This is a genomic window from Microbacterium sp. zg-B96 (assembly GCF_030246865.1).
Taxonomy (GTDB): domain Bacteria; phylum Actinomycetota; class Actinomycetes; order Actinomycetales; family Microbacteriaceae; genus Microbacterium.
On the sequence record NZ_CP126738.1, the window covers coordinates 2108578 to 2166248 of the forward strand.

Genomic DNA, 57671 nt, shown 5'->3' on the forward strand with positions numbered 1-57671 from the left:
AATGGACGATCGCATCGACGAGGTGCTCACCGTGCTCGGCCTGCAGGAGCGCGCCGGTTCCCTCGTCGGTGAGTTCAGCAAGGGGATGCGGCAGAAGCTGGCTGTCGGCCGCGCGGTGATGCACGAGCCGGAACTGCTCTTCCTCGATGAGCCGACGGCGGGTCTGGACCCCGAAGCGGCCGCCGACCTCATCGGCTATCTCAAGCGCAGGATCCGGTCGCTGAACACGACGGTGATCATCTGCACCCACCAGCTGCACGGCCTGGAGTCGCTGTGCGACGACATCGGCATCATCCGCGGCGGACGGCTGCTCGCATGCGGCGTGGTGGACGACCTGCTCGCGCACCGTTGGCCCGACCGCCGGTACTGGCTCACCGTAGGCAGCGCCCTCCCCCGCGCGGCCGAGCTCGTGGCATCCGTCACGGGATCGCCGCCGGAGGTCGACACCGACGGCCGCCTCGGTTTCTCATCCGCCGACGACGGCGTCGTCCCGGTCGTCGTCGCCGCTCTGGTGCGCGGCGGCGTCCCGGTGCGCGCGGTGACCCCCGAGGTGCCGACGATCGAGCAGTTCTACTTCGCCACGCTCGACGAAGGGGGCATCGCATGATCGACCGGCGACGTGTCTGGGCGGTGATCCGCAAGGACTGGCTCGAAATCTCCCGAGACAAGCAGGTGATCGCCCCACTCGTGATCATCCCGCTGCTGTTCGCGGCGGTCATCCCCTCGGCGGTGCTGCTGCTGGGCAACACCAGCGTTCCCACGTCGACCATCGGCGGGCTGCAGAGCTTCATCGGCAACCTGCCGCCCGGGATCGTGCCGGCCGGTTTCTCCGCAGAGCAGACCGTCGCCTACGCGGTCATCGTCTACTTCATGGCGCCCTTCTTCCTGCTGATCCCGGTCATGATCGCCAGCATCACCGCCAGCTCGAGCCTCGTCGGCGAGAAGGAACGACGCACGATCGAGGGCCTGCTCTACTCACCGCTGAGCACCCGCGAACTCGTCCTCGCGAAGGTGCTCGGCTCGGTCATCCCCGCCGTGGTGCTCACCTGGGTCGCATTCCTCCTCTACGCGACCATCGTCAACACCCTCGGCGCACCGATGATGGGCGGTGTGTTCTTTCCGACCTGGACCTGGGCCGTGATCGTCGTGATCCTCGTGCCGCTCGTGGGATTCCTCGCGACGAGCCTGATCGTGGCGGTCTCGGCGCACTCTAGCACGATGCAGGGCGCTCAGGGCACGGCGATGTTCGTCGTGCTGCCGATCCTCGCCCTCGTGATCGGTCAGTCGACCGGACTCATGCTTTTCGATGTGACGGTGGCGCTCATCACCGCCGCCGTGCTCCTCGTCGTCGACGTCGTGGCGTTCGTCCTCGTCGTGGCCCGATTCGACCGCGAGCGCATCGTCACCCGCCTGTAGCGCAGCTCAGAGCAGGTCGTTCTCCTCGAGCCAGGCGGTGGCGATGTCCGCCGGGGACATCTGGTCCTCGGTGCTCTGCACGTTCAGCGCCACGAGCCCTTCCGGTGTCAACGCGGCGCTGATGGGGTCGATCACCTCGGCCAGTTCATCGGCGAGTTCCGCATTGACCACGGGCACCACGTTGGAGGCCAGGAACAACCCTTCGGGGTCTTCGAGCACGACCAGATCCTGTGTCTGAATGCGCGGGTCGGCCGTGAAGACGTTGGCGATGTTCACTTCGCCCGCCACGAGGGATTCGACCGTGGTGTCCCCGGTGGCTTCGAAGGCAACCTCGACACCGTACGTGTCGGCGAGGCCACTGGGCCCGTAGGGGCGCTCGGCTAGCTCCGGCGGGCCGCCGAGGGTGAGGGGAACGGTGACACCGGCGAGGTCGGCGATGCTCGTCAGGCCGTTCTCCGCGGCGAAAGCGGCCGTCACCGTGTAGGAGTCCTGGTCGCTCGCGTCGGACTGCTCCAGCACGGTGATGCCCTCCGGCAGCGCCCCGACCAGCGCCGCGTAGACGTCATCAGGGGTACGCGCCTCGGTCTCGGGCTCGAAGTACTGCAACAGGTTGCCGCTGTACTCCGGGAACAGGTCGATCGCACCGCTTTCGACCTCCGGCATGTAGGCGTCGCGCTGGCCGATGTTGAACGAGCGCTCCACCGTGTAGCCGGCGTTCTCCAGCGCTTGGGCGTAGATCTCGGCGATGATCTCGTTCGAGTAGTACGCCTGCGAGCCGATGACGATCGCCTCGGCATCCCCGGTCTCGCCGCCGGTTTCGGCCTCGAGCGGGTCTGATGAGGCGCAGCCGGCCAGCAGGGCCGCGGCGAGGGCGATGGCGGTGGCGGCGCCGAGCAGGCGGCGCGGGGTAGGGGTGATGGGCATGAGGTCTCCTCAGTGCGTGTCAGGACGGAACGGGGGTGTGGGACGTGGCGGTGCGCGCGGCTGATGCGCGCCCGGTGTCACGCGCGGCGCGTCCGGCGCGAAGCCCGCGCGGCACCGCTGTACGCTGCAGGACCGCGAAGAGCAGATCCAGCAACAGTGCGAGGGCGATGATCAGCAATGCGCCGCCGAGCACCATTTCATAACGGCGCAACGGGATGCCGGCGATGATGTACTGCCCCAGGCCGCCGAGTGCGACGTAGGCGGCGATCGTGACCGTCGCGACCACCTGAAGGGTGGCCGAGCGCAGTCCCGCCACCAGCAACGGCAGTCCGAGGGGCACCTCGATGCGCCAGAGGACCTGCCACTGGGTCATCCCCATCGCGCGCCCGGAATCGAGCACGGCCCGGTCGATGGCCTCGACCCCAGCGTAGGCACCGGCGAGGATCGACGGGATCGCCAGCAGCACGAAGGTCACGACGCCGGCTTCGGGGCGATTGAGCACGCCGAACAGGAGCACCAGCAGAATCAGCAGACCGAACGACGGCACGGCGCGCGCCGCCCCCGAGATCACCACCGCGATCTCCCGCCCGCGCCCGGTGTGGCCGATGAGCCAGCCCAGCGGCACCGCGATGATCGCGGCGATGACGACGGCCACGCCGGTGTACCAGAGATGCACCGCAAGGGCGGCGCCGATGGATGCCGCGCCGGTCCACTGCTCCGGTGCGAAGATCCAGGCGAGCGCCTCGGCGAAGAGATTCATGCCGGCACCTCCGCCGCGGAGGCGACGAGGCGCACGCGCGCTGCGCGGCGGCGTGCACCGGCGCTGCTCCACGGCATGAGCAGGCGCCCCGCGACCACCAGCAGCAGATCGATGATGACCGCGATGAGCATGACTGCGACGACACCGGCAAGCACCTCGGGGATGATCCGCCGCTGCAGCCCGTTGGTGAACAGATAGCCGAGGTTGGTCACCCCGATGAGCACGCCGACGGTGGCCAGCGACACGGTGCTGACCGCGGCGACGCGCAGTCCCGCCAAGATGACGGGACCCGCAAGCGGCAGGTCGACTCCCCAGAACCTGCGTGCCGGCCCGTACCCCATCGCGACGGCCGCCAGGCGGGCGTCGGGGTCGACGGCGTCGAACCCGTCGGCCACCGACCGCGTCAGCAGCGCGACGGCGTACAGGGTGAGGGCGACGAGGAGGTTGACCTCGCTGAGGATGCTGATTCCGAGGATGCCGGGCAGCAGGGCCAGCAGTGCCAGCGAGGGGATGGTGTACAACAGTCCGCTCAGGGTGAGCAGGCTCCCCCGCACGAGCCGGTAGCGCCACGCGATCCACCCCAGCGGCACGGCGCACACGAGCCCCAGCACGACCGGGATCACGCTCTGACGCACATGTTCGAGCGACAGCTCTGCGATGAGCCCGAGGTTATCGAGGACCCAGTTCACGGAGCGCGCCGCTCCCGCGCGCCGACGAACGCCTCGACGAAGGGCGACGCCGGACCCTGCCGGATCTCGTCCGGTGTGCCCCGCTGCGCGATGCGCGCACCCCGTTCCAGGATGACGACCTGGTCGCCGAGGAAGAACGCCTCGTCGATGTCGTGCGTGACGAACACGATCGTCTTGCCGATCTCGCGCTGCAGCCGCGTGAGCTCGTCCTGCAGCTCCGCGCGGACGATCGGGTCGACGGCGCCGAACGGCTCGTCCATCAGCAGGATGTTCGGCTCGGCCGCCAGCGCGCGGGCCACCCCCACCCGTTGCTGCTGACCACCGGACAGCTGACTCGGGTAGCGGTCGGCCATCGCACCGTCCAACCCCACCGTCCCCATCAGCTCCAGCGCGCGCTCACGTGCCGGACCACGGGCGACACCGTTCAAGCGCGGCACCGTGGCGATATTGGCGGCGACCGTGAGGTGCGGCAGCAGTCCGGAGTTCTGCATGACATAACCGATGCTGCGCCGCAGCGCCACCGGCGACCGGGTGGCGATGTCCTCGCCGTCGATCGTGATCGTGCCTGCGGTGGGTTCCACCATCCGGTTGATCATGCGCAGCAGCGTCGTCTTGCCGCAGCCGGACGACCCGACGAACACCGTCGTGCGGTGCGGGGGGATCTGCAGCGAGAAGTCCTCGACGGCGCGGGTGCCGTCGGAAAAGGATTTCGCGACGCCTCGGAACTCGATCACGCTCAGCGCCCGACCTGAACGTCCTGCCAGAACGCGACGTAGCCGGAGAAGTCTTTGCCGACCCGGTCGATCGCGCTCGGCAGCGGGTCCGGGTAGGCGAACGCGTTGTCGGCGTGCCCACCGACGGTGTAGTACTGGCAATTGCCCTTCCACGCGCAGGTGTAGGGAGTGGGGCTCTTCTCCAGCAGCTCCCACGCGACCGAGTCGGGCGGGAAGTACCAATTCCCCTCGATGCTGATGAGGTCGTCCTCGTCCGCCTCGGCGATCACGGTGTCACCCAGTCGTGCTCTCATCGCGCCTCCTTCCGTCGGTGGGGGTCCAGGCTAGCCGGAGCCTCGGACAGCGTGAACCCCGCTGCTCAGTACCAAATACTCAGCCGCGGGGCGACGTGCCAGCCGAACGTGCGTGCGGCGGCGGCGGCATCCGTCGTGTGCACCCAGCCCGCCCGCGCGAGGGTCGCGATCGACACTCCGCCGAGGTAGGCGGCCGACAGCTCGCGGATCCCCAGTGCGAGCGGCACGGCGTCTGCGGGGGCGTCGCCGTCCAGCGCCGACACGGTAGCGCGGCCGTCGGCGCGGACGTCGAGCAGGTAGCGGCCGGCAGCGATGTCCAGCGGGTCGGAGACCTCCAGCGCGAACCGGCCCGGGGCGCCGTACGAGCGGGCGCTCAGCGTCTCAGGAACGTCGAGGATGCGCACGTACTGGTGATCGCGCAGCGTGACGGTGGCAGCGCGCTGATCGTCGATCATCCACAGCAGCGGCTCGTCGACGGACTGCTCGTGCGCCTTCACCGTGGACACGAGGTCCAGTTCGAGAAGGAACCGCCACAGCGCGGCGTACGCGTCGTCGGTGACCGCCAGCAGATACACGACGCTCACGGCCGCCTTGGTGAAGTCGTCGTCGTTTCCCTCGACGGTGTACACGGCCAGTCCGCTGACCTCGCCATCGGCATCGGCGTACTGCAGCGCGCGGAGCTTGCCGGCCTCCTTGGCATCGGGGCGGGTTCCGGCGATGTTGTCCCAGTGTCCGAGCGGGACGTCGATCTCGCCCGGCGACGACAACCGTGCGCGTTCGTGCAGCACCGGCGCCAGTTGCCGCATCCTCGCGCGCGGGATGAAGTCGACGCGCCCGGTGGGCAGCGGGCCGACCCAGCGGGCGCGTTTGGTCTCGATCGTCCACGAGCTCGACGCCGCGGCGGGCGCGAATCCATAGCGGCCGTACAGCGTCGACTCGCTGACGGTGAGCATGGCCATCGGCACTCCTGCGGCAGCGGCACCGCGCAGCTCGCCCTCGAGCATCGCCCGGGCGATGCCGCGCCGGCGGTGCGTCGGCGAGACGGTGACCGAGGTGATGGCGCAGGAGGGGATGCCCCGGCCGCCCGGCACGGACAGCTCACCGATCCATGACGCGGCGGTCGCGACGGGGAGCTCGGCCATCGGGCCGGCGGAGTCGTAGACGCCCGTCAGGCGCCGATAGGCGGTGCTTTCCCGGTTGACCGTGATCTGCTCGTCGTCGCGCTCACCGTCCTGGAACCCGCGGGCCAGTGCCTGCAGCCACGCGTCGTACGCGGGACCGTCGTGCGAGAGGGTGCGATAGTCCAGGTTGCGCGCCGCGAGCGTCTGCTGCGAGCCGGTGTCGACGGGAGCCGCCTTCCACGCGGCGTTGGTCACGGAATCGATCATCCCCCCATTGTGCCGTCAGCCCACGACACGGGCTCCGGGGACCGGCCCGTGGACGGTCAGCGCATCGAACCCGGCCGCCGCCAGAGTCACCCGCAGATCCAGTGCGGCGGTGGCGTCGGCGGCGAGGAAGGCCACCGTGGGACCCGAACCGGACACGATCCCCGCCAGTGCCCCGTTGTCGCAGCCCAGGTCGCGCAGCGCCGCCAGCTCGGGGCGCAGCGAGAACGCGGCATCCTGCAGGTCGTTGCGCACGGCCGCGGCAACGGCCGCCGCGTCACCGGTGCGCAGCGCGTGCAGCACGGCGGGCTCGACATCGGGCACGCCTCGGGGCGGTGCGATGTCGGTGGCGCTGTGCTCGCGCAGTCGGTCGAGTTCGCGGTAGACCTCGGGTGTTGACAGGCCGGCCGACGTCGTCACGATCACCCAGTCCAGGCGGCCGCGGGCCAGCGCCGGGCTGAGCTGGTCGCCCCGGCCGGTGCCGACCGCGGTGCCGCCCATCAGCGCGAACGGCACGTCGGCGCCCAGGCGGGTGGCCAGACGCTGCATCCGCGCCTGCGACACTCCGCCATCCCACAGCGCGTCGCACGCGACCAGCGCCGCCGCGGCATCGGCCGATCCGCCGCCCATGCCGCCGGCTACCGGGACGGCCTTGTGGATCTCCAGGTGCACGCCGCCGGGGTAGCCGATCTCCTGCGCCAGCAGCCGGGCCGCCCGCACCGCGAGGTTGCGGTCGTCGGTCGGAACGCCCGAGACGTCGACCAGCCCGTCGACGGAGATCGTGAACCCGTCGGCGTGCGTGGCGTAGACGTCTTCGTAGGCGGAGACGGCCTGGTACACCGACGCCACGTCGTGATAGCCGTCGTCCTGCACATCCCCGACCTCGAAGAAGACGTTGATCTTCCCCGGAGCGCGTACGTGCACGCGGTCGCCAGAGGTGGCCAGCGTCACTTGTCCGCCGAGTCCCAGAGACCGACGTCGATGCCGTCCGACAGTGCGTCGATGCGCTCGAGCTCTTCGGTGTCGAAGGCGGGGCCCGAGACCGCGGCGAGGTTCTCGTCCAACTGCGCGGGGCGGGAGGCGCCGACCAGCGCGGAGGCCACCACACCGTCGCGCAGCACCCACTGCAGCGCCATCTGGGCCAGCGACTGCCCGCGTTCCTTCGCGATGGCATCCAGTCCCAGCAGGCGGCCGCGGGCCGTTTGCGAGACGCTATCGCGCGGCACCGACCAGCGCTCGAGCGAGCGGTCGGCCGCGCCCTCGGAGAGGTACTTGTCCGTCAGCACCCCCTGCGACAGCGGCGAGAACGCGATCGCTCCCATGCCCTCCTGCTGGAGCGCGCCGGTCAGGCCGTCCTCGATCCACCGGTTGACGATGGAGTAGGCGGGCTGGTGGATCGCCAGCGGCGTGCCCAGGCTCCGGGCGATCGCGGCGGCCTCGACGGTGCGGTGTGCGCTGTACGAGGAAATGCCCACGTGCAGCGCCTTACCCTGCTGCACGAGGGTGTGCAGCGCCCCGATCGTGTCCTCCAGCGGCGTGGTGGGGTCGTCGCGGTGCGAATAGAAGATGTCGACGTAGTCGACGTTCATGCGGCGCAGCGACTGCTCGGCGCTGGCCAGGAGGTACTTGCGCGAGCCACCGTCGCCGTAGGGACCGGACCACATGTCGTAGCCGGCCTTGGACGAGATGATCAGCTCGTCGCGGTAGCGCGCGAAGTCCTCGCGCATCATGCGGCCGAAGTTCGTCTCGGCCGCGCCGTACGGCGGGCCGTAGTTGTTGGCCAGGTCGAAGTGGGTGATGCCGATGTCGAACGCGTGGCGCAGCACCTCGCGCTGGCGGTCGAACGGGACGTTGTCGCCGAAGTTCCACCACAGTCCGAGCGAGATCGGCGGCAGCCGCAGGCCGGAGGCTCCCACCCGGCGATACTCGACGGATCCGTAGCGATCGGCCGCGGCCGTATACGGCCGGTGCAGGTCGGCGACAGGGGGCTTGGTCCGCGGGGTCTGTGTCACCCCACCCACGCTACTGCGCGAGGGGCGCCGCGCGCGCGATACGCAGGAAGTCCTCGACCACCAATTCCTCGCCGCGGGCGGTCGGCGCCACACCGGCCGCCTCGAGGACGGCGGATGCCTCGGCGGCGCTGCCGCCCAGCACACCGGAGAGGGCTTGACGCAGCATCTTGCGGCGCTGGCCGAAGGCGGCATCCACGATCGCGAAGGTGCGGCGGCGCTCTTCCTCGGTGCCGCGCGGCTGCGGGTCACGGCGGAAGCCGACCAGCACGCTGTCGACGTTGGGAATCGGCCAGAACACCTGCCGGGACACCGTGCCGGCCAGCCGCCACGGTCCGTACCAGGACGCCTTGACGCTGGGTCCCCCGTAGGCCTTGGTGCCGGGGGATGCCGCCAGGCGCTCCCCCACTTCGGCTTGCACCATCACCACGCCCCGGTTCAGGTGGGCGAAGGTCTCCAGGAAGTGCAGCAGCACCGGAACGCTGATGTTGTAGGGCAGGTTCGCCACGAGCACCTCGGGGTCGCCGGGCAGCTCGACCACCTTCAGCGCATCCGCGTCGACGACCGTCAGCGCGCCGTCGGCGACCTGGTGCGCGGCGGCGGTGACCGGCAGGCGCTCGGCCAACCGGTGATCGATCTCCACGGCGATGACCGTCGCCCCGGTCTCGAGGATCGCCAGCGTCAGCGACCCCAGGCCAGGGCCGATTTCGACGACGCGGTCGCCGGGCTTCACGCCTGCGACCTGCACGATCTTGCGCACCGTGTTGGCGTCGACGACGAAATTCTGACCGAGCTTCTTGGTCGGGGTGACGTCGAGCTCGGCTGCGAGCGCGCGGATCTCTGCCGCGCCGAGGAGGGTCACCGGCATGTATCAACAGTACCGAGGATGCGTACAGCTACTCGTCACCGAGCGTTCACACGGCGGGAACACTCCCGTCTCGCGCGAGGCGCATCATGGACTAACGGTCCGGCTGCCGGGGGGCATGCCGGAATTGGGGTAGGAATCCATGCGCGCCGACGGCGCTGCGGATGGGAGCACCGCCAGTCCATCGGGGGGATCCGAATGGCACGCATTCCATCTACACGTCAGACCAGGCACACCCTGGATCGGCCGAGCCCGAAGGACGGCGGCGAGCCGACACCGGTGATGATCCTGCTGGTCGTCGTCGCGACGATCGGGGTGCTGGCCTACGCCGCCTTCCTGCTCGCGCCGGACAGCCGCGGCGATCTGCTGCCCTATCTCATGGTCATCGTGGCCGAGTCGATCCTCGTGCTTCACGCACTGCTGTCGATGTGGACGATCCTCTCCAGCGGGCGCAACCCACGCGACTACGCCGCCCACGACGCCGCCGCCCACCTCATGCCGCGCCTGGCGCGCGGTGACGACACCATTCACCTCCGTGGCGCGCCGGTGGTCGTCGACGTGTTCGTGACGGTCTACGGGGAGGACCTGGAGACCGTGCGCCGAACGGTGGTGGCCGCCCTCGGACTGCAGGGCAGGCATCGCACCTGGGTGCTCGACGACGGCAAGTCCGACGAGGTGCGGGCCATGGCCGCCGAGACGGGCGCCTGGTACGTGCGCCGGTTGAGCTCCCACGGGGCGAAGGCGGGGAACATCAACCACGCCCTGACGCTTGCCAAGGGCGACTTCTTCGCGATCTTCGACGCGGATTTCGTCCCCTCGCCCCGGTTCCTGCTGGAGACGATGCCGATCTTCGTGCACGAGGACGTCGCGTTCGTCCAGACGCCGCAGGTCTACGGCAACCTCGACACCGTCGTGGCGCGCGGTGCGGCGTTCATGCAGACGGTGTTCTACCGGTTCATCCAGCCGGGTCGCAATCGGTTCAACGCGGCGTTCTGCGTCGGCACGAACGTGGTGTTCCGCCGCCGGGCGGTCGACGAGATCGGCGGCATCTACACCGACTCCAAGTCGGAGGACGTGTGGACGGCGTTGCTGCTGCACGAACGCGGGTGGCGTTCGGTCTTCCTCCCCGACGCCCTCGCCGTCGGTGAGGCGCCGGAGACCATCGAGGCCTACAGCAAGCAGCAGCTGCGCTGGGCCACCGGCGGGTTCGAGATCCTGCTGCACCACAACCCGCTCAGCCCGCGGCGCACCCTCACGACCGACCAGCGCATCCAATACCTGGTGACGGCCACGTTCTACCTCGCGGGGATCTGCCCGTTGCTGCTGCTGCTCGTGCCGCCGCTGGAGATCTACTTCGACCTGCGGCCGATGACGCTGGAGATCACCGTCTTCACCTGGGTGCTGTACTACGCGGGGTTCTACGTCATGCAGATCCTGCTCGCGTGGTTCGCCGTCGGTTCGTTCCGGTGGGAGACCCTCACTCTGGCGACGGTGTCGTTCCCGATCTATTCGAAGGCCCTGTGGAACGCCCTGACCGGCAAGGACGTGGGGTGGCACGTCACCGGGTCGGCGTCGCGCCGGTCGCCCTTCAACTTCATCATCCCGCAGACGCTGTTCTTCCTCTTCCTCGCGCTGACGACGCTCGTCGCCGTCTGGCGTGACATCGACAACGGCGTGCTGACGCTTGCCACCGGCTGGAACGCGACCAACACGCTCATCCTGGGCGCGTTCCTGGTGACCGCGCTGCGCGAGGCCCACGCCCTGAGCCACCCGACGGTGCGGCCCGCACCGCTGCAGCTCCCCGCCGCAACGGTGCCGCTCACGGTCGTCGCGCGGCCGCTCCAGCGCCAGCCGGGCCTGCTCGAACCGGAACCGCAACTCGAGCCGGCAGGAGGTGCGCGATGACCTGGTTCAACCGGCTGAAGCTTGCCGGCGGCATCCTGCTCGTCGTTGTCATCGTGATGGCCTGCACCGTCGTGTTCAACCAGCGCCAGCACCGCGCGCTGTCCACCAGCGCGACGATCGTGGCGCAGAACTACCCCGTCGGCACCGACTACGGCGGCATCGTCACCCGGCAGTATGTCGAGGTCGGCGACGACGTCGCCGTGGGAGACCCGCTGTTCGACGTGCGCAGCCTGCAGCTGCAGCGCGACATCGCCTCCGGCCAGGTCGCCGACCCGGTGCTTGCGGCGAGCGTCGCCGGCGACGGCACGTCCACGATCGTCGCGACGGTCGACGGGACGGTGCGCGAGGTGGCCGTCCCGCAGGGCGGGTTCGCCCAGGCCGGCAGCGTACTGGCCACCGTCGACCAGGATGCCTCGCTGTTCGTGGAGGCCGAGTTCCTGCTGTCGGCGCGCGACTACGCCCGCATCACGGAAGGCAGCCACGTCGAACTGCTGCTGCCGAATCAGTCGGTGCTCGGCGGCGATGTCGCCGGCATCGATGTGGAGACCGCCGAGGGGCAAGCGCTGTCGACGCTGCGGATCACGAGCGCCGATCTGTCCCAGCGCGCGGCGACCGGCCTGTTCCAGGCCGGCACGCCCGTGCAGGCCACGCTGCAGTTGCGAGACGACGGCCCGCTCGCCGGTGTCGGCGATGCGCTGCGCGATCTGCTGCAGAAGGTCGGCCTGTGAGCGGCGGGCGGCTGCTGGCCGTGTTGCTGCTCGGGGCCGCCCTCGTGGTGACCGGCTGCACCGCGACCTCTCCGGGCGCGGCCGACCGTGGCTGGACCCGAACGTCGGCCTCTGCCGCGTCGGTCGCATCGTTGCCGGTGGAACAGGTGGCCGAGATCGGCCAGCCGCGCCTCGCCGACGGCGTGATCCCGCCGACCAACCGCTGGTACTCCGGGCTGATCTTCGGCTCGGACCCGCAGCCGGTGTATCCGTTCCCGCTGGCGTTCGCTGCCGGGGGCGACGGCTTCACGGTCGATCTTCCGGCGGTGTCGGCGACGGCGCAGACGGTCGCGGCATCGTTCGCCGGCGGCCTGCAGGTCGCCGTCGACGCGGACCGGTTCGAAGCCGTGCGAGCCGATCCGGTGTCGGTCACGCTGCGCTGGTGGGACGGGGATGCCGAGGTCGGTGACGTGACGATCGCGGAGGGCTCCCCCGTCGTGGGCTTCACGGCGGCACGGGGCACCGCGCTGACCCCGGCTGCCCCGCTGCAACCCGCCGGTGACGGCGTGTGGACGGCGACGACGGACGACACCGCGTTCGGCGTGGTGGCCCCCGGCGCCGACTGGGACGGCGACGCGCTCACGGTGCCCGCCGGGGCGTATGCGCAGTGGTTCGCCCTGCCCGAAGGCGCGGACGTCGCCGACTGGGCGGATGCACTGGACGCGCCGGTCACCGAGGTGCAGGTGGACTCGGGCGCGGACGGCGACCTGTCGTCGACGCGGCTGACCTATGCCGGCACCGACAGCACGGTGGTCGTGCCGTTCCCCGGGCACCGGGTGGAGGCCGGATGCTCGCTCGGCACGTTCCACACCGCGTACGGCGACGCGGTCGCGTGCGCCGACACGGTGCTGGAGTGGTCGGTGCCGACCGTCGCGCCCCGCGCGGCGTTCGACCTCAGAGGGATCGACGACCAGACCCGCGCTGCCATCACGGCGCAGGTCGCGGCGGATCTGGATGCCACCCCGCCGCTGCCCGCCGACACGTACTACGGCGGCAAGGCGCTGGCCCGGCTCGGCGCGCTGCTCACCCTCGCCCGCGAACTGGGGGATGCGGAGCTTTCCGACCGCATCGCCGAGCGGCTGTGGACCGAGCTGGAGCCGTGGAGCGAGGCGGACGGCTGCCTGGTGCGCGACGCGCACTGCTTCGTCTACGACGACGCACTGCGGATGGTCGTGGGCAAGGCGGCGACGTTCGGGGCGGAGGAGGGCAACGACCACCACTTCCACTACGGCTACTTCCTCAGCGCCGCCGCGGCGCTGGTGGCTGCGCAGCCGGAGAAGGGCGATGCCCTCGCCGAGGTGATGGACGCGCTGGCCGCCGACATCGCCGGTGGGGCCGCGGCCGGTGCCCTCCCCCAGTTGCGTGTCTTCGATCCGTATCGCGGCCACTCCTGGGCCTCCGGGCTCTCCCCGTTCGCAGACGGCAACAATCAGGAGTCCAGCTCCGAGGCCGTCGCGGCCTGGAACGGCCTGGCACTGTGGGCGCAGGCCCGCAGCGACGCGCCGCTGGCGGCGACGGCGGCGTGGCTGCTGTCGGCCGAGGTCGCCGCGACCCGTGCCCTCTGGCTCGAGCCGGATCCGAGCACGCTGGCCGAGGGCTTCGCCCACCCCATCGTGTCGCTGACCTGGGGCGGCAAACGCGACTACGCGACCTGGTTCAGCCCGGAGCCGTCGGCGATCCTCGGCATCCAACTGCTGCCGCTCGGGCCGGTCGCGCTGGAGTACCTCGGCGCGGATCCGCAGCGCGTGGCGACGAACGTCGCCCACGCCGGCCCCACCGCGTTCACCGGTCCGCTGGGCGACTACGTGCTGATGTACTCGGCGCTGGCCGGCGACACCGAGCGCACCGCCGCCGCGCAGGCCCTCTCGGCGCTGCCTGCCGACGGCGTCGACGACGGCAATTCGAAGGCGATCATGCTCGCCTGGCTGGCGGCGGCGCAGGCTCAGTCGGTGAAGGAGCCGTAGACGGCGAGGGTGTTGGCAGCCACCTGCGCGCAGAGCTCGTCGAGGTCCATGGCGAGCTCTGCGGCGAGGAACCGCACCGTCGCCGGGATCAGGTACGGGGCGTTGGGGCGACCGCGGTAGGGCGTCGGGGTGAGGAACGGGGCGTCGGTTTCCACCAGGATCCGCTCCCGCGGCGTCACCGCGAGCGCATCGCGCAGGTTCTGCGCGTTCTTGAAGGTCACGTTGCCCGCGAATGACAGGTAGTACCCGGCATCGGCGGCGATGCGTGCCATGTCGGCGTCGCCGGAGAAGCAGTGGAACACCGTGCGATCGGGGGCTCCGACCCGGCGGAGGGTCGCCAGGACCTCGTCGTGCGCGTCGCGGTCGTGGATCTGCATCGCGATGCCGTGCCGCTTGGCAAGATCGATGTGCGCCTCGAAGCTCTCGTACTGGGCGGGCAGCCCCGGAGCTTCCGTGCGGAAGAAGTCCAGCCCGGTCTCGCCGATCGCGCGCACCCGCGGCTGCGCCGCGAGTCCGTCGACGACGGCGATCGCCTCGGCCAGCATGCCCCGCTCGGCATATGCCGGCGCTTCATTCGGGTGGATCGCGACGGCGGCGAGGACGCCGGGATGGCTGGCCGCGGCCCACGCCGACCAGCGGCTGGAGTCGATGTCACCGCCGGCCTGCACGACCCCGATCACGCCGACCTCGGCCGCCCGCGCGAGCTGCTCGTCCAGGCTCAGCGGCTCCGGCCCGTCCTCGATCTCGAGGTGGGCGTGGTTGTCGTACACCGGCACCGCCAGCGGCTCCGGCGCGGGTGGGTAGCTCACGTCGCGGGCGCCCTTCTCCCGCTGCCGCACGTACTGGCTGGGGTCGGTCATGCGCTCTGTTCGACGCGCGGGAACAGCGGCGCCAGACCGCTGACGGAGGCTCCTGCGGGCAGCTGCCCCCACGCGCCGGCGTCGCGGATCGGCTGGTCCTGCAGCGCGCCGAGAGCGGCGGCGGCGCCAAGGGCGTCCCAGAGGATGCCGGTGGCGTGCGGCATCACCGGCGACAGCAGCGCGGTGAGGGCGCGCAGGCCCTCCGCGGCGGTGTACAGCACGGTGCCGAGCCGTTCCCGCTTCGCGTCGTCCTTGGCCAGTGCCCACGGTTCGTTCTCGGTGATGTAGAGGTTCAGCGCGTCGACGATCGTCCAGATCGCGGTGATCGCCTCGTCCGGGCGGAACCGCTCCATCGCGGCATCCGCAGCCGTCGCGGCATCCGCCACCGTCTTGTGGATGTGCAGCTCCGCCGCGGTGACCTCGCCCGCCGGCGGCACGATCGCCTCGAAGTAGCGCTCGATCATCGCGACGGTGCGGGAGGCGAGGTTTCCGAAGCCGTTGGCGAGCTCGGCCTGGTAGCGGGCGGACAGGTCCTCCCACGAGAACGAGCCGTCCTGGCCGAATGCGATCGCGGAGAGGAAGTAGAACCGGTACGCGTCGGAGCCGAACACCTCGGTGATCTCGGTGGGAGCGATGCCGGTGAGCTTGGACTTGGACATCTTCTCGCCGCCGACCAGCAGCCAGCCGTGCGCGAAGACGCCCCGCGGCACCTCGAGGCCTGCGGCCATGAGCATGGCGGGCCAGATGACCGCGTGGAAGCGGAGGATGTCCTTGCCCACCACGTGGTACGCCGGCCAGCGGCGCTCGAACTGCTCGGGGTCGCTGCCGTAGCCCACCGCAGTGGCGTAGTTCAGCAGCGCGTCGACCCACACGTAGATGACGTGCGACTGGTCCCACGGCACCTTGATGCCCCAGTCGAATGTCGACCGGGAGATGGAGAGGTCCTTCAGACCGTTCTTGACGAAGGAGATGACTTCGTTGCGCGCCGAGTCGGGGCGCAGGAAGTCGGGGACCGTCTTGTAGAGGTCCAGCAGCTTGTCCTGGAACTCGCTGAGCTTGAAGAAGTAGTTCTTCTCCTGCAGCAGCTCCAGCGGCTTGGAGTGGATCGCGCAGACCTTGAGGCCCTCGAACGCGCCGGTGCCGTCGACGATCTCCGACTCCGGCTTGAACTCCTCGCACCCGACGCAGTACAGCGCCTCATACTCACCGGCGTAGATGTAACCGCGGTCGTAGAGGGTCTGGAAGAAGACCTGCACGTTGCGCTCGTGGCGCTCCTGCGTCGTGCGGATGAAGTCGTCGTTGGCGACGTCGAGCGTGTCCAGCAGCGGGAACCACGACTCGGTGACGAGCTTGTCGACCCACTGCTGCGGCGTGACGCCGTTCGCGGCGGCCGCACGCAGCATCTTCTGGCCGTGCTCGTCGGTGCCGGTGAGCATCCAGGTGTCATCCCCGGCCTGGCGGTGCCAGCGCGCGAGGGTGTCCACCGCCACGGTGGTATAGCCGTGGCCGATGTGGGGCACGTCGCTCGGGTAGTAGATCGGCGTCGTGATGTAAAAGGAACGGCCTGAAGTCACCCGTCGATTCTAGGCGGGGCGCGCTGTGCGCCCGGTGCGCATTACGTCGGGGCCCGGCGCGGGTGGGGCGGCGACAGCGCGGCATCCGCTTCCCGAGATGCGGAGATCTGCCCAGATGCGGACCGGATGCCGCGGAGGGACCGCATTCCGGCAGATCTCCGCATTCCGGCGACGGGCAGAGGGCGGGCGGGCGGGCGGGCTCAGGCGCTGTCGCGCACGATCAGCGTCGTGGGCAGTACCAGGTCCTCGCGCGGGACGCCGTTGATGACGTCGATGAGGATCTCCACCATGGCGCGGCTGATCTCGGCCCACGGCTGGCGCATCGTCGTCAGCGGCGGGTCGTGGGTTTCGGCGAGACCGGAGTCGTCGAAACCGGCCACGGCGAGGTCCTCGGGCACCCCGCGACCGGCGCGGCGGGCGGCGGCGATGGCGCCGACGGCCATGACGTCGGATGCGGCGAAGACCGCGTCGATGTCGGGAGCGCGCTCCATCAGCCGCGTCATCGCGGCCGCTCCGGCTTCGCTGGAGTAGACGTCCTGCTCGACGAGGTCGGGGTCGAACCGGTCGCCCATCTCCTCGCGGAACCCCACGAGTCGGTAGCGGCCACCGGAGGTGTCATTGGGGCCGGTGATGACGGCGATCTTGCGGTAGCCGCGGTCAAGGAGGTGGCGGGTCATCACCCGAGCCGAGCCTGCTTCGTCGACCGAGACGGTGGGCACGTACGCACGGTGACCCAGCGGCACCCCCGTGCACACCGTGGGGATCCCGGCCTCGATGAGTGAGGCCAGCAGCGGGTCGGACTCGTGCGATGAGATGAGCAGTACCCCGTCGACGTGCCCTGCCCGCACGTAGTGCTCGACGTTCGCCCGCTCCGCGGGGGTGTCCGCCACCAGCAGCACCAGGGTCATCGACCGCTGTGCCAGGGCTTCGGTGGCACCGCGCAGCAGCAGCGCGAAGGTGGGGTCGGCGAACAGCAACTGCTGCGGCTCGGTCAGCAGGAACGCCAGCGAATTCGATCTGCCGGTGGCAAGGCTGCGGGCGGCGTGGTTGGCGGTGTACCCGGTCGCCCGGATCGCCCCCTCCACCGCTTCGCGCGCATCGGGCGAGACCCAGTGACCGCCGTTGATGACGCGCGACACCGTGCCCCGGGACACGCCGGCGGCCGCCGCCACGTCCCGGATCGTCGGGCGCCTGCGCACCTCGTTGGTGTCCCCCACGACGAGTGACTCTACTCCCGACACGCCCATAACCGTGACCGGTCACAGTTCGATAACACCGCCCGCTCCTCCGCCCGGGACGTCGTAGGCTGGACGCACGCCCTGGGACCGGTCACAGCAGATCGGACGGTCCCCTGAAACGAGGATGAGCTCGATGACCTCCTGGCCCGAGATGGACGGCATTGCCTACGGTGGCGATTACTCGCCCGAGCAGTGGTCGCGTGAGACCTGGCGTGAAGACGTCGCCCTCATGCGCGAGGCAGGGGTCAACCTCGTCAGCATCGGGATCTTCTCCTGGGCGCTGCTGGAGACCAGCGAGGGCGTCTTCGACTTCGGCTGGCTCGACGAGATCGTCGAACTGCTGCACGACAACGGCATCCGCGTCGACATGGGCACCCCGACCGCTTCTCCCCCCGCGTGGTTCTTCGCCGCTCACCCCGACGCCCGGGTGGTCACCCGCGACGGCGTCACCCTGGGCTTCGGCTCCCGCGGCATGGCATCACACTCCGCCCCCGCCTACCGCGCGGCGGCCGTGCGCATCGCCACCGAGCTGGCCCAGCGCTACGGCAACCACCCCGCCGTGGTGCTCTGGCACGTGCACAACGAGTACGGCGTCCCCGTCGGCGAGGACTACTCGCCCCACGCCGTGCGCGAATGGCGGCTGTGGCTGCAGCAGCGCTACGGCTCGCTCGACGCGCTCAACGCCGCCTGGGGCACCGCCTTCTGGGGCCAGCACTACACCGACTGGGAGCACGTCGGCGCCCCCGCCGCCGCCCCCACGACGGTCAACCCGGCCCAGCGCCTGGACTTCGCCCGGTTCACCGACCACCAGCTGCGGGCCTGCTTCATCGCCGAGCGCGACGCGATCCGCGCGCACAGCGACCGCCCCATCACCACCAACTTCATGGCCAACCAGCACAACGGCTGCGACCTGTGGGCGTGGGCGCGCGAAGTGGACATCGTCTCGGACGACCACTACCTGTGGGCGGCCGACGAAGAGGGCGAGATCGGGCTGGCCATCGCCGCCGACCTCACCCGCTCGGTCGGCGGCGGGGCACCGTGGATCCTCATGGAGCACTCCACCTCCGCCGTCAACTGGCAGCCGCGCAACGTCGCCAAGCGCGCCGGCGAGATGGCCCGCAATTCCCTCTCGCACCTGGGTCGCGGCGCCGACGGCATCCTCTTCTTCCAGTGGCGCGCCTCCCGTTCGGGCGCCGAGAAGTTCCACTCCGCGATGCTCCCGCACGCCGGTACCGCCTCGCGGGTCTGGCGCGAAGTGGTCGACCTCGGCGCGAAGCTGAACCGGCTCGCCGAGGTCCGCGGCTCACGCGTGCACGCCGACGTCGCGATCCTGTGGGACTTCGAGTCCTTCTGGGCGCAGGACCTGGAGTGGCGCCCCTCGGAGGACGTCGGACACGACGAGCGCATCCGCGCCTACTACGAGCGGCTGTGGCGCGACGGCATCGCGGTGGACTTCGCCCTGCCCGGCCACGACCTGTCCGGCTACAAGCTGGTCATCGCCCCGGCGCAGTACATGCTCTCCGCCGTCGACGCCGACAACCTCAACCGGTACGTCGAGGGCGGCGGCACCCTGGTCGTGTCTTTCTTCTCGGCCGTGGTCGACGAACACGACGCCGTGCACGCCGGCGGCTTCGGCGCTGTCCTGCAGCCGGCCCTGGGCATGCGCGTCGAGGAGTACCTGCCGCTGCGCGAAGGCGCCGCCGGCGTGCTCGACTGGAACGGGCAGCGCCTGGCGGCCGACGTGTGGCAGGAGGATCTCGTGATCGCCGGCGCCGACGTGCGGGCGACCTACCTCGACGGCCCCGCAGCGGGCAAGCCCGCCATCACCCGCCACCAGCACGGTGCGGGCGTCGGCTGGTACGTCAGCACCCGACCGGATGCCGCGGGGCTGGCGGCCATCATGGCCGACGTCTACGCCGACGCCGGCCTCACCCCTGCGGGCCTGCCTGCCGGAGTCGAGATCGTCCGCCGCCGCCGTGAAGACGCGGAGTACCTCGTCGTCATCAACCACACCACCGAAACCGTTTCGGTTCCCACAGAAGGCGTCGAATTACTGACGCAGAGCGAGATCAACGGCATGCTGTTGCTGGCGGGCGGCGACGTCGCCGTCATCCGCACCGTGTCACGGGAGCTGACCTGACAGAAGTACCCGTTGCGGCCGACCGGCCCAACACCCACAAAACGGTCGTAAGGGCGCGACTTCACCCGAGGCGCGCAGGATCGACCATTCACGGAAGGAAAACCCATGCGCAAGCTGGGATTGGGCGTCGTCGCACTCGCGTCGACCGCCATTCTGCTGGCCGGCTGCTCCGGCGGCTCCACGCCCGAAGAGTCGGACACGGCAGAGGGCTCGGGCGCCGAGCTGACCATCTGGACCGACGAGAACCGCGAGCCTGCCATCCAGGCCGCAGCCGAGGCTTTCGAAGAAGAGACCGGCGCGAAGATCAACCTGGTTCAGAAGAACTTCGAGGACATCCGGGCCGACTTCATCGCCCAGGTTCCCACCGGTGAGGGCCCCGACCTCACGATCGGCGCACACGACTGGCTCGGCTCGCTCGTCGCGGCCGGTGTCGTGGACACCCTGGACCTCGGTGAGAAGGCCAGTTCGTTCGAGCAGGTCGCCGTGGACGCGATGACCTACGACGGTCAGCTGTACGCGCTGCCCTACTCGCTGGAAACGATCGCGCTCGTGCAGAACACCGACCTCGTCGGTGAAGAAGCCCCCGCGACGTGGGACGACATGGTCGCCGCCGCAACGGCAGCCGGGGCCGCACGCCCCATCGTCATCAACACCGTCGGCCAGAAGGGCGACGCCTACACGATGTACGGCTTCCAGACGTCGTTCGGCGCTCCCGTGTTCGTCCAGGACGACACCGGCTCCTACACGGCCGAGGTCGGCATGGGCGGCCCCGCGGGCGAAGCATTCGCCACGTGGCTCGGCGGCAACGGCGATGCCGGCACCGGCATCATCTCCACCACGATCGACTACGACACCAACAACGAGCTGTTCGCCACCGGCGAGGCCGCGTACACCGTGCAGGGTCCGTGGGCCATCGAGGCGCTGACCGCCCAGGGCGTCAACGTCAAGGTCAACCCGATCCCGACCGCCGGTGGCGAGACGGCCGCTCCGTTCGTGGGTGTGCAGGGGTTCTACCTCAGCTCGCAGAGCGAGAACGCACTCTTGGCGCAGGAGTTCCTGACGAACTACATCGCGACCGACGAGGCGCAGAAGGCGCTGTATGACGCCGACCCGCGCATCCCGGCGTGGAGCACGCTGGCCGAAGAGGTCTCGGGCGACCCGATCATCGGCGGGTTCGTCGCCTCGTCGCAGAACGGCGTTCCGATGCCGTCGATCCCCGAGATGGGCGCGGTCTGGGACCTGTGGAACGCTGCGCAGGTGCAGATCATCAACGGCGCCGACCCCGTGTCGACGTGGAACCAGATGGTGACCGACGTCGAGACGGCTGTCGCCGGCTGACATTCTGCGGGGCGGGAGGTTCTGCCTCCCGCCCCGCACCCCTCGTACCCGCGAGCCCGAGACGGAAGAAGAGCACATGTCGATCACCCAGGAAGCCGTCGCCTCGCCGGCGCCGCAGGTTCCCAGGCCCACGCCGGAGTCGCACGCCCGCAACTGGCGTGGCGTCGGCTGGGGCTTCATCGTGAAGCTTCTGCTGATGGCGGTCGTCAACGCATTCGGCATCATGGCCGCCCTCGGCGCGTTCACCGCGCAGTCGTGGCTGCTCCTGAGCGTCGCGGTGCTGCTGCTGGTGGCCACGAACGTCGTGTATTTCACCAAGCGCGCCCTGCCGATGAAGTACCTGCTGCCGGGCCTCATCTTCCTGCTGCTGTTCCAGGTGTTCATCTTCGTCTACACCGCCTACATCGCCTTCACCAACTACGGCAGCGGGCACATCGGCTCCCAGGAGCAGGCAGTGGAGGCCGCCCTCATCCAGGGCGAGCGCCGCGTGGACGACTCCCCCACTTACCCCCTCACGATCGTCGAGCGCGGCGGTGAGTACGGCTTCGCCATCGTCGACGAGGACGAGGATGTCCTCGCCGGCACCACGATTGAGCCCCTCGCCCAGGTCGACGGCGCCCGCATCGGCGACACCGGTGCCGCCATCGAGGTGCCCGGCTGGACGGTCGTGCCCCGCGCCGACCTGCTCACCGACCAGGCCCTGCAGCAGACGGTGCAGAACCTACGAGTGCCGGTATCGGACGACCCGAACGACGGCTCCATCCGCACCCGCGAAGGCACGACCGGCGCGGTGTACACCTCCACCCTCGTCTGGGACGAACAGGCGCAGACGATCACCGACACCACCGACGGCACGGTCTACGCGGCCAACGACCGCGGCAGCTTCGTCGCCGAAGACGGCACGGCGCTGACCACCGGCTGGTCCGTCAACGTCGGGTTCGACAACTTCATCCGCCTGTTCACCGAACCCCGGCTGCTGCAGCCGCTGCTGATGGTGGCGGGATGGACGTTCGCGTTCGCCATCCTCTCGGTCGGCCTCAGCTTCGGTGTGGGCCTGCTGTTCGCGATCATCTTCAACGACCCGCGGGTGCGGGCACGCAAGTGGCTGCGGACGCTGTTCATCCTCCCCTACGCCTTCCCGGCGTTCATGTCGGCGCTGCTGTTCCGAGGCATGTTCAACGCCGAGTTCGGCGTGATCAACGAGCTGTTCTTCTTCGGCGCCGAGATCAGCTGGCTCGGTGACCCCACGCTGGCCAAGCTCGCCGTGCTGTGGGTCAACGTGTGGCTGAGCTACCCGTACTGGTTCCTGGTGTGCACCGGCGCACTGCAGGCGCTCCCGGCCGACACCCTGGAGGCCGCGCAGCTGGACGGCGCCGGCAAATTCCGCCAGTTCCGGTCGATCATCCTGCCGCTGCTGATGGTGTCCACCGCACCGCTGCTGATCTCGTCCTTCGCGTTCGCCTTCAACAACTTCACGCTCATCTACATGTTCAACGCCGGCGGACCATCGATACCGGGCGCGCCGTACGCTCTGGGGGCCACCGACATCCTCATCACGGCGATCTACGACATCGCCGGCATCTCGGGGGGCAAGGCGGACTATGGCCTGGCCAGTGCCCTGTCGATCGTCATCTTCATCATCGTCGGCGTGATCTCCGCGATCGCCTTCCGCCAGACCCGCAAGCTTGAGGAGTACCAGTGATGTCCATCACGACCCAGCAGGCTGTTCCCACCGCACGTGCGGCACGCGCCGCCGAGCCGCGACGGCCCGGCAGCCGGCGCCGCTGGTTCCTGGACGTGGGCTGGAAGTACCTCGTCGCCCTGGCGATCATCTTCTACGCGGTGTTCCCGCTGGTGTACGTGCTCTCAGCGTCGCTCAACCCCCACGGCACCCTGTCGGCGGCCAACGCGCTGTTCTCCGCCATCGACCTGTCGAACTACTTCGCTCTGGCCGAGACGAGCTACTGGGCATGGGCGGGCAACAGCCTCATCGTCGCCGGCGTCTCGTCCGTCGGGGCGGTGCTCATGGGTGCCTGCGCCGCGTACGCGTTCTCGCGGTTCCGCTTCTCCGGGCGCCGCGTGGGCCTGACGACACTGCTGATCGTGCAGATGTTCCCGCAGGCGCTCGCGTTCGTCGCGATCTTCCTGATGCTGCTGGCCGTCGGCGAAGTCATCCCGGCGCTGGGGCTGGACTCCAAGCTCGCCCTCATCTGCGTATACCTGGGCGGGGCACTGGGGACGAACACGTTCCTCATGTACGGGTTCTTCAACACCATCCCGGTGGAGATCGACGAATCGGCCAAGATCGACGGCGCCACCCACGCGCAGATCTTCTGGCAGCTGATCATTCCGCTGGTCACGCCCATCCTCGCGGTCGTGTCGCTGCTGGCCTTCATCTCCGCGTTCGCGGACTTCGTCATCGCCAAGGTCGTGCTGGTGTCCGAGGACAACTGGACCCTCGCCGTCGGCATGTACCAGTGGGTGTCCAACCAGCTCTCGTCGAACTGGGGCCTGTTCACCGCCGGCGCGGTGCTCGGCTGCATCCCGGTGCTGGTGCTGTTCCTGCTGCTGCAGCGCTACATCGTCGGCGGCCTCACGGCCGGCTCCGTCAAGGGGTGACGCGACCCTCGCGCGAGCTCAGCGCTGCGGCGTAGAGCTCGCGCGAGGACAGGCCGGATGCCGCGGCCACCTGGCCCGCGGCATCCTTCAGCCGCACCCCGTCGGCGACGAGTTCCAGCACCTGAGCGAGGGCGTCCTCCGGATCGACGGCCCGGGCCGCCGCGCCGGCGACCACGACCACCACTTCCCCCCGCACGCCGCCGGAGGCCCACCCGGCCAGGGCGGCGAGAGAGTCCCGGACGATCTCCTCGTGCATCTTCGTGAGTTCGCGGCAGACCGCCGCCGGGCGATCGGCGCCGAACGCCTGCGCCATCGCGGCGAGGGTCACCGCCAACCGCGATGGCGCCTCGAAGAACACCATCGTGCGCCGCTCGGCGGCAAGTCCCCCGAAGAACGATCGCTGCTCCCCCGCCTTGCGCGGCGGAAAACCCTCGAACGTGAACCGGTCGGTGGGAAGTCCCGACACCGCCAGTGCGGTCAGCACGGCGCTGGGTCCCGGGATCGCGGTGACGGTGACACCCAGCTCCACCGCGGCGGACACCAGGCCGTAGCCGGGATCGCTGACCGTCGGCATCCCCGCCTCGCTCATGACCAGCAGGTCCTCGTCCCGCGCGAGTTCGGCCAGTTCGCCGGCGCGCGCCTTCTCGTTGTGGTCGTGCAGGGCGATCAGCCGCGGCCGGTTGGTGACCCCAAGACCGGCGAGCAGCCGCTGCGTCGTGCGGGTGTCCTCGGTGGCGATCACCTTCACCGTCTCGAGAGCTTCGACCAGGCGCCGCGAGGCGTCACCCAGATTGCCGATCGGGGTCGCCGCGAGGATGATCATCGAGCCAGCATAAGGTGGTGACCGTGACCGCCGAGCCACTGCTTCCCGAGGCGACGTCGTGGTACGACCGGGTGTCCGCGCGGATCACCGGCGACCCGCGCCTGCGGCGGCGGCTGGGCTGGATCGTGCCACTGGTGATCACGCTCGTCGCCGGCATCCTGCGCATGTGGAACCTCGGCCACCCGCACGAGATCGTCTTCGACGAGACGTATTACGTGAAGGATGCCTGGAGCCAGTGGAACCTCGGTTACGCCGCGACGTGGCCCGAGGATGCCGACGCGGGCTTCGCGGCGGGCGACACCGAGGCGTTCGCTCCGGTGGGCAGCTTCGTGATCCACCCACCGCTGGGCAAGTGGATCATCGGCGCCGGGATGGCGCTGTTCGGGCCCGATTCCTCGTTCGGGTGGCGCATCGGGGTCGCGGTGGCCGGCACCGCCGCGGTGCTGGTGCTGTACGTCGTGGCGCGCCTGCTCACCGAGTCGATGGTCTTCGCCGCCCTCGCCTCGGCCATGTTGGCGATCGACGGCCTGGCGATCTCGATGAGCCGCGTGGCGCTGCTGGACACGCTGCTGATGTTCTTCGTGCTGGTGGCGTTCTGGTTCGCCCTGCTGGACCGGCGGGGGCACCTGCACCGGCTCGCCGCGGCCATCGCCGCGCGCGACCACGGCGAGCCGCTGACGTGGGGCCCGGTGCTGTGGAACCGCCCCTGGCTGGTGGCGGCAGGCACCGCGGCGGGCGCCGCGGCGGCGGTGAAGTGGTCGGGGCTGTGGGTGCTGGCCGCGATCGGCATCTATGCGGTCGTCACCGACGCCCTCGCCCGACGCCGCCTCGGCGTGTGGCAGTGGCCGGCGGATGCCGTCCGGCAGGGGGCGGCATCGTTCGTGCTCCTGGTGCCGGTGGCCGCGGGGGTCTACCTCGCGTCGTGGACGGGGTGGCTCGTCACCGACGAGGGCTACGGCCGGCACACCGCCGACACGGCACCGGCGACGGGAGCGTGGGAGTGGGTTCCGCCTGCACTGCAGAGCCTGTGGCAGTACCACGAGGGGATGTACGCCTCGGCCGCCGGCATGCAGACCGCCCACGGCTACGCAAGCCCGGCATGGCAGTGGCCGCTGCTGCTGCGGCCGACGTCGATGTTCGCCGACCGCACCGCCGACGGCGAGGCGGGCTGCGACGCCGCGAACGGTTGCATGGAGATCATCTACAGCATGCCCAACCCGCTGCTGTGGTGGGCGTCGATGGCCGCGATCGGGTACCTCGTCTACCGCTTCATCAGGTCGCGGTCCTGGCAGGACGCGTTCGTGCTGACCGCCATCGCGGCCACCTACGCCCCGTGGCTGTTCTACCCCGAGCGCACGATCTTCCAGTTCTACACGATCGTGATCCTGCCGTTCTCGCTGCTGGCGCTCACCTTCGCCCTCCAGGCGCTCGCCGCGCCGCATCATGCCGACGCCGCGCGTCGGCTGGCAGGGCAGCGCGTGGTGGTCGTGTTCCTCACCGTGTCGGTGCTCGTGTCGGCGTTCTGGTATCCGCTGGTGACGGCGATGAACGTGCCGTACGACTTCTGGCAGCTGCACAACTGGATGCCGGGCTGGATCTGACGCAGCCGACCGCCGCCCCCGCCCTAGGGTGGAGAGGTGTTCACCTACAACGTGCCGAGCCAGACGGGGACCGCCGGATTCGCGATGGTCGCCGACCGGTTCCTGCTGGTCGTGGCGGCCGGGGTCGGCGACGTGTTCGCCCTCGAGTTGTGGAACACCCTCTCCAACGGCGACGCCGCCCTGGAGGACGCCCTGTCGGCGCTCGCCCGGCGCGGCATCGAGCGACTCCCCGATTTCGCGCTGGTGGAGCTGGTCGACTCGCGGACGAGTTCGGTGAGCGTGGCCGTCCGCGGCTCCGCCACCGCTCAGTTGCACGGCCAGGAATCGACCACCCTCGCCGGGGCGGGCGTGGGCACCTGGGTGGAAGGATCGGCCCAGCGGGTCGCGGGCATCGCCCTCACGCTGGCCGGGTCGCCCACCGGGTCCCTCCTGCCGCTGGGTCGCGGGGTCGTTCGAGCCGATCGGCTGCAGTGGGGCACCGTCCCCGCCGGCGGGTCCCATCCGGCACCCGCCGCACCGCCGGCACGAGAACTGCCGGCGTGGGCTGCCGACCTCGACGATCCGCACAGCACCATGGCGGTGGACCGCGAATCGCTGGCAGAACTGGTCGCCGGCGCGTTGGACGACCACACGCAGCTCGGTGCCGTCCGTCGCCGCGGGCCGCGCCCGATCACGCGCCGGTTCGTGGTCTCGCTCGAGGGCGGCCGCGTGCTCGAATTGGACCTGCCCGTCGTGCTCGGGCGGGCGCCGGAGCCGGCCGCACACCCCGGCGCACGGCTGGCCTCGCTGCCGTCGCCGCGCCGCGAGGTGTCCGGCACACACGTCGAGCTGCGGCTGGACGGCGAGCAGCTGCTGGTGCGCGACCTCGGTTCCACCAACGGCACGGTGGTGCGCCACGCCGATGGTTCGGCAATGCTGTTGCGCGGGGGTGCCACGGCGCGGCTGACGGAGGGCGCGCTGCTGGACATCGGCGACGGGAACGTCGCCCGATTCCACGCCGCTGAGTGAGGCTGGATCGTGATTTCCGGCCGTACCCAGGCTGTGTTAGAACTTTCTAAGGAAGCAGGGATCCGGGGGGCCTCTGCTTCGGCATGGTTGCCCCCGTCGACTTCCATGAGGTGAGGTGACCGGGTGGCGAACAGGCTTCCTTCCGCGCCGCCGGTGCTCGCCGGATTCACCTACGTGCGCCCCCTGGGGACCGGCGGATTCGCCGACGTGTTCCTGTTCGAGCAGAACCTCCCCCGCCGCCCGGTGGCGGTGAAGGTGCTGCTGGAGGACATCGTCGACGAGGGCCTGCTTCGCATGTTCAACGCCGAGGCCGACGTGATGGCGCGGCTGAGCTCGCATCCGTCGATCCTGACGATCTACGAAGCGAGCATCTCCTCCGACGGCCGCCCCTACCTCGTGATGGAGTACTGCCCCACCTCGCTGACCAACCGCTACCGGCGCGAGGTCATGCCGGTCGCGGAGGTGCTGCAGCTGGCGGTGAAGATCGCCGCGGCGCTGGAGACGGCTCACCGTTCGGGGCTGCTGCACCGCGACATCAAGCCGTCCAACATCCTGGTCACCGCGTTCGGCTCCCCCGTGCTCAGCGACTTCGGCATCGCCGCGGCCGTCAACGGACGCACCGGCACCGACGAGGTGTTCGCGATGAGTGTGCCGTGGAGCGCCCCGGAGATCGTGGACGAGCGCGTATCGGGCTCGATCCCCGCCGAGATCTGGGGGCTCGGTGCGACGGTGTACTCCCTGCTGGCGGGACGCAGCCCGTTCGAGCGTGCCGGCAGCGGACAGAATTCGCGCGAGCAGCTGAAATCCCGCATCCGCCGTGCGTCTTACACCCCGATCGGCCGCCCCGACGTGCCCGCCCGGCTGGAGACGGCGCTGGCCCGCTCCATGAGCAAGGATCCCGCCGCCCGGCACGCCTCCGTCGCTGAGTTCGCGTACGACCTGCAGCTGGTGCAGCACGAGCTGGGCCTGCCGCACACCGCGCTGGATGTCGCCGTGGACGAATGGGCGATGGCGGGCACCGCCATCGACTTCCAGGACGACCGCGCCCGGGGCCCGGTGCGCCCCAGCGTCGAGCGGGCCGTCCGGCGCCCGCCCCGGGTCGCGCCGCCGCGCCGCGGTCGCGACGAGGGAACCGTGCTCGCCGGCGCCCGGCCGCGGCGGGGCAAGGGCATCGCGGCGCGGGTCGTCCTGATCTCCTCTGCCGCGGCGGTGCTCGTCGCCGGCGGCGTCGTGACCGCCGTGCTCGTGCTGACGGGTGGTCGTTGACGTGTCCGCCGCCACCCCCCGTCGTGCGCGACGCGGCAACTGGCTCGGCGCTGCCGCCGTCAGCGCCGTGGTCGCCGTCGTCGCGACCCTCGCCGTGGTGTGGCCGGGCTATGACGCACAGCAGACGCCGCTGGACGACGCGACGGTCTGGGCGATGCAGAACGGGGCCGGCAGCGGCTACGCGCGGGTGAACCTGGAACTGGCGGAGCTGGACACCGTCAAGCAGGTCGAGAACGGCAGCTCCCTCGCGCAGAGCGGTGAGCGGTTGTTCGTCTTCAGCGACGCCGACACGCAGTTCGCCGATGTCGACATGGCCACCCCCGCCGACCTCACCGCCGAAGCCGAGGACGCCTTCGCGCCGACGCCTGCGGGCACCACCGACATCGCCGCGGCCGGGGACTACCTCGCCTACCTCACCGAGACGGGTGCCGTGTACGGTGCCACGCTGTCGGGCGCGGGACGCACCGTGAGCGTCGACCCTTATGCCGACGTCGAGGCGGAGGAGGGACAGGAGCGGCCCCGTTTCGTCGCCACCGCCGTGGCGGTCGACCCCACCGGCATCCTCTATGCGTACTCCGCCACCGAAGGCCGCGTGATCCGCGCCGACGCCGCGACGGGCAGCATCGTCGGCGAGGACGCCACCGCCCGGTCCCCCGCGGATGCGCAGCTGACCGCCGTCGACGGCCGCTGGGTGCTGCTGGACGAGTCGACCGGCGGCTTGCTGCTGCGCGACCGGGCCGAGGAGGTGCCGACGGATGCCGCGGGCGGCGCGGTGCTGCAGCAGTCCGCCGTCACCGGCTCGGACGTGTTCATCGCCGATACTCAAGGTCTCATCCAGGTGCCGCTTGATTCGCTCAGCCCGGCCCGGGTGCACTCCGGCGGGGGCATCCCCGTCACCCCGGTGACGCTGGCCGGCGCCGTGCATGCGGCGTGGCTGTCCGAGGGTGACGGCGGCGGCACACTGTGGTCCAGTACGACGGGCGAGGCGGTGCCGCTGGACTACGCCGGCGCCGACATCGGCGACGGCCTGGATCCCGTGTTCGTCGGCAACGGCTCCCGGCTGGCGCTGAACGAGCGGCAGTCCGGGTGGGTGTGGACCGTTCCCGACGGACAGCTCGTCCCCTCATCGCAGGCGTGGGACCTGGAGGAGCCGACCGAGGTCGAGCAGCAGAACGATGTGGAGGCCGAGCGGGTACTGGACCCGAAGCCCCCCGTCGCCGTCGACGACGCGTTCGGCGTGCGCGCAGGCTCCGTCGCTGTGCTCCCGGTGCTGCTGAACGACCACGATCCCAACGAGGACGTGCTCAGCATCGATCCGGCCTCGCTGGAGAGCGTGGACCCCGCATTCGGCACGGTGTCCATCGCGGGGGCGCAGCAGCAGTTCGTGCTGAACGTCGCCGACGACGCCACCGGGTCCGCGACGCTGCGGTATCGCACCACAGACGGCACCACCACCGACGGCCTGCTGTCGGGCACCGCGACCGTCACGATCACCGTCGTGTCCCCCTCCCAGAACAGCGCACCGGTGTGGTGCGGCGTGGAGGGGTGCCTGGCGACTTGGCCGTCTCCCACCGTCGCACCGGGGGCGACGGTGAGCGTGGACGTGCTGGACGGCTGGGTCGATCCCGAAGGCGACCCCATCTACCTCGCCGGCGCGGCGAACGACGCGGCCGCCGGCGGCACCGTCACCACGACGCCCGGCGGCACCGTGACCTATCAGCATCCCGATCCCAACGCCGCCGACGCCGTCACCGTGACGCTGGGGCTGACGGTGTCCGACGCGTTCGGCGCGACGGCGGACCGTCCCCTGACGATCGGCGTCACACCCACCCCCGACCTCACCGCGGAATCGTTCGCCGTCGTCGGTGTCGTGGGCGAACCGGTAGCGGTGGACCTCGCGCCCTACGTCACCGGCGCGACCGGTGCGCTCATCCTGTCCAAGGCGGTCGCACTGGATGAGGCCCGTTCGTCGGTCACCACGAACGCGACGGGGCTGAGCATGCTCTTCAGCGCCACCGAGGCCGGCTCCTACCTCGTGCAGTACACCGTGCGCGACGACCGCGGCGAGGTCAGCGCGACGGTGCGGGTGACGATGAGCCCCGCGGACGCCGCGACCATCTCCACGCCGCCGCTGACGGCGTTCGTCCGCCCGAACGAGGATGCCACGGTGGATGTGTTCCCTGCCGTGGCGAATCCGGCCGGACTCGTGCTCCTCGTCAGCGACATCCGCCCACGCAGCGACCCGCTCGCGTCGTTGAGCGTGGACCTCGTGGGTCAGAGCATGCTGCGGGTCAGCGGATCAACCGATGACGGCCAGCCCGGTCGGCTCGGCGTGGTGCGCTACACCGTGTCGGACGGCACCGGGTCGCCCACCGCGAGCGCGCACGGCGAGCTGACGGTGATTCTGCTGCCCTCCCCCGCCGCCGACCCGCCCATCGCCGTCGACGATGCCGTCACCGTTCGCGCCGGCGCCCAGATCGACATCCCGGTGCTGTCCAACGACAGCGCCCCCTCGGGTGCGCTGATCGCGGTGGACCCCTCCCTCATCGTCAACGAGAACAGCGCCGGACTCGCGTTCGCGACCAGTCGACTGGTGCGTTACCTCGCCCCGACGGCTCCGGGCACCTACGGCATCGGGTACACCATCTTCCGGCTCGGCTTCCCCGAGGTTGTTGACACCGCACGGGTGATCGTCACGGTCGTCGGCGATGAGAGCAACCAGGCCCCGGTCCCCCACACCCTCGAGGGTCGCGTGCTCAGCGGCGAGACCGTGCGGATCCCGTTCACCTCCTTCGAAGTCGACCCGGACGGCGACACGGTGACGCTGGATCGCATCACTTCCCAGCCCGCCGACGGCTCCGCCACGATCGCACCGGAAGGCGACGCGATCGTGTACACCAGCCCGGCGGAGTTCAGCGGTCAGGTGCGCTTCGGCTACCAGGTGCGCGACTCCCAAGGAGCCACCGGCGCCGCGGAGGTCCGGGTGGGCGTGCTCGACGGCCAGTCGGACCCCAGCCCGGTGACCTATAGCGACTACATCCAGATCCAGGCCGGTGCGACCGCCGAAGCGGTGGTGCGCCCCGGCGACAACGACGTCAACCCCGGCGGTGGTGAGCTGGAACTGGTGGCCGTGGAGCCGAATGCGCCACCGGACTCGGATGAATTCACCGCGCTCCAGGCGCGGCTGGGCGCCATCGATGACGGTCAGGTGACGCTGCGAGCCGGGGAGGAATTGGGGACGTTCTCGTACTCGTACACCGTGCGCAACGATTCCGGTGACACCGCGATCGGGCTCATCGTGGTGAAAGTGGTCCGCGGCCCCGTGCCGGACTTTCCGATCGTGCGCGACACCGCGCTGACGATCGAGACGCGCGAGGAGTTCCCCCGCGGCGTGGACGTGCTCACCGGCAAGGTGTCCTGGAACGCCGGCGACGTCTCCGGGCTGGAACTGTCGCTGTGGGGATCCCACCCCGGCATCGAGGTCGACGGCTGGGAGATCTCCGGGCAGATCCCCGATGAGACCCTGCTCATCCCGTTCGAGGTCACCGGCACCGCCTTCGACGGCACCGAGGTGAATTCCTATGGCTTCCTGCGGGTGCCGGGCGACCGCGATGTGCGGCTCAGCCTGCGCACCGCGATGTCCTCGCTGGATGTGAAGGAGAAGGAATCGGTCGAGCTGGATCTCGCGGAGGCGGTCGCGATGCCCTCCGGGCAGGCGATCGACGTCGACGGCGGCGGCGTACGTGCCGGCGGGGCGCGCCCGGAGGCATCCTGCACCCTGGTATCGGGCACCACCATCCGCTATTCGGCCGGCGCGGGCGCTCCCTGGACGGACAGCTGCGTCGTGCCGGTGAAACTGCAGATCCAGGACCAGTACACGTTCCTCACGGTGCACATCGACGTGGAGGCGGAGATCCCCCAGCCGGTGCTGCGCAGCGCCTCGGTCGCCGTCAGCCCCGGCGCCACCATCGAGTACGACCTCCGCGGAATGGTCGACTGGGCCGGCAAGGAGGACTGGGACGCGGTGCAGTACGCCACGACCTACCGCGGCGACCAGTTCGTCGTATCGCAGTCCGGTTCGCTCGTCTCGGTCACCGCGAAGGATGCCTCCCGACCCGGCCGTGAGGAGCCGGTGACCGTCACCCTCCCCAGCCACCCCGACGCGCCGGCCGCCAGCCTCATCGTCACCGTCGGTCCGGCACCCTCGACGCTGCCCAAGGGAGGCACCGCCGTGCAGCGCTGCTCGCAGTCCGGCGGCACCACCTCGTGCACGATCTCGGTGATCGGCATGTCCGGCGAGATCAACCCGCTGCCGGGCACCCCGCTCACACTGGTCTCGGCGGAGGGGCCGGCCAACTGCGCCGGGGTGAGCTTCACCCGCGCCAGCGACACCGCGGTGCGGGCCAGCTGGGCTACGGAGGCCGCGGGGGCGGCGGACTGCACCGGCTCGTTCGTCGTGCAGGATGCGCAGGGCCGCCAATCCAGCGGGGACCGCAACGGTCAGGTGATCCTCGACCTCCACGGCCTGCCGGCCGCCCCCACGCGACTGGACTGGACCGGTTTCACCGCAACCACCGTGACCCTGCGCGTCATCTCGGCCTCCTCGTCCTACCCCGGCGTCGAGGGCTACCGCATCACCGCCGGCGGCCGCGTGGTCGCCACCTGCGCGGCTTCGGGCGAATGCCCTCCGATCGACGCGCCCACCGGCGAGCGCATCGCGTACGAGGCGCGCGCCTTCAACTCCGTCGGGGACTCCCGCAGCAGCGTCGGCACGACGGCGTGGGCGTACCGCGCGCCCGCCGCCCCTGCCGGAGCGGAGTTCACGCCCACCCCCAACGGCTCCACCGGCGGCGTCGCGACGATCACGGTGACCGGCGTCGACCCGTCCTCCGGCTTCGTGCGCCTCGCTGGCGGCACCGGCGGCGAGGTCACCGAACCGGTGCGAGGGAGCACTGTCACGTTCCGCGACTATGTGATCGGCTCGAACTCCCCCACGACGCTCACCGCGACCGCCCTCACCCGCTTCGAACTGCCGCCGATCCCCGGCGGCACCCCGACCGGCGGGACGCATTCGTTCCAGGCTTACGGCATCGGCGCACCCAGGCTCGAGTTGACGGTGGCCGCATCCACGACCGGTGACCCCGGCTCCATCACGGCGACGGCCCGGGTCACCGCCAACGGCGTCGGCGAGCGCATCCTGGTCGGGTTCACCGATGGGCGCGGCTGCCGCCCGTCCGAGGCGATCGACGCCCGCGGTGCCACGGTCACCCACGTGTTCGAGAACCGGGACCTGTGGCTGCCGGTCACCGTCACCGCCTGCGCGGTCACCGAACGCGGCGACCGGTTCGGCACCACCGAGGCGTCGCAGACGGCCACCCCGATCGCCGGGATCGACCAGCCCACCGGCCGGGCGACGTACACGGTCGAAGGCGGCTTCTCCCGCAACGGCAGCCAGTACACCTGGGATCGCCTCACCGGCATCCCCGACCTCGATGCGAGCCGCCTGTTCGAGGTGCGCTACCGTGCCGGCGGTGTCGAGACGACCGATTTCCGCAGCCTGTTCGCCCTGGGTGCCAACCCCGGACCGATCGAAGCGTTCTCGTGTCACAACCTGTTCGGCTGCAGCGCGCCGGGTGTCGCGGTGACGCCCACCGGACCGGCATACACCGCCCGGGTGACCTTCCCCACGTCGTGTCGCAGCGACCAGCCCGCCCCGGGCGCGACGGTGCTGGCCAACCCGGCCGACTACACCGTCGCGGTCACGTCGACGCCGGCGGATGCCGCGGGCGTCGTCACCCACACCTACACCGTGACGTGGCGGGGCGCGCTGACCGGGCTCGCCTCGCTCACGACGGAATCCGGCGCCTACGCGCTCGCCTGCGAGCCGCCGCCGCCCGCGCCCGCGCCCGTGCCCGTGCCGCCGCCGGTGACCGTCCCCGTCCCGCCACCGACGACCCCGTGATCTTCGCGACCCGCGTACCCGCGCTTCCCCCCGAGAGGACCCCATGACCATCACCGCCGAGCAGACCGCCTGGTTCCAGGAGACGTTCGCGCAGCTCGTCGACAACGTGGAGCAGGTCGTGCTCGGCAAGCGTCACGTGATCGAGCTCGCGTTCACCGCGATGGTCTCCGAGGGGCACCTGCTGCTGGAGGACTTCCCCGGCACCGGAAAGACGTCGCTGGCGCGTGCGATGGGGCAGACCGTGCAGGGCACGAGCACCCGCATCCAGTTCACCCCCGACCTGCTGCCCGGCGACGTCACCGGCATCACCGTGTACGACCAGCGCCGCGGCGAGTTCGACTTCCACCAGGGCCCGGTGTTCGCCAACATCCTGCTGGCGGACGAGATCAACCGCGCCTCGCCGAAGACGCAGTCCGCCCTGCTCGAGGTCATGGAAGAGGGCCACGTCACCGTCGACGGCGTCACCCGCCCGGTCGGCGTGCCGTTCCTGGTCGTCGCGACGCAGAACCCCGTCGAGCAGGCCGGTACCTACCGCCTCCCCGAGGCGCAGCTGGACCGGTTCCTGCTGAAGACATCGCTGGGCTACCCCGACCACGCCTCCACGGTGCGCATCCTCGAGGGCACCGGCACGGTGCGCCGCGAGGTGGAGCCGGTCATCACGCCCCAGGGTGTGGTGAGCCTGGCAGACGTCGCCCGCGACGTGTACCTCAACCCCCTCGTGCTGGACTACATCGCCCGCCTCGTGGAGGCGACCCGACTGGCCACCGAGGTGAAGCTGGGCGTGAGCGTGCGAGGCGCGATCGGCCTGACCAAGGCTGCGAAGACCTGGGCGGTCGCGCACGGCCGCGGCTATGTGACCCCCGACGACGTCAAGGCCCTCGCCGAGCCGGTGCTCGCCCACCGGCTGATCCTCGACCCCGAAGCGGAGTTCGACGGCGTCACCGCCGGCGCGGTGATCGGACAGGTGCTGCTGGACACCATGCCGCCGAGCCAGCGGGATACCGTGTGAGCCTTCCGTCCGAGTCCCGCCTCACCCGCACGGTCGCATCCACCGGCGGCACGCACGCGCACACCCGCTACGCCACGTCCCGCTCGACCACCGTGCTCGCGGTGCGGGGCGAGCGGGTGTGGCGCCGGGTGCGCGGCGCGGTCGTCACCGGCTGGCAGGCGCTGGCCGAAACGGTCACGGTCGCCGGCTGGCTGCTGCTGACCGCCGCGGCGGCGGGGCTGGGTCTCGGACTGGCGTTCGGCTGGCTCGAGTTCGTCGTGATCGGCGTGATCGCCGCGGCGTTGCTCGTGCTGTCGGTGCCCTTCCTGTTCAGCGCGCGCTCGTACGACGTCGATCTCGCCCTCGGGCATGACCGCGTCGTGGCCGGTGCCCAGGTGCAGGGGACGCTGCGAGTCGTCAACACCGGACGCGGGATCGCCCTCCCCGGCCGCATCGACGTGCCGGTGGGCGAGGGCCTCGTCGACGTGTACGTTCCGCTGCTGCGGCACGGGCATGAGCACGAGCAGCAGGTGGTCGTGCCCACCCACCGGCGCGGGGTGATCACCGTGGGCCCGGCGCACACCGTGCGCGGGGATCCGCTGGGCATCCTCAAGCGGGAAGCCACGTGGGACGACACCCACACCCTGTACGTGCACCCGGTGACGACCACCCTGCGCAGCACGAGCACCGGGTTCATCCGCGACCTCGAGGGATCCGCCTCACGCACGATCGTCGACGCCGACATCTCGTTCCACGCCATCCGGCAGTACGTGCCCGGCGACGCCCAGCGGCAGATCCACTGGAAGTCGACGGCCAAGACGGGCACCCTCATGGTGCGCCAGTACGAGGAGACCCGCCGTTCGCGCATGGTGATCGCGCTCGCCCTCGCCGAGGGCGAGTACGGCAGTGACGATGAGTTCGAGCTGGCCGTCAGCGCCGCCGGCTCCATCGGCATCCGCGGCATCCGTGACGGCCGTGACGTCGACGTCGTCGTCGGCGGCGAGGTGCCGGAGTTCGCCCGCAGCACCGTGCGCACCATCCGGGAACTGGCGACGCTGAGCACGCGCACGCTGCTGGATGACCTCGCCGGTGTCGAGCGCACGCCGCTGGTGGGACCGCTCACCGGCGTCACGTCCCTGGCGCGGGAGACCCATCCCGACGCGTCCATCGCGTTCCTCGTGTGCGGCTCGACGCAGACCGCCCGGTCGCTGCAGGCCGCGGCGCTGGCGTTTCCCGCCGAGGTCGCCGTGGTCGCGGTGGTGTGCAACCCCGAGGCGGAGCCGGGCTTCCGCCGGCTCGGCACGATCTCGGTGATGACGATCGGGCTGCTCGATGATCTGCGTCAGCTGCTGGCGCGGGGAGCGCAGTCGTGAGCGCCGCGCCGGCGCTGCGCCGACACTCGCGCCGCCGGTCCGCGACGGTGTCGGTGCGCTTCCTGGCTGTCAACGCGGTGCTGCTGGACGCACTGTTCCTGGTCGGGGCGATCGCGGTGTGGCCGCTGTACCGGGACTCGGCGTTCCTCGTCGTCGTGGCGGCGGCGTTGGTGCTTGCCCACCTGATCGCCCTCGCCGGGATGCGGTGGCGCTGGTCGGGGTGGTGGGTGGCGCTCGCGACGATGGGGACCTACATCGTCAGTGGGGTGCCGCTGGCTGCGCCCAGCGCCCTCAGCCGGCTGGAGACCGTGCTGCCGGCATTCCTGGGTGTGCTGACTGCCCCGGTGACGGGCTGGAAGGACCTGCTGACCCTGGAACTGCCGCTGGGCAGCTACCAGACGACGCTCGCCCCGGCCCTGCTGCTGTTCCTCGCGATCCCGGTGGCCGCACTGTCGCTGGCCTGGCGGTCTCCGCGGCTGTGGGTGGTGGCCGCGCCGCTGGGGCTGCTGCTGACCGTCTTCGGCGTGCTGTTCGGCGCCGCCACGCTCAGCAGCCCCGTCGTGGGCGGCGTGCGCGCGCCCGGCGCCGTGGAGTTGTTCGTGGGCGCCGCCGCGGTGCTGCTCGCCCTCGCGTTCACCGTCTGGCGCACCCTGCACGAGCGACGCCGCGCGCTGCGGGCGGCGGAGCGGGCCAGTGGCGTACGCACCACGGGACGCACCGGTTCGGCCGTCGCCGGCCGGGTCACCATCGCCGCGGGCATGGTGCTCGCCGCCCTCGCCGCCGGCGCCGCCGTCGCCCCCTGGGCGCTGGCAGGGCAGTCCCGAGACGTGCTGCGCTCGGGCATCGATCCTCGCGTCGAGCTGGCCGCTCAGCTGAGCCCGCTGTCGCAGTACCGGCAGTTCTTCTCCGATGAGCAGTTCGACACCGTGCTGTTCACCGTCGACGGGGCAGCCGGCGCCGACCGAGTGCGGCTGGCGACGCTGTCGTTCTTCGACGGTCAGGTCGCGCGCGCCATCGATCCGGCCGCGGGCGTGGCAGACCAGACCACGGCGTTCGTGCGGGTACCCGCGAACCTCCCCGCCCCCGACGGCACGACAGCCACGACCGCAGACGTGAGCATCGGCGCGTATGAGGGCATCTGGGTTCCCACTGTCGGCTCGCTCACCGCCATTTCGTTCGAGGGCGGATCGGGCGCCGACCGCTCCGACGGCTTCTTCTACAACGCCGAGACCCGGATGGGTATCGCCCTGCCCGAACCCGGGCTGCGGCCGGGGGCGACGTATCGCCAGCAGGGCGCCATCGAGGACGAGCCGCGCAGCTTGACACAGCTGACGCCCGGCCGAGACACCCCGCAGCTGGATGCAGCGCTGGTGCCGGAGAGTCTCACCGACTGGATCGGCGCGCAGGAGGCCCCGACCGGCGGTGAGGGCCTGCAGGTGCTGATCGATCGGCTGCGGGCGCGCGGGTTCCTCAGCCACGCGCTGCTCATCGACGCCGAGGATCCCGCGCTGTGGACCACGCAGCTGGGCGCTTACACGTTCGAGCCGAGCCGCGCGGGGCACTCCACCGACCGCATCGATCGCCTCTTCACCGCCCTGCTGGACCGGCAGGAAGACGTCGGCGGCACCGACGACGCTGCCCTGGTCGCCGCCGTCGGCGACGACGAGCAGTTCGCTGTGGCCGCCTCGATGATCGCCGACCAGCTGGGATTCGCCTCCCGCATCGTGCTGGGCGCGCGGCTGGTCGACGGCGGCGACCCGGCGGCGCTGCCCGCGTGTGTGAGCGGTGAGTGCCGCGGCGAGAACATGTCGGCGTGGATCGAAGTGCAGGATGCCTCCGGGGCGTGGGTGAGTGTGGATGTGACACCCCAGCACGAGGTGAGCATGAGTCCCGAGCTGGAGCAGCGCCGCGACCCGCAGAACCCCACCGACGTGCGCCAGGAAGTGGCCGAACCCGTGCTGCCTGCCGAGGCGAACCCCGCCGACAGCGGTGACCGCGACGACGACGACACCACCACCGAGGCCGATCTGTCCGCGCTGTGGGCGGCGCTGCGCATCGCCGGCATCACGCTGCTGACCCTCCTGGTGCTGGTCGGGCCGTTCCTGCTGGTCGTGCTGCTCAAGACGCTCCGACGGCGCGCACGCCGCGACGCAGACGATGTGGTCGAACGTTTCACCGGCGGCTGGGACGAATACGTCGACACCGCAGTGGACCACGGCTACCCCACGCCGCGCACCCAGACCCGCACCGAACTGGCCGCCGGATACGCCGGCGAGGCGGGCGGAGACCGCGGCACGATGCTGGCCGAGTGGGCCGATCGATCCGTGTTCGCCGCCACCGCCCCCAGCGCCGACGACAGCGAGCGCTTCTGGCAGATCGTCGACGAGGAGCGAGCACGCTTCGCCGCCGAAGGCGGCTGGTGGGCGCGGCTGCGGGCACGCCTGTCGCTGCGCTCCTTCCTGCGTTCCACCCGCACGCGCGGGCGCCAGTGGGCCTCGTCAAGGCGGGCTCGTGAACGCCGCTAAGGTGTGCAAGGCGATGCGCGCAGTCAGTGGCGGATACCGGATTTCACACGATAACGAGGAGCAGAGATGACGGGCCTGGTCGGGACGGCGGCGGATGCCGCGGCAGCGGCGCTCGCATATTACGGCGGCGGCATGGGCGGGCAGACGCCGGTGATCCTCACGATCCTCCAGCTCGTGCTGGCCATCGGGATCTACGTGTGGGTGGCGCTCGCGCTGACCGCGGTGTTCCGCAAGGTCGGCCAGGCCACCTGGAAGGCGTGGGTGCCGGTTGTCAACGTCTGGACGCTTTTCACCCTCGCGGGCATGCGCGGCTGGTGGGCAGCGGTGCTCGCCGGTGCGGGTGTCGTGGCCGCCGTGGCGAGCATCGTCGTGGCGGCGGTGTTCGCCGGGGCCGCAGTGGGCGCGGCCGGCGCCGACGACGCCGGTGCGGCGACGGGTTCGCTCGTCGCGGCGATCGTGGTGCCGGCGCTCATCTGGCTCGTCTACGGCGTGCTGGCGCTCATCCTGCAGATCCGCATGCTCATCGGCGTGAACCGCGGGTTCGGACTGGGCGCCGGTCACATCGTGCTCGGCGTGCTGCTGTTCCCGGTGTGGGCCAGCCTCGTCGGCTGGGGGTCGGCGCGCTGGATCGGACTGCCGCCGAAGGTCGCGCAGCCCACCCTCACCGCCCCGCCCGCTCCGCCCGCAGCCAGTCCGTTCACCCTGGGTGCGCCCGCCGCGCCGCTCGGTGCCCCGCCGCACGGTGCCCCGCCGCTGCCGGCCGCGCCCCTGCCCGCGCCCGGTCCGCTGCGCGGGGCGGTCCCGCCGGGCGCCGCGCCGGCGGTTCCCGCTCCAGCCGTCCCGTCGCCGCCTGCGATCGGCGGCAACCCGTGGGCCCCGCCCCCGCCGCCCGCGCCGGCATCCTCCTCCCGCCCGGCCGCGCCCGCGGCGCCACCCGTCCCGCCCGTCGTTGCGGCAGCTCCCGTTGCCGCCGTCGCTGCGACCCCGGTCTCCGCGGCCGCACCCCCGGTCCCGGTCCCCGCCGCCCTCCCGACGCCGGTGGCCGCAGTCGACCAGGTCGCCGCCGACGACCTCGATGAACGCACCGTGCTGGCCGCCCGTCGTATCGGCGGCTGGTCCCTCGCCCTCCCCGGCGGCGCTCGTGTGGCGCTCACCGCGGACACCGTCGTGCTGGGACGCAACCCGGTCGCCCCGGGCGAGCATGCCGGTGCACAGGTGGTCGCCGTCGACGACGCCACCCGCACCGTGTCGAAGACCCACGCCCTCCTGCAGCGGCGAGACGCCGGCTGGGTGGTCACCGACCTCGCCTCGACCAACGGCGTCTTCCTCGGCGACGAGAGCGAAGTCGCCGGATCCGCCGGGGTGTCGGACGTGTTCTTCCTGGGCGATGCCCGGCTCGAACTGCACGCAGACACCTGATGACGGCGACGTCAACGCCCTCCCCCGGCACGCTGCTGGTGACGTGCGGCACGCGCACCGACACCGGGCTCCGGCGCGCCGTCAACGAGGACGCCCTGCTGGCCGAGCATCCGGTCTACATCGTCGCCGACGGGATGGGCGGCCATGACGCCGGTGACCTCGCCAGCGCCGCGATCATCGACGTGTTCCGCCTGCTCGTCGGACGTGACGACCTCGCCCCGGAGGACGTCGCCCACGCCGTGGAGCGCGCGCACACCGCGGTCACGTCGATCGCGGCGGCTACCGCGCGCGGCGCCGGGTCGACCCTCACCGGCGTGGTCGCCGTCCGTCAGGGCGGAGTGCAGCGGTGGCTCGTGGTCAACGTCGGCGATTCACGGGTGTACCGGCTGCTCACCGACCACCTCGAGCAGCTGACGGTGGACCACTCCGTGGCTCAGGAGCTCGTCGATGAGGGTCGTCTTGCCCGCCACGAGATGTCGACCTACCGCGGCCGCAACGTCATCACCCGGGCCGTCGGCGAGGAGCGCAGCCGCGCGGACTACTGGCTGCTGCCGATCGTCACCGGTGAGCGCCTGCTGGTGTGCTCCGACGGCCTCACCGGAGAGCTCACCGACGAGGCGATCCGTGCCGGGCTCACCCTCGGCGGTGCCCCCGCCCCGACCGCCGCCGCCCTCATCGCGCAGGCGCTGGGAAACGGCGGACGGGACAACATCTCCGCCATCGTGATCGATGTGGTCGCCGGCGGCATCAGCCCGCTGGAGGACGACACCACCGGCGGGCTGCCGAGCGGTGACGACGCCTCGGCCACGATCGAGGTCTCGACCCTGCGGTCGCTGCGCACCAGAGCACGCCGTGGCTGACTGGTCGTATCGCCCCGGGGAGCTGCCTGCCATCCTCACCGGCAGCCTCGCGCTGCTGTTCGCCGGCCCGCGGGCCGCCGCGACCGCGCGGACGGTGCTGACCGAGGCCGCCCCTGGCGACGGCTGGGAAGCGGCTCTGGATGTCATGCTGCGCGGCGGCGTTTCCGCCGTCCCCGACCTGTTCGCCGGGCAGGTGACCGGCGACACCCTCTCGGGCCTGGTGCGCGGCGACGTGCGGCTGACGGTGACCCATCGCGACGGGCGCGCCACCGAGCTGGCCGGTACCGATCTGCGGACGTGGCATGAGTTCTGCCTCACCGAGGTCGCCTCCTTCACCGCGCACGCCGGCTCGCCCACGCCCGGTCCGGCCGTTCCCGCCCACCTCGGCCCCCTCGCGGTGTCGCAGTTGTCCTGCACCGTGGCCACCGCGGCTCCCGCCGACCCCGGCCTCACGCTGGAGTTCTCCGACGCCCTCTTCGAGCAGGCACCCGAACTCGCGCGGCAGCCGGGTTCCGCGGTGCCGGCGGCACCAGCCGCCGGTCGCTACGACGAACTGTTCGGGGCGACCATCCACTTCGGTGTGGAAGCCGCCGCGGTGCGCCCGCCCGACGAGGATGCCGACGATCCGCAGCTGCGGGACGAGCCCGCCGCCGCGATCAGCGGCATCGTGTGCGTCGCCGGTCACCCCAACCCGCTCGAGCGCGACACGTGCACGCGGTGCGGTGCGTCGCTGACCGGCGCGGCGGTCGCCCGGGTGCCCCTGCCCGACCTCGGCGCCGTGCTGCTGCCGGACGGCCGGTCGATCCCGCTGCAGGGCACGGTGCTCATCGGCCGCAGCCCGCGCGCCGACCGCACCGCCGGCGACGCCATCCCCACCCTCGTCTCGATCGACGACCGCGACGTGTCGCGCACGCACGTGCGCATCCACGTCGAGGGCTGGCAGGTGCTGCTGGAGGACCTCGGATCCACCAACGGCACCGTGTTCACCGCCGTCGGAACCGGACCCCGCCGCGTCCGCCCCGGCGAGCCGGTGCTGGTCACCGACGGGGCGGTGGCGGAGCTGGGCACCGGCAGCCGCATCACGTTCGCGGGGATCCCGTGACCGCGAAGTACGGCCCCGTCGACATCCCCGGATTCACCCTTGCCCGCCCGCTCGGATCCGGCGGCTTCGCCGACGTGTTCCTCTACGACCAGCACCTGCCGCGGCGCCTCGTGGCCGTGAAGATCATGCACGAGCCGGTGGACGACCCCGCCGCACGTACCCGCTTCGAAACCGAAGCCAACCTGATGGCGGCGCTGTCGACGCACCCGTCGATCGTGACGATCCACCACGCCGCCGTCGCCGACAACGGCCGCCCCTACCTGGTCATGGAGTACTGCTCCCGGCCGACGCTGGCAGAGACCTACCCGGCGCGAGTGGTCAGCGTCCCCGAACTGCTGCAGACGCTCATCCGGCTGTGCGGTGCCGTCGAGACGGCGCACCGCGCCGGCATCCTGCATCGCGACATCAAGCCCGCCAACGTGCTGACCACCGACTACGGCTGGCCCGCACTCACCGACTTCGGGCTGTCGTCCATCGCGGGCGCGAGTGCCGACGCCGGCGGCGTCTCGGTGCCGTGGGCCGCGCCCGAGCTGGTCACCGGCCGCGGGTTCGACGCCCGATCCGACGTGTATGCCCTGGCCGCGACCGCCTACACGGTGCTCGCCGGTCGCAGCCCGTTCGACGCCGCGCACGCTCCCGCCGACCTGTCAGAGCTGGTCACGCGAGTGCTGACGACGCCGGCGCCGCCCATCGGGCGCGACGACGTGCCCGCTGCGCTGGAGCGGCTGATCCTCGCCTCGCTGGCGAAGGACCCCGATCGTCGCTCGCAGACGGCATCGGAGTTCGCCCGCAGTCTGCAGCGGATCGAGCAGGACCTGCACCTGCCGATGACACACCTGGACATCCCGGCGGTCGTGCCGCCCACCGCCGTCGCCGCAGCCGACGCGGGCACGAACCCTCACGACGCGGACCCGGCCGAACCTACGCAGTTCGCCGCCCGCCGCCGAGTCGAGCCGGAGGAGAAGACCGTGCTGTCCGCACGCGCCGTCCCCGAGCCGCCCGCACCGCCGGTCGCCGACGAGCCGACGCGGCTGACCGGCCCCCGCCGACGCGACTCCAGGCCCGACCCGTCCGAGGTCGGTTACGCCGACGAGCCCACCCGCCTCCTAGCCGGCGACCCGCAGCAGGACACCGATCCGGCCGCGCCGCCGCTCACCGAACCACCGGCATCCTCCCGCCGCGCCCACGACCCGGGCGCGGAGGCGCTGCCGCGGGAGACCTACGGCATCCGCAGCGTCCCGGCGACGCCCGTGGTGCGTGCGGCGCCCGCGGCGCCGGCGACCCCCGAGGCCCCGGGAACGGCCGCGGTGGCGCCGCCGGCCGGGCGCCGGCGGCAGGGCGTCGCGATGGCGGTGGCGATCGGCGCGACGGTGCTGGTGATCGCCGCGAGTGTGGCGGCCATCGCGCTGCTGGCTGGCATGTGACGACGAGAGATGGACAGACGATGACACAGCACGGCGCCGGCGGCGGCACGCTCGGAATCGAGTTCTGCGGGGAGTGGTATCACCCGGTCCCGGGGACGACGTTCTCGGTCGGCCGGGACGCCGACCTGACGGTGGACACCAACCAGTACCTGCACCGGCGGCTGCTGGCCTTCGACGCCGAGGGCGACCTGTGGTGGCTGTCGAACATCGGGCAGACCATCTCAGTGAGCCTGGCGACCCCCGACGGTGCCTACCAGGCGGTGGTGGGCCCCGGCGCCCGTGTGCCGCTGGTGTTCGCCGAGCTGACGGTCATGTTCTCCGCCGGCGCCTTCACCTACGAGCTCGGCGTGCGCAATGACTCCGCCAGCTTCGTCGGGCGCGACCCCCGCGCGGCGCAGCACGAATCCGACGGCACCACCACGATCGGCGCGGTGAGCCTGACCCCCAGCCAGCGGCTGCTGCTGATCGCGCTGTGCGAGCCGCTGCTGCGCGGCGGCATGGTCGGTGCGAGCCAGCTGCCGTCCTCCGCGGCGGCGGCGGCGCGCCTGGGCTGGCCGTTGACCACGTTCAACCGCAAGCTCGACAACGTCTGCGACAAGCTGGACCGCGAGGGCGTGCAGGGTCTGCGCGGGGGTGTCGGCAAGCTTGCGACCAACCGGCGCGCCCGCCTGGTCGAGCACGCGATGCTCTCCCGGCTGATCACCGCGCAGGATCTCGATCTGCTCGAGGTGGCATCCGCCGCGAGCGCGAAAGGCAACCGATGAAGGTCCGTGTCACGCTCCGCCGTCCCGACGGCTCCACCGAGGACATCGCGCTGGCCGCGGAACCGGGAGTGCGGGTGGCGGAAGTGGCCGACTCGATCGCGGCCCGTGATCCGCTGGGCACCTACCACGGCGCCGCCTACGCGCCGGGGACGGTCACCCTCGAAGCCCACGCGCCCGCCGTGGGCGGCACCCCGGAGGTGCTCGACCCCGACGACACCCTCGCCGACCTGGCGCTGGCCTCCGGCGTGCAGATCGCGGTGGTGGGCCTGGACGACGCACCCCGCCCCGGGGTGGCCTACATCGAGATCGTGAGCGGACGCGCCGCCGGCCGGCGCTACACCGTGCCCCGCGGGTCGACCGTCATCGGCCGCGGCGATGACTGCGGCGTCGTGCTCGATGACGCGATGGTCTCCAAACGCCACGCACGACTGCACGTCGGCCGCGACCGCATCGAGCTGATCGACCTCAACTCCGCCAACGGCATCATCGTCCAAGGCGCCCCCGTCGGCCGCCTCGAACTGCAGCACGGCCAGGATGCGCTGCTGGGCAGCACCGTCATCCGCGCCGGCTACCTGCCGTCGGAGGTGGCGCACTCCTCCCCCATCGGCGAAGTGCGCCTCACCCGCTCCCCCAGCGTCGAGCCGCGGTACGTCGGCCGGGAGATGGAGGGCGCCGACCCGCCCACGCCCGCCGACCCGCAGCCGTTCCCGTGGGCGGCCGCGCTGCTGCCGGCCGTGGCCGGCATCGCGATGTTCATCGTGCTGAAGAACCCGATGACCCTCATCTTCGTGGCGATCTCGCCGCTGATGATGATCAGCACGTGGGCGACGGCCAAGTCGCAGCAGCGCCGCAAGAAGCGCCTGGATCACAACAGGTTCGTCGCGCAGATGGAGCGGCTCTCGGCCCGGCTGGCGCGCGAGCGCGAGGACGAGATGCGCATCCGGGCGCGCGAGGCGGTGCCGCTGCACGAGATCTACGACGCCGTGCAGAAGCGCGACGCGCTGGTGTGGACCCGCCGTCCCGAACACTGGTCGTTCCTGCAGGTGCGGCTGGGGGTCGGCGATGTCCCCACCCGCAACACCGTCAAGGAGACCGGCAACACCGACCGGGCCATCCCCGAGCAGGTAGAGCAGCTCGAAGAGCTCATCGCCACCTACGAGACCGTTCCGCGCACTCCGGTGGTGGAGAAGCTGTCGGATGCCGGTGCGCTCGGCGTCGCCGGCGACCCCGCCGCCGTCGCCGCATACGGCCGCGCGGTGGCCGCGCAGCTGGCCGGCCTGCACGCCCCCACCGACCTCGTCATCGGCGGCCTGTTCGGCCCAGGGTGGGCAGCGGAGTTCACCGACGCCAAGTGGCTGCCGCACGCCATGCAGTCCGATGCCGTCTTCGGCGGCGCACCGTTCGCCGACACCGCGTCGGCGGCGGCCAGCGTGCTTTCGCGCCTGGAGGAGATCCTCAGCGCGCGTTCCCCGCGCGGCGAGGATGCACCTGTGCAGCTCGGCGCGATCGGCGACAAGCGCGCCGCGCTGACCGCCGGCGCGAAGGTGGGTGCCGACACCGGTGCGAACACCGGCTCCGACGAGCCGCTCCCGGCGATCGTCGTGCTGATCTCCGACGACGCGCCCGTCGACCGCGCCCGCCTCATCCAGGTGCTCGAGCGCGCCGCCGGGCGCGGCGTGTACCCGATCTGGATGGCACCGGACACCGCGTCGCTGCCGGCCGCGTGCCGCACGTTCGTCGAGCTCGCCGCCGACGGCACCGCCGCCGTCGGCTACGTGCGTCTGGGCCGCACCCTCACTCCGGTCGAGGTCGAGGGCCTCACCCTCCCCCAGTTCACCCAGTTCTGCCGCCGGCTGTCGTCGTACGTGGATGCCGGCGAGATCGGTGCCGACACCAGCGACGTGCCCCGGTCGGTGCCGATGCTGCAGCTCATCGGGAAGGAGATGGCCACCGCGCCCAGCGCCGTCGTCGACCGCTGGGAGCAGAACGGCTCGATCCTCTCCGCCGCCGGCCGCGCCCCCTCCGCACCGAAGCTGCGCGCCATCGTCGGGCAGGCCGGCTCCGGCGCGATGCACCTGGATCTGCGCGCGCAGGGCCCGCACGCCCTCGTGGGCGGAACGACGGGCTCGGGCAAGAGCGAGTTCCTGCAGGCGTGGGTGCTGGGCATGGCGGCGGAGTACAGCCCCGAGCGCGTGACGTTCCTGTTCGTCGACTACAAGGGCGGGGCGGCGTTCGCCGACTGCACCGTGCTGCCGCACTGCGTGGGGCTCGTCACCGACCTCAGCCCCCACCTGGTGCGCCGGGCACTGGTGAGCCTCCGCGCGGAATTGCACCACCGCGAGACCCTGTTCATCCGCAAGAAGGCCAAGGACATCCTGGAGCTGGAAAAGCGGGGCGACCCCGACACACCCCCGGCACTGGTCATCGTCATCGATGAGTTCGCCGCCCTCGTCAACGAGGTGCCCGACTTCGTCGACGGGGTCGTGGACGTCGCCCAGCGCGGCCGATCACTGGGCATCCACCTGATCATGGCCACGCAGCGCCCCGCCGGCGTGATCAAGGACAACCTGCGCGCGAACACCAACATGCGCGTCGCGCTGCGCATGGCGGACGAGGTCGACTCCGACGACGTCATCGGCACGAAGGATGCCGCCGGCTTCGACCCCGGCATCCCCGGCCGCGGTGCCGCAAAGACCGGGCCGGGCCGGCTCACCGTGTTCCAGTCCGCCTACACCGGCGGCTGGAGCTTCGTCGAGGACGAAGCACCCGAGGTGGAACTGGAGTCGTTCGCGTTCGGCCCGCCCCGCCGCTGGGAGGTGCCCAAGACCGGCACCGGTTCGGCCGAACGCGACCTCGGCCCCACCGACCAGCAGCGGTTGGTGGCCACGATGGTCAAGGCATCCGAATCCGCCTCGATCGCCCCGCCCCGCCGGCCCTGGCTGGACGAACTGGCCACCGTCTACGACCTCACGCTGCTGCGACAGCGCACCGACGAGAAGCTGCTGCTCGGTGTGCAGGATGTGCCGCAGCGTCAGGCGCAGGACACCGTCTACTTCGAACCCGACAACGAAGGCCACCTGGCGATCTTCGGCACCGGCGGCGCCGGCAAGAGCTCCACGCTGCGCACGCTCGCCGTCGCCGCCGGCATCACCCCGCGCGGCGGCCCCGTCGAGGTGTACGGCCTGGACTTCGGATCGGGCGGCCTTCGGATGCTGGAGGCGATGCCGCACGTGGGCGCGGTCATCCCCGCCGACGCCGGCGAGCGCGTCACCCGGCTGTTCCGCATGCTCAAAAGCGAGCTGGACCGACGAGGCGAAGCGTATGCCGCCGTCAACGCCGGCACGATCTCGCAGTACCGCACCCTCGCCGGCCGTCCCGACGAGGCGCGCATCCTGCTGCTCATCGACGGGTTCCCCACGTTCCGCGCCGAGTTCGAGGCGGTCACCGGCCGCGCCGACGCCTACGCGGTGTTCCAGCAGATCATGACCGACGGCCGATCCGTCGGCATCCACGTCGCCCTCACCGCCGACCGCGGTCAGGCGGTGCCCACCGCGCTGCAGTCCACGATCCAGAAGCGGGTCGTGCTGCGCCTGTCGGACTCCGACGCGTATGCGATGGTCGGCGCGCCTCGCGACGTGCTCTCCCCGGAGTCCCCCGCGGGGCGTGCGATCGTCGACGGGCTGGAGACGCAGATCGCCGTCATCGCCGGCACATCCGACCCGCGCGCCCAGGCGCAGGCGATCGGCGAGTTCGCCGATGCCATGCGCCGGCAGGGGCGCACCGACGCCCCGCCGGTGCGTGCGCTGCCCGAGCTGTACCCCATCACCGAGCTGCCCGCCCACCTGGACGGGCGACCCGTGCTGGGGCTGTCGGGCGACACGCTGGCCCCGCTCGCGTTCGAGCCGACGGGATTGTTCGTGGTGGCCGGTTCTCCGCAGAGCGGGCGCACCAACGCGCTGCACGCCATGGCCGAGTCGCTGCTTCGGGCGAACCCCGCCGTGCGCCGGTACTACATCGGCAGTTCGCGGTCGCCGCTGCGCGACGCGGTGGCCTGGGTAGACACCGCCACCGACGGCGGCTCGGCCAGCCGGCTGATCGACGCCATCCTGCAGGACGAGCGGGGACTCGAGGGGGTGGCGGTGTTCCTCGAGGGAGCGTCGGAGTATTCCACCTCGATCGCCGAGATGCCGCTGTCGGACTTCGCCAAGCGGGTCAAACGCGGCGACGGGTTGCTGGTGGCCGAGGGCGAGACGAGCGACTGGACCACCGGCTTCGGGCTGCTCGGTGACATCAAGTCCTCCCGCCGCGGCGTGGTGCTCCAACCGGACACCCACGATGGCGAGGTGGTGCTGAAGACCGCCTTCCCGCGCCTGCTCAAGCGCGAGTTCCCCCCGGGTCGGGCGATGCTCGCGGTGGGCGGAAAGACCGTGCGCGTGCAGTTCCCGTTCCTCGGCGAGGAGGGGTCCTGACCAAATGGGGAGTAGTCCCCATTGGTGCCCGGTCCCGGAGTCCCATAGGTTGAACACGTCGGCAGGAACTGCCGCTTCACGACACAGGGAGTGACACAATGGCGAACCTCAACGTCACCTACGATCAGATGCAGAGCGCCGCGAACCGTCTGCGTTCGGGCCAGTCCGACCTCGAGGGCAAGCTGCAGGAACTGCGCGCACTGGTCAGCCAGCTCGTGCAGGACGGCTTCACCACGACTCGCGCATCGGGTGCGTTCGATTCGTCGTACGAGCAGTTCACCTCGGGTGCGCAGCGCACCGTGCAGGGCATCGACGGCATGGCGCAGTTCCTCGAGAAGGCCGCCTCCGCGCTGCAGTCCACGGACGAGCAGCTGGCCAGCTCGATCGGCTGATCTCGACCCTCGAAGCGGGGCCGGTCCACTACGGCCGGCCCCGCTTCGTCGTATCCGACGAAGGATGACATTGATGCCCGATCTCAAGCTCGATTTCGACGAGCTGCGCCGCAGCGCAAGCACCGCCTACCGTGTGGCGAGCGACTTCGGCAGCGCCGAGCGCATCGCCGAAGACGCCGCCGCCGCGACCGGCCACGACGGCCTCGCCGGCAAGGTGCGCGATTTCGGCGAGAAGTGGGACATCGCCCGCGGCGAACTGCAGGACAACCTGCGCCTCGTCGCCGACTACCTCGGCGCGGTGGTCGACACCTTCACCGACCTCGACACCGACCTGGCCGCAGCGACGGAGGGAAAGAAGTGAGCGTCCTCCCCGGAAACCCCGCCGCACTGGCCGACTACGCCGACGCGTACGTCAGATCCGCCTCACGCATTTCGGCCGCCGCCGACGAGCTGCGGGGACTCGCCTACGAGAGCACGGCACGCTCCCTCGAGGGCATCCGCGAACGCAGCTCACAGGTCGCGCGCGACCTCGACCGGGTGCACGAGCGCTACTACGGCACCGCCAGCGCGCTGAGCGAGTACGCCGTATCGCTCAAGACCGCTCACGACCGCGCCGATGACGCCGAGATCGACGCAGCCAAGTACGCCAGCAGTGCCGCCGGCGCCGAATTCGATCTGCTGCTGGCCGAGCGGCGGTTGACCCAGTACGAAGAGGCCGACGCGCCGGCGGGCAATATCAGCGCGGCGGAGCGCGAGGTGGCTTCGGTGCGCGCGCGCGCAGGCCGGATGGATGCCGCCGCCGAGGACGCCCGCGCCGAGATCGAAGCGGCGCGCGCCGCCATGGAGCAGGCCGCCCAGACCGCGATCGACAAGATCAACACCGCCATCGATGCCACCAACGAGGGCTTCTGGGACAAGGTCGGGGAGTTCTTCGACGACATCGGCGACTTCCTCGGCGACATCGGGAAGTGGGTCGGCGATTTCCTCGCCGACGTCTACAAGGAACTACAGCGGCTCATGGCCACCGTCATCGCCCTGCTGGGCGTGGCGATCATCCTGCTGCTGGTGTATTCGCTGCTGGCGCTGATCCCGGTCATCGGTCCCATGATCGCGATGGCCGTCACCGTGCTGCTGGCAGGCTTCCTGCTGGGCAGCGTGCTGTCGGACATCCTCAAACCGACGCCGGCCGTCGGCAAGCACGAACTGACCGAGAGCGAACGCGGGTCGACATACGGCTACCCCAGCGGTCTGGCCGGCGCGGTGTCCGACGCCGGTCGCGTGGACACCCTGGGCAAGACCTTCGACGATAACGGCGACCTGGTCAGCGTGGACGAGACCGTCATCGGCGTCACGAAGGTCGTTGATGCCGATGGCACCGTCCGCTGGCGGGTTGCCCTGCCCAGCACGCAGGAATGGCTCTCCCGCCTCAATGGCGATCAGGGCGGCGTGCACGACCTCGACAGCAACCTCGCCCTCATGCTCACCCCCGCGCTGCGCTCGCAATACGAACGCGCCGTGCTGGAGGCCATGCAGCAGGCCGGCGTCGGCGCCGACGACCCGGTCATGCTCATCGGCTTCAGCCAGGGCGGCATCATGGCCGGCTCCCTCGCCGCGTACAACAACGACTACAACTGGACCGCGGTCGTCGCAGCCGGCGCCCCCATCGACCACATGCCGATCCCCTCATCCGTGTCGGTCGTCTCCGTGCAGCACAACGGCGACCCCGTGACGATTCTCGACTCGATCATCACCGTCGGCACCGACGGCTACTCGCAGAACGAGCCGAACTGGACCACCATCGAGACCGACTCGCCCGATGCGCACCTGGGGGTTCACGGCATCCACAACGCCGAGGCGTACCACCAGACCCTGCTCGACCAGGTCGACCAGGTGCCCGACGGCACCGTCGACGAGCTCGACAGGTTCTTCGCCGGAGACGAGAACACGTACGGCTTCGAGCAGAACTACTACGGGTGGTCCGAGTGATCCGACACCGCACCCGGCAGGCGGCGCGCGGCGCGACGGTCGCCCTCGCGCTCGCCCTGACTGGCGCGCTCGGCGGCTGCGCCGTCGCACCCGGATCCGGCCCCCACAGCGACTCGACGACCGATCAGGAAGAGACCACGATGAGCCCCGTCACCGTCCGCAGCGCCGTAGCCGCATCCGACCCGCGCATCACCGACGTCCCGACCGTCCAGGTGGACCAATCGGGTCTTGCGCGCGTGATGACCGTCGCCGTCGTGCTCTCCGGCGACGAGCCGGTCAGCACCGACACGGTCGTGAACATCGCCGTCGCGGCGCTTCAGAACGCCACCTCCGATGTCGACTACCTGACCCTTCTGGCCTGGGCGGCCGATGACCAGTCGCGGAGCCTGGACCTGTCGGCGGCGGCCACGGGGCTGCCCGACGGTGTGGACCACCGCTTGACCGATTCCGCCCTGGAGCTCGTCGGTCCCGACGCGGCCGCGATCGGCGGCAGCCGGTGACCGCTGTCGCCACCGATCCGCGACTGGTGTTCCGGATGATCGGGACCTGGTGGCGCATCGAACTGTCCTCCCCCGAGGCCATCGCCGACTCGACCAAGCAGATCGCGCGCGGTGTGCTGGGACGCGCCGACGACCGCGCGAGCGCGCGGGCGCGGCTGCGCGACGAACTGACCGCCGCGGCGACGGCCGCGGCGGATGCCGAGGCCCAGCTGCTCATGATCCAGACCGAACTCGGCCCCGGCGAGCCGATGTCGGCAACGCTCACCGTGTTCGAGGACGAGCGGATGCGGATGAGCCCGACGGTGGGCACCGCCCCCGACGCCGTTCTCGCGACGCTCGAGCGCAGCTTCCCGCTCATCGACGCCGCAGCCGCCGAGACCCTGGTGCGGCGGCAGTGCCGGGATTCCGAGGTCGTCCGCGTGCACACGGTGCAGGAGACTGTGCAGATCGAGGACGGCGAGCAGTACACGCAGCGCCGCCTCGTCGCCCAGTACTGGTACCCCATCCCCGGCTCCAAGCGGCTGCTCACGGTGGTGCTCTCCAGCCCCCTCGGCGAGATCCCGAACACGCTGCTGTCGTACTTCGACGCCATCGTCTCCGCGTCCGCCTTCCAGGACGCCTGACGCGGCATCCACCTCCCGCCGCGCCTTCCCGCAACAGGAGGAATCACCGACACAGGACGATCCTCGCTGAAACGTCCTGCAGCGGTGAGTCCTCCTGTTCTGGGGAGAGACTCCGGCGGGCATACGATGGAGGGCTGTGTCCGCACCAGAACCTGTCATCGCCTACCCGCCCGAGCTGCCCGTCAGCGCCGCGCGGGACGAGATCGCGCGCGCGATCGCCGGCAACCAGGTCGTGATCGTCGCCGGGGCGACCGGTTCGGGCAAGACGACCCAGCTGCCGAAGATCTGTCTCGAGCTCGGCCGCACCCGCATCGCGCACACCCAGCCCCGCCGCATCGCCGCCCGCACCATCGCCGAGCGCGTCGCCGAGGAGATGCAGGTGCCGCTGGGCACGACGGTCGGCTACAAGGTGCGCTTCACCGACGCCGTCTCCGCCGACACCCGCGTGGCCCTGGTCACCGACGGCATCCTGCTCAACGAGATCCACCGCGACAAGCTACTGAGCCGCTACGACACGATCATCATCGACGAGGCCCACGAGCGGTCACTGAATGTCGACTTCCTGATCGGGTACCTCCGGCGCATCCTGCCGCGCCGCCCCGATCTGAAGGTCATCGTCACCTCGGCCACGATCGACCCGGAGAGCTTCGCGAAGCACTTCGCGGCCGCCGACGGCACCCCCGCGCCGATCATCGAGGTCTCCGGGCGCACCTACCCGGTGGATATCCGGTACCGGGCACGAGTGGCGGATGCCGACCCGGCCGCGGCGCCGGCGGAGGGCGCCGATGACGTCGACGCGCTGCTCGGCGCGCTGCGGGAACTGGACCGGGAACCCGCCGGCGACGTGCTGGTGTTCCTCCCCGGCGAGGCGGAGATCCGCGACGCGATGGATGCCGTCCGCGGCATGTATGCGAAGGATGCCGCGCCCACCGAGGTGCTCCCGCTGTACGGGCGGTTGTCGTCGGCCGAGCAGCACCGGGTGTTCGAGCGGTCCACCGTGGCGGGCGTCCGGCGCCGCGTGATCCTCGCGACCAACGTCGCCGAGACGAGCCTCACCGTCCCCGGCATCCGCTACGTCATCGACACCGGCACCGCCCGCATCTCGCGCTACAGCGCCCGCTCGAAGATCCAGCGGCTGCCGATCGAGGCGGTCTCGCAGGCCTCGGCGCAGCAGCGCGCCGGCCGCGCCGGCCGCACCTCGGACGGCATCGCGATCCGGCTGTACTCCGAGGAGGACTTCACCGCGCGCCCGGAGTTCACCGAACCCGAGATCCTGCGCACCTCGCTCGCATCGGTCATCCTGCAGATGCTGGCGCTGGGCTTCGGCGACATCACCGAGTTCCCGTTCCTCACTCCGCCGGATTCCCGCGGCGTGAAGGCCGCGTTCGACCTGCTCGTGGAACTCGGTGCGGTACGTACTGCCGGCGGCTCCGGCCCAGCCGCACGCAAGGCCGCCGACGCCGGCAAGGGCTGGAAGCTCACCGACATCGGCCGCGAGATCGCCCGGCTGCCGATCGACCCCCGCTTCGCGCGCATGCTCATCGAGGCGCGGCGGCTGGAGGTCGCCCCCGACGTGCTGGCGATCGTGGCGGGGCTGTCGATCCAGGACGTGCGGGAGCGGCCGGAGGAGCGCCGCGAGGAGGCCGACCGTCTGCACGCCCGGTTCACCGACCCCACCAGCGACTTCCTCACCCTCCTGAATCTGTGGAACCATCTGCGCGAGCAGCAGGCCGAGCTCGGCTCCAGCGCGTTCCGGCGGCTGTGCCGCTCCGAGTACCTCAACTACGTGCGGGTGCGGGAGTGGTTCGACGTGCACCGGCAGCTGCGCTCGCTCACGAACGCGCCCAAGCCGGTCGAGGGCGCCGCCGCCGACCCCGACCGGGTGCACCGCGCGATCCTCGCCGGGCTGCTGTCGCATCTGGGCATCCTCGACACCCGTAGCCAGCCCGCCGCGGCGGTGGCGAAGGGCGTGAAGGCGCCCAAGGGCCGCCCGCGCGCGGAGTACCGCGGCTCCCGCGGCGCCCGCTTCGCGATCTTCCCCGGGTCGGGGCTGCGCAAGGCCTCCCCCGACGCCGTCATGGCCGCCGAACTCGTCGAGACGTCGCGGCTGTACGCCCGCACCGTCGCCAAGGTCGACCCGGAGTGGGCCGAAGAGCTCGCCGGCGACCTCGCGCACCGCACCCTCAGCGACCCGCATTGGTCCAAGGATGCCGGGGCGGCCGTCGCCGCCGAGAAGGTGACGCTGTTCGGGCTCGAGATCGTCCCCCGCCGCCGCGTGCAGCTGGCCCGCATCGACCGGCCGCTCGCGCGGGAGATGTTCATCCGCCACGCGCTGGTGGAGGGCGAATGGAACGTCGCCCACCTCGACAAGCGGCTGACCGCGTTCGAACGGCGCAACCTCGAGTTGCGCCGCCGGCTGGAGAAGATCGAGGAGCGCGAGCGTCGCCGCGACATCCTCGCCGGCGACGAGGCGGTGTACGCGTTTTACGCCTCCCGCATCCCGCAGGACGTGTTCGACGTGCGTTCGTTCGAGACCTGGTGGCGGGATGCCTCTGCGCACAAGCCCCGCCTGCTGGACCTGACCGAGGCCGACCTCGTCGACGATGCCTCGCGCGCCGACGAGCGGGACTTCCCGATGCGGTGGCAGCAGGGCGACCAGGTGCTGTCGCTGGCGTACCGGTTCGAACCGGGCGCCCCCGACGACGGCGTGAGCGTCGTGGTGCCGCTGGCGCTGCTGGCCCAGCTGAAGCCGGACGGCTTCGACTGGCAGGTGCCGGGGCTGCGCGGCGAGCTCATCACGGGACTCCTGCGGGCCCTCCCGAAGGCGATCCGCCGCTCTGTCGTACCGGCGGCTGACTGGGCGGCCCGCTTCGCCGACGAACTCGCCGGCGAAGGCCCCGAATCCCACGACGGCCTCCCCCCGCGGCCGCTGCGCGAAGCGCTGGCCGCCCGCGTGCAACGGGTCGCGAACCAGCCGGTGACGGCGGCGGACTTCGACCTGGAGCGGGTGCCAGGTCACCTGTGGATGTCGTTCCGCGCCGTCGACGAGCGCGGCCGCGCCGTGGCATCCGACCGGGATCTGCGCGCACTCCAGGAGCGTCTGGCCGACCGCGCCCGCGGTGCGGTCACCAAGTCGCTCGCCGCCCCGCGCGGCCCGCGTGCCGGCGCGCCCGCACCGGGTCCCGGCGCTGCCCCGGCCCCGCCTACGACGAGCGGGCCGAGCGCCGGCATCGCCGAGCAGACGGGACTGACGGACTGGACGATCGGCGATCTGCCCGCCCTGGTCGACACGCGGGTCGCCGGCGGTGTCGTCCGCGGCTACCCCGCGCTCGTGGACGAGGGCGCGACGGTCGCGCTGCGCATCCAGGCCACCCCGGAGCGCGCGGAGCGCCTCACCCGCGCGGGAGTGCGCCGGCTGTTGCTGCTGACGGTGCCCTCGCCCGCTCCCTACGTGCTCGAGCACCTCACCGCCCACGAGAAGCTCGCCCTCGCGGCATCCCCCTATCCGTCGGCGAAAGCCCTCATCGAAGACGCGCGCGTCGCCGTCGCGGACGCGGTTCTCGATCGCACGCTTCCCGGCGCGGTCGTCCGCACCGCGGCGGAGTTCGCCCGCGTGCGCGAGGAGTTCTCCCGCACCGTCGTGGACGAGCTGTTCCAGACCGTGGCGCTGACCGCCCGCATCCTGACGGCGGCGCGTGACGTCGAAAAGGCGGTGCGCGGCCAGAACTCGATGACCCTGCTCGCCGCGCTCGGCGACGTCAAGGCGCAGCTGTCCGGCCTGGTGTTCCCCGGTTTCGTCTCCCGCATCGGCGTCGCCCGGCTCGCGCACCTGCCGCGGTATCTGGCCGGCGCGCTCGAGCGGGTCACGCAGCTGTCGGACAACCCGGGTCGCGACCGGCAGCGCCTCACCGACTACGAGCGGATGGCGGCCCTGTACGCCGAAGCCGGCGGCACGATTCCGTTGGCCGAAGACGCTCCGGCGAACCTCGCGCATGCGCGGTGGCTGCTGGAGGAGTACCGCGTGAGCCTGTTCGCGCAGCGGCTGGGCACCGCCGAGTCGGTGTCGCCGCAGCGGATTGGGAAGGCTCTGCGAGGATAGGCACGTCCGCCTAAGGAAGAGAGGCCGCGATGTCCCGCGCGATCGTCTACACCGAGTTCGGTGAGCCCGAGGTCCTGCACGAGATCGAGGTCCCGGACCCGCAGCCCGGCCCCGGTCAGGTTGCGGTGCGCATCCAGGCCGCCGGGGTCAACCCCATCGACGCGAAGCTGCGCGCCGGGCTGCGGGCATCGGCACCGCCGAGCACCGACAAGCCCCGCCGCCTGGGTATGGATGCCGCGGGCATCGTCACCGCGGTCGGCGACGACGTCGACGGGTTCCGCCCCGGCGACCCGGTGGTACTCTCCGGCGTCCAAGGCTGCTACGCCGACGAGGTCGTCGCGGCGGTCGACAAGGTCTTCGCCCGGCCGGCAGCCGTCTCCGCCGCCGCCGGCGCCGCGCTGGGCATCCCGGTCGGGACCGCGTACCAGTGCGTCAGGTCGCTCGCCATCGGCGCGGGCGACACGCTGCTCGTGCACGGCGGGTCGGGCAGCGTCGGCCAGGCGGTCATCCAGTTCGCCCGGATGGCCGGTGCCGACGTGATCGCCACGTCCTCCGAGCGCCGCGCGGACCGCGTCTCCGCCCTCGGCGCGACGCAGGTCACCTACGGCGAAGGCCTCACCGACCGCATCCGGGAGGTCGCCGGCGACTCGCTGACGGCGATCCTCGACTGCGCCGGCACCGATGAGGCGCTGCAGGCCTGGCTGGAACTGCTCGACGACCGCTCGCGCATCGCGACGATCGTGCGCGGACCGGATGCCGCAGGCCTCGGCATCCGCGCGTTCTCCGGCGGTGCGCCGTGGCCGCTGACCGACCAGCAGCAGGCGTGGCGGGTCGAAGCGGTGCCGGTGGCGCTGGCGCTGCTGGCCGTGGGAGCGTTCGACGTGGAGCTCGGCCCCACGCTGCCGCTGTCCGAGGCCGCGCAGGCGCACCGCCTCGTGACCGACGGCGTCGACGGCAAGATCACGCTCGTCCCCTGACGCGCCCGCGCACGTCGCGAGCGTAGGAGA

At 71.2% G+C, this 57671-nt stretch carries 42 protein-coding genes (1 of these 42 running past the window's edge); 29 read left to right on the plus strand and 13 right to left on the minus strand.

The window, feature by feature from the left end; genetic code table 11:
- A protein-coding gene (locus QNO11_RS09930) for an ABC transporter ATP-binding protein (RefSeq protein WP_257508433.1) crosses the window boundary here: on the plus strand, positions 1–607 show its 3' portion. The gene continues 386 nt to the left of window position 1, outside the view; 607 of the gene's 993 nt are visible here — the last part of the coding sequence; its start codon lies beyond the left edge, outside the window; its stop codon occupies positions 605–607.
- Positions 604–1416 carry an ABC transporter permease subunit gene (locus QNO11_RS09935; RefSeq protein ID WP_257508432.1) on the plus strand — a complete coding sequence of 271 codons (813 nt, stop codon included), beginning with the start codon at positions 604–606 and terminating at the stop codon, positions 1414–1416. The genes QNO11_RS09930 and QNO11_RS09935 overlap by 4 nt, the downstream gene beginning before the upstream one ends.
- A 6-nt stretch (positions 1417–1422) precedes the next feature.
- Here the strand turns inward: QNO11_RS09935 and QNO11_RS09940 are convergent, their stop codons facing one another.
- From QNO11_RS09940 to rsmA, 9 genes are all read right to left on the minus strand, one after another.
- Complete coding sequence (locus QNO11_RS09940) at positions 1423–2340, minus strand: ABC transporter substrate-binding protein (RefSeq protein WP_257508431.1); 918 nt, start codon at positions 2338–2340, stop codon at positions 1423–1425.
- Between the two features lie 19 nt (positions 2341–2359).
- Positions 2360–3100, minus strand: coding sequence for an ABC transporter permease (locus QNO11_RS09945; RefSeq protein WP_257508430.1), 741 nt, complete (start codon positions 3098–3100; stop codon positions 2360–2362).
- Positions 3097–3789: an ABC transporter permease gene (locus QNO11_RS09950; protein WP_257508429.1), complete on the minus strand. Its 693-nt coding sequence runs from the start codon at positions 3787–3789 to the stop codon at positions 3097–3099. The genes QNO11_RS09945 and QNO11_RS09950 overlap by 4 nt, the downstream gene beginning before the upstream one ends.
- Positions 3786–4523 (minus strand): ABC transporter ATP-binding protein, encoded by a 738-nt coding sequence (locus QNO11_RS09955; RefSeq protein WP_257508428.1) that lies wholly within the window; start codon positions 4521–4523, stop codon positions 3786–3788. The genes QNO11_RS09950 and QNO11_RS09955 overlap by 4 nt, the downstream gene beginning before the upstream one ends.
- A gap of 2 nt (positions 4524–4525) precedes the next feature.
- On the minus strand, positions 4526–4816 hold the full coding sequence (locus QNO11_RS09960; protein WP_257508427.1) for a DUF427 domain-containing protein: 291 nt from the start codon (positions 4814–4816) through the stop codon (positions 4526–4528).
- Positions 4817–4881: 65 nt separating this feature from the next.
- Positions 4882–6204, minus strand: a complete 1323-nt coding sequence (locus QNO11_RS09965; protein ID WP_257508426.1) for a GNAT family N-acetyltransferase — start codon at positions 6202–6204, stop codon at positions 4882–4884.
- Positions 6205–6219: 15 nt separating this feature from the next.
- Positions 6220–7152, minus strand: coding sequence for a 4-(cytidine 5'-diphospho)-2-C-methyl-D-erythritol kinase (locus QNO11_RS09970; protein ID WP_257508425.1), 933 nt, complete (start codon positions 7150–7152; stop codon positions 6220–6222).
- Positions 7149–8213 (minus strand): aldo/keto reductase, encoded by a 1065-nt coding sequence (locus QNO11_RS09975; protein WP_285169134.1) that lies wholly within the window; start codon positions 8211–8213, stop codon positions 7149–7151. Before QNO11_RS09975 ends, QNO11_RS09970 begins: the two co-directional genes overlap by 4 nt.
- Before the next feature lie 10 nt (positions 8214–8223).
- On the minus strand, positions 8224–9078 hold the full coding sequence (gene rsmA, locus QNO11_RS09980) for a 16S rRNA (adenine(1518)-N(6)/adenine(1519)-N(6))-dimethyltransferase RsmA (protein ID WP_257508424.1): 855 nt from the start codon (positions 9076–9078) through the stop codon (positions 8224–8226).
- Between the two features lie 195 nt (positions 9079–9273).
- On the opposite strand from rsmA, the gene QNO11_RS09985 reads away from it, so the two are divergent.
- Genes QNO11_RS09985 through QNO11_RS09995 form a run of 3 tightly spaced genes read left to right on the plus strand, consistent with a single transcriptional unit; the run spans position 9274 to position 13711 of the window.
- On the plus strand, positions 9274–10980 hold the full coding sequence (locus QNO11_RS09985; RefSeq protein WP_257508423.1) for a glycosyltransferase family 2 protein: 1707 nt from the start codon (positions 9274–9276) through the stop codon (positions 10978–10980).
- The gene (locus QNO11_RS09990) at positions 10977–11708 is read left to right on the plus strand and encodes an efflux RND transporter periplasmic adaptor subunit (RefSeq protein WP_257508422.1); all 732 of its coding nucleotides are present in this window, start codon (positions 10977–10979) and stop codon (positions 11706–11708) included. Before QNO11_RS09985 ends, QNO11_RS09990 begins: the two co-directional genes overlap by 4 nt.
- Positions 11705–13711, plus strand: a complete 2007-nt coding sequence (locus QNO11_RS09995) for a glycosyl hydrolase (protein ID WP_257508421.1) — start codon at positions 11705–11707, stop codon at positions 13709–13711. The genes QNO11_RS09990 and QNO11_RS09995 overlap by 4 nt, the downstream gene beginning before the upstream one ends.
- On the opposite strand, the gene QNO11_RS10000 is transcribed toward QNO11_RS09995, so the two are convergent.
- The 3 genes from QNO11_RS10000 to QNO11_RS10010 all read right to left on the minus strand — a co-directional run bounded on the left by QNO11_RS10000 (position 13690) and on the right by QNO11_RS10010 (position 17392).
- Positions 13690–14571 (minus strand): TatD family hydrolase, encoded by an 882-nt coding sequence (locus tag QNO11_RS10000; protein ID WP_257508420.1) that lies wholly within the window; start codon positions 14569–14571, stop codon positions 13690–13692. The genes QNO11_RS09995 and QNO11_RS10000 overlap by 22 nt on opposite strands.
- Complete coding sequence (gene metG, locus QNO11_RS10005) at positions 14568–16145, minus strand: methionine--tRNA ligase (protein ID WP_257508419.1); 1578 nt, start codon at positions 16143–16145, stop codon at positions 14568–14570. The genes QNO11_RS10000 and metG overlap by 4 nt, the downstream gene beginning before the upstream one ends.
- A 200-nt stretch (positions 16146–16345) precedes the next feature.
- Complete coding sequence (locus QNO11_RS10010) at positions 16346–17392, minus strand: LacI family DNA-binding transcriptional regulator (RefSeq protein ID WP_374113804.1); 1047 nt, start codon at positions 17390–17392, stop codon at positions 16346–16348.
- Between the two features lie 115 nt (positions 17393–17507).
- Between QNO11_RS10010 and QNO11_RS10015 the strand changes: the two genes are divergently transcribed.
- The 4 genes from QNO11_RS10015 (at position 17508) to QNO11_RS10030 (ending at position 23480) form a co-directional block, all read left to right on the plus strand.
- Positions 17508–19523 carry a beta-galactosidase gene (locus QNO11_RS10015; RefSeq protein ID WP_257508417.1) on the plus strand — a complete coding sequence of 672 codons (2016 nt, stop codon included), beginning with the start codon at positions 17508–17510 and terminating at the stop codon, positions 19521–19523.
- A 105-nt stretch (positions 19524–19628) separates the two neighbouring features.
- Positions 19629–20861, plus strand: a complete 1233-nt coding sequence (locus QNO11_RS10020) for a sugar ABC transporter substrate-binding protein (protein ID WP_257508416.1) — start codon at positions 19629–19631, stop codon at positions 20859–20861.
- Positions 20862–20937: 76 nt separating this feature from the next.
- On the plus strand, positions 20938–22563 hold the full coding sequence (locus QNO11_RS10025) for an ABC transporter permease subunit (RefSeq protein ID WP_257508415.1): 1626 nt from the start codon (positions 20938–20940) through the stop codon (positions 22561–22563).
- Positions 22563–23480: a sugar ABC transporter permease gene (locus QNO11_RS10030; RefSeq protein ID WP_257508414.1), complete on the plus strand. Its 918-nt coding sequence runs from the start codon at positions 22563–22565 to the stop codon at positions 23478–23480. The genes QNO11_RS10025 and QNO11_RS10030 overlap by 1 nt, the downstream gene beginning before the upstream one ends.
- Here the strand turns inward: QNO11_RS10030 and rsmI are convergent.
- Complete coding sequence (rsmI, locus tag QNO11_RS10035) at positions 23470–24303, minus strand: 16S rRNA (cytidine(1402)-2'-O)-methyltransferase (RefSeq protein WP_257508413.1); 834 nt, start codon at positions 24301–24303, stop codon at positions 23470–23472. The two genes, QNO11_RS10030 and rsmI, sit on opposite strands and share 11 nt — an antisense overlap.
- Positions 24304–24326: 23 nt before the next feature.
- Here rsmI and QNO11_RS10040 point away from each other — a divergent pair, with 23 nt between their 5' ends.
- From QNO11_RS10040 to QNO11_RS10135, 20 genes are all read left to right on the plus strand, one after another.
- Positions 24327–25904 (plus strand): dolichyl-phosphate-mannose--protein mannosyltransferase, encoded by a 1578-nt coding sequence (locus QNO11_RS10040; protein ID WP_308211131.1) that lies wholly within the window; start codon positions 24327–24329, stop codon positions 25902–25904.
- 36 nt (positions 25905–25940) lie between these two features.
- The gene (locus tag QNO11_RS10045) at positions 25941–26912 is read left to right on the plus strand and encodes an FHA domain-containing protein (protein ID WP_257508412.1); all 972 of its coding nucleotides are present in this window, start codon (positions 25941–25943) and stop codon (positions 26910–26912) included.
- A 123-nt stretch (positions 26913–27035) separates the two neighbouring features.
- On the plus strand, positions 27036–28178 hold the full coding sequence (locus tag QNO11_RS10050; protein WP_257508411.1) for a serine/threonine-protein kinase: 1143 nt from the start codon (positions 27036–27038) through the stop codon (positions 28176–28178).
- A gap of 1 nt (position 28179) precedes the next feature.
- Positions 28180–34140 (plus strand): Ig-like domain-containing protein, encoded by a 5961-nt coding sequence (locus tag QNO11_RS10055; protein WP_257508410.1) that lies wholly within the window; start codon positions 28180–28182, stop codon positions 34138–34140.
- A gap of 43 nt (positions 34141–34183) precedes the next feature.
- Positions 34184–35149: an AAA family ATPase gene (locus QNO11_RS10060; protein WP_257508409.1), complete on the plus strand. Its 966-nt coding sequence runs from the start codon at positions 34184–34186 to the stop codon at positions 35147–35149.
- Positions 35146–36501, plus strand: coding sequence for a DUF58 domain-containing protein (locus QNO11_RS10065; RefSeq protein WP_257508408.1), 1356 nt, complete (start codon positions 35146–35148; stop codon positions 36499–36501). Before QNO11_RS10060 ends, QNO11_RS10065 begins: the two co-directional genes overlap by 4 nt.
- Complete coding sequence (locus QNO11_RS10070; protein ID WP_257508407.1) at positions 36498–39026, plus strand: transglutaminase domain-containing protein; 2529 nt, start codon at positions 36498–36500, stop codon at positions 39024–39026. Before QNO11_RS10065 ends, QNO11_RS10070 begins: the two co-directional genes overlap by 4 nt.
- Before the next feature lie 66 nt (positions 39027–39092).
- Entirely contained in the window at positions 39093–40445 is a 1353-nt protein-coding gene (locus QNO11_RS10075) for an FHA domain-containing protein (RefSeq protein ID WP_257508406.1), read from the plus strand.
- The gene (locus QNO11_RS10080) at positions 40445–41305 is read left to right on the plus strand and encodes a PP2C family protein-serine/threonine phosphatase (RefSeq protein WP_257508405.1); all 861 of its coding nucleotides are present in this window, start codon (positions 40445–40447) and stop codon (positions 41303–41305) included. Before QNO11_RS10075 ends, QNO11_RS10080 begins: the two co-directional genes overlap by 1 nt.
- Positions 41298–42407 carry an FHA domain-containing protein gene (locus tag QNO11_RS10085; RefSeq protein WP_257508404.1) on the plus strand — a complete coding sequence of 370 codons (1110 nt, stop codon included), beginning with the start codon at positions 41298–41300 and terminating at the stop codon, positions 42405–42407. The genes QNO11_RS10080 and QNO11_RS10085 overlap by 8 nt, the downstream gene beginning before the upstream one ends.
- Complete coding sequence (locus QNO11_RS10090; protein ID WP_257508403.1) at positions 42404–43831, plus strand: serine/threonine-protein kinase; 1428 nt, start codon at positions 42404–42406, stop codon at positions 43829–43831. The genes QNO11_RS10085 and QNO11_RS10090 overlap by 4 nt, the downstream gene beginning before the upstream one ends.
- Before the next feature lie 20 nt (positions 43832–43851).
- Positions 43852–44595 (plus strand): FHA domain-containing protein, encoded by a 744-nt coding sequence (locus QNO11_RS10095; protein ID WP_257508402.1) that lies wholly within the window; start codon positions 43852–43854, stop codon positions 44593–44595.
- A complete protein-coding gene (locus QNO11_RS10100; RefSeq protein WP_257508401.1) occupies positions 44592–49064 on the plus strand; it encodes a type VII secretion EssC family protein in 4473 nt (1490 codons plus the stop codon). Before QNO11_RS10095 ends, QNO11_RS10100 begins: the two co-directional genes overlap by 4 nt.
- Before the next feature lie 98 nt (positions 49065–49162).
- Positions 49163–49456, plus strand: a complete 294-nt coding sequence (locus QNO11_RS10105) for a WXG100 family type VII secretion target (RefSeq protein ID WP_257495991.1) — start codon at positions 49163–49165, stop codon at positions 49454–49456.
- A 73-nt stretch (positions 49457–49529) separates the two neighbouring features.
- On the plus strand, positions 49530–49817 hold the full coding sequence (locus QNO11_RS10110) for a hypothetical protein (protein WP_257508400.1): 288 nt from the start codon (positions 49530–49532) through the stop codon (positions 49815–49817).
- Positions 49814–51442 (plus strand): hypothetical protein, encoded by a 1629-nt coding sequence (locus tag QNO11_RS10115; RefSeq protein ID WP_257508399.1) that lies wholly within the window; start codon positions 49814–49816, stop codon positions 51440–51442. The genes QNO11_RS10110 and QNO11_RS10115 overlap by 4 nt, the downstream gene beginning before the upstream one ends.
- Positions 51439–51942, plus strand: coding sequence for a hypothetical protein (locus QNO11_RS10120; protein WP_257508398.1), 504 nt, complete (start codon positions 51439–51441; stop codon positions 51940–51942). The genes QNO11_RS10115 and QNO11_RS10120 overlap by 4 nt, the downstream gene beginning before the upstream one ends.
- Positions 51939–52565, plus strand: coding sequence for a hypothetical protein (locus QNO11_RS10125; protein ID WP_257508397.1), 627 nt, complete (start codon positions 51939–51941; stop codon positions 52563–52565). The genes QNO11_RS10120 and QNO11_RS10125 overlap by 4 nt, the downstream gene beginning before the upstream one ends.
- Positions 52566–52701: 136 nt before the next feature.
- Entirely contained in the window at positions 52702–56664 is a 3963-nt protein-coding gene (gene hrpA / locus QNO11_RS10130) for an ATP-dependent RNA helicase HrpA (protein ID WP_257508396.1), read from the plus strand.
- A gap of 29 nt (positions 56665–56693) precedes the next feature.
- Complete coding sequence (locus QNO11_RS10135; protein ID WP_257508395.1) at positions 56694–57641, plus strand: quinone oxidoreductase family protein; 948 nt, start codon at positions 56694–56696, stop codon at positions 57639–57641.
- The last annotated feature ends 30 nt before the right edge of the window (positions 57642–57671 follow it).

Excerpts from the sequence above, each read along its gene's own strand:
- QNO11_RS09935 (WP_257508432.1), top strand. The coding sequence starts at position 604 with ATGATCGACCGGCGACGTGTCTGGGCGGTGATCCGCAAGGACTGGCTC.
- QNO11_RS09940 (WP_257508431.1), bottom strand. The coding sequence starts at position 2,340 with ATGCCCATCACCCCTACCCCGCGCCGCCTGCTCGGCGCCGCCACCGCC.
- QNO11_RS09945 (WP_257508430.1), bottom strand. The coding sequence starts at position 3,100 with ATGAATCTCTTCGCCGAGGCGCTCGCCTGGATCTTCGCACCGGAGCAG.
- QNO11_RS09960 (WP_257508427.1), bottom strand. The coding sequence starts at position 4,816 with ATGAGAGCACGACTGGGTGACACCGTGATCGCCGAGGCGGACGAGGAC.
- QNO11_RS09965 (WP_257508426.1), bottom strand. The coding sequence starts at position 6,204 with ATGATCGATTCCGTGACCAACGCCGCGTGGAAGGCGGCTCCCGTCGAC.
- rsmA (WP_257508424.1), bottom strand. The coding sequence starts at position 9,078 with ATGCCGGTGACCCTCCTCGGCGCGGCAGAGATCCGCGCGCTCGCAGCC.
- QNO11_RS09985 (WP_257508423.1), top strand. The coding sequence starts at position 9,274 with ATGGCACGCATTCCATCTACACGTCAGACCAGGCACACCCTGGATCGG.
- QNO11_RS09990 (WP_257508422.1), top strand. The coding sequence starts at position 10,977 with ATGACCTGGTTCAACCGGCTGAAGCTTGCCGGCGGCATCCTGCTCGTC.
- QNO11_RS10000 (WP_257508420.1), bottom strand. The coding sequence starts at position 14,571 with ATGACCGACCCCAGCCAGTACGTGCGGCAGCGGGAGAAGGGCGCCCGC.
- QNO11_RS10010 (WP_374113804.1), bottom strand. The coding sequence starts at position 17,392 with ATGGGCGTGTCGGGAGTAGAGTCACTCGTCGTGGGGGACACCAACGAG.
- QNO11_RS10015 (WP_257508417.1), top strand. The coding sequence starts at position 17,508 with ATGAGCTCGATGACCTCCTGGCCCGAGATGGACGGCATTGCCTACGGT.
- QNO11_RS10020 (WP_257508416.1), top strand. The coding sequence starts at position 19,629 with ATGCGCAAGCTGGGATTGGGCGTCGTCGCACTCGCGTCGACCGCCATT.
- QNO11_RS10025 (WP_257508415.1), top strand. The coding sequence starts at position 20,938 with ATGTCGATCACCCAGGAAGCCGTCGCCTCGCCGGCGCCGCAGGTTCCC.
- QNO11_RS10030 (WP_257508414.1), top strand. The coding sequence starts at position 22,563 with ATGTCCATCACGACCCAGCAGGCTGTTCCCACCGCACGTGCGGCACGC.
- rsmI (WP_257508413.1), bottom strand. The coding sequence starts at position 24,303 with ATGATCATCCTCGCGGCGACCCCGATCGGCAATCTGGGTGACGCCTCG.
- QNO11_RS10060 (WP_257508409.1), top strand. The coding sequence starts at position 34,184 with ATGACCATCACCGCCGAGCAGACCGCCTGGTTCCAGGAGACGTTCGCG.
- QNO11_RS10075 (WP_257508406.1), top strand. The coding sequence starts at position 39,093 with ATGACGGGCCTGGTCGGGACGGCGGCGGATGCCGCGGCAGCGGCGCTC.
- QNO11_RS10080 (WP_257508405.1), top strand. The coding sequence starts at position 40,445 with ATGACGGCGACGTCAACGCCCTCCCCCGGCACGCTGCTGGTGACGTGC.
- QNO11_RS10095 (WP_257508402.1), top strand. The coding sequence starts at position 43,852 with ATGACACAGCACGGCGCCGGCGGCGGCACGCTCGGAATCGAGTTCTGC.
- QNO11_RS10100 (WP_257508401.1), top strand. The coding sequence starts at position 44,592 with ATGAAGGTCCGTGTCACGCTCCGCCGTCCCGACGGCTCCACCGAGGAC.
- QNO11_RS10105 (WP_257495991.1), top strand. The coding sequence starts at position 49,163 with ATGGCGAACCTCAACGTCACCTACGATCAGATGCAGAGCGCCGCGAAC.
- QNO11_RS10110 (WP_257508400.1), top strand. The coding sequence starts at position 49,530 with ATGCCCGATCTCAAGCTCGATTTCGACGAGCTGCGCCGCAGCGCAAGC.
- QNO11_RS10135 (WP_257508395.1), top strand. The coding sequence starts at position 56,694 with ATGTCCCGCGCGATCGTCTACACCGAGTTCGGTGAGCCCGAGGTCCTG.